34 protein-coding genes and 7 pseudogenes (1 of these 41 only partly in view) are annotated in these 54,988 nt (G+C 63.1%); 30 read left to right on the top strand and 11 right to left on the bottom strand.

Features of this window, described 5'->3' with window-relative positions:
• The 15 genes and pseudogenes from BAY1663_RS00800 to BAY1663_RS00865 form a co-directional block, all read left to right on the top strand.
• Window positions 1-23, top strand: the 3' end of a protein-coding gene (locus tag BAY1663_RS00800; protein ID WP_037037101.1) for a substrate-binding domain-containing protein. 1,132 nt of this gene lie to the left of the window's left edge; only the last 23 of its 1,155 coding nucleotides appear in the window; its start codon lies off the left edge, out of view; its stop codon occupies window positions 21-23.
• Window positions 24-636: 613 nt separating this feature from the next.
• Window positions 637-13,335: pseudogene (locus BAY1663_RS00805) on the top strand (filamentous haemagglutinin family protein).
• 82 nt (window positions 13,336-13,417) lie between these two features.
• Window positions 13,418-14,044: a transposase gene (locus BAY1663_RS25765; RefSeq protein WP_051497048.1), complete on the top strand. Its 627-nt coding sequence runs from the start codon at window positions 13,418-13,420 to the stop codon at window positions 14,042-14,044.
• 32 nt (window positions 14,045-14,076) lie between these two features.
• The gene (locus BAY1663_RS00815) at window positions 14,077-14,364 is read left to right on the top strand and encodes a hypothetical protein (RefSeq protein WP_037037103.1); all 288 of its coding nucleotides are present in this window, start codon (window positions 14,077-14,079) and stop codon (window positions 14,362-14,364) included.
• Window positions 14,365-15,179: 815 nt separating this feature from the next.
• A pseudogene (locus tag BAY1663_RS00820) lies at window positions 15,180-16,858 on the top strand (ShlB/FhaC/HecB family hemolysin secretion/activation protein).
• 37 nt (window positions 16,859-16,895) lie between these two features.
• Window positions 16,896-18,791, top strand: a complete 1,896-nt coding sequence (locus BAY1663_RS00825) for a DUF2341 domain-containing protein (RefSeq protein ID WP_037037105.1) — start codon at window positions 16,896-16,898, stop codon at window positions 18,789-18,791.
• A 12-nt stretch (window positions 18,792-18,803) separates the two neighbouring features.
• Window positions 18,804-19,229, top strand: a complete 426-nt coding sequence (locus BAY1663_RS00830) for a biopolymer transporter ExbD (RefSeq protein ID WP_037037108.1) — start codon at window positions 18,804-18,806, stop codon at window positions 19,227-19,229.
• Window positions 19,226-19,969, top strand: a complete 744-nt coding sequence (locus tag BAY1663_RS00835; RefSeq protein WP_037037110.1) for an energy transducer TonB — start codon at window positions 19,226-19,228, stop codon at window positions 19,967-19,969. The genes BAY1663_RS00830 and BAY1663_RS00835 overlap by 4 nt, the downstream gene beginning before the upstream one ends.
• 42 nt (window positions 19,970-20,011) lie before the next feature.
• A pseudogene (locus BAY1663_RS00840) lies at window positions 20,012-21,708 on the top strand (putative porin).
• A gap of 29 nt (window positions 21,709-21,737) precedes the next feature.
• Complete coding sequence (locus BAY1663_RS00845) at window positions 21,738-22,388, top strand: hypothetical protein (RefSeq protein WP_051497045.1); 651 nt, start codon at window positions 21,738-21,740, stop codon at window positions 22,386-22,388.
• A gap of 56 nt (window positions 22,389-22,444) precedes the next feature.
• A complete protein-coding gene (locus BAY1663_RS00850) occupies window positions 22,445-22,936 on the top strand; it encodes a YbjN domain-containing protein (protein WP_037037124.1) in 492 nt (163 codons plus the stop codon).
• Between the two features lie 4 nt (window positions 22,937-22,940).
• Window positions 22,941-23,884 (top strand): annotated as a pseudogene (locus BAY1663_RS00855) (peptidylprolyl isomerase).
• Window positions 23,881-24,390, top strand: coding sequence for a hypothetical protein (locus BAY1663_RS23180; RefSeq protein WP_128576005.1), 510 nt, complete (start codon window positions 23,881-23,883; stop codon window positions 24,388-24,390). Before BAY1663_RS00855 ends, BAY1663_RS23180 begins: the two are co-directional and overlap by 4 nt.
• A gap of 212 nt (window positions 24,391-24,602) precedes the next feature.
• The gene (locus BAY1663_RS00860) at window positions 24,603-25,205 is read left to right on the top strand and encodes a LysR substrate-binding domain-containing protein (protein WP_164838414.1); all 603 of its coding nucleotides are present in this window, start codon (window positions 24,603-24,605) and stop codon (window positions 25,203-25,205) included.
• Between the two features lie 26 nt (window positions 25,206-25,231).
• A complete protein-coding gene (locus BAY1663_RS00865) occupies window positions 25,232-26,347 on the top strand; it encodes an LPS O-antigen chain length determinant protein WzzB (protein WP_128576007.1) in 1,116 nt (371 codons plus the stop codon).
• A 226-nt stretch (window positions 26,348-26,573) separates the two neighbouring features.
• On the opposite strand, the pseudogene BAY1663_RS00870 reads toward BAY1663_RS00865, so the two are convergent.
• Window positions 26,574-26,858 (bottom strand): annotated as a pseudogene (locus tag BAY1663_RS00870) (HU family DNA-binding protein); the annotation flags it as partial.
• A gap of 321 nt (window positions 26,859-27,179) precedes the next feature.
• Window positions 27,180-27,709: pseudogene (locus tag BAY1663_RS24905) on the bottom strand (site-specific integrase); the annotation flags it as partial.
• Between the two features lie 651 nt (window positions 27,710-28,360).
• Here BAY1663_RS24905 and mtnA point away from each other — a divergent pair.
• From mtnA to rpsA, 8 genes are all read left to right on the top strand, one after another.
• On the top strand, window positions 28,361-29,437 hold the full coding sequence (gene mtnA / locus BAY1663_RS00880; RefSeq protein ID WP_037037128.1) for an S-methyl-5-thioribose-1-phosphate isomerase: 1,077 nt from the start codon (window positions 28,361-28,363) through the stop codon (window positions 29,435-29,437).
• Window positions 29,438-29,585: 148 nt separating this feature from the next.
• Window positions 29,586-32,396, top strand: coding sequence for a DNA gyrase subunit A (gene gyrA / locus BAY1663_RS00885; protein ID WP_037037130.1), 2,811 nt, complete (start codon window positions 29,586-29,588; stop codon window positions 32,394-32,396).
• Window positions 32,397-32,514: 118 nt separating this feature from the next.
• A complete protein-coding gene (serC, locus tag BAY1663_RS00890) occupies window positions 32,515-33,600 on the top strand; it encodes a 3-phosphoserine/phosphohydroxythreonine transaminase (RefSeq protein WP_037037132.1) in 1,086 nt (361 codons plus the stop codon).
• A complete protein-coding gene (pheA, locus tag BAY1663_RS00895) occupies window positions 33,600-34,697 on the top strand; it encodes a prephenate dehydratase (protein ID WP_037037134.1) in 1,098 nt (365 codons plus the stop codon). Before serC ends, pheA begins: the two co-directional genes overlap by 1 nt.
• Window positions 34,698-34,804: 107 nt before the next feature.
• Window positions 34,805-35,914, top strand: coding sequence for a histidinol-phosphate transaminase (hisC, locus tag BAY1663_RS00900; RefSeq protein ID WP_037037136.1), 1,110 nt, complete (start codon window positions 34,805-34,807; stop codon window positions 35,912-35,914).
• 8 nt (window positions 35,915-35,922) lie between these two features.
• Window positions 35,923-38,154 carry a bifunctional prephenate dehydrogenase/3-phosphoshikimate 1-carboxyvinyltransferase gene (locus BAY1663_RS00905; protein WP_177325789.1) on the top strand — a complete coding sequence of 744 codons (2,232 nt, stop codon included), beginning with the start codon at window positions 35,923-35,925 and terminating at the stop codon, window positions 38,152-38,154.
• Window positions 38,151-38,840 (top strand): (d)CMP kinase, encoded by a 690-nt coding sequence (gene cmk / locus BAY1663_RS00910; RefSeq protein WP_037037139.1) that lies wholly within the window; start codon window positions 38,151-38,153, stop codon window positions 38,838-38,840. Before BAY1663_RS00905 ends, cmk begins: the two co-directional genes overlap by 4 nt.
• 193 nt (window positions 38,841-39,033) lie before the next feature.
• Window positions 39,034-40,716: a 30S ribosomal protein S1 gene (gene rpsA, locus BAY1663_RS00915; RefSeq protein ID WP_037037140.1), complete on the top strand. Its 1,683-nt coding sequence runs from the start codon at window positions 39,034-39,036 to the stop codon at window positions 40,714-40,716.
• 144 nt (window positions 40,717-40,860) lie between these two features.
• On the opposite strand, the gene BAY1663_RS00920 is transcribed toward rpsA, so the two are convergent.
• Entirely contained in the window at window positions 40,861-41,304 is a 444-nt protein-coding gene (locus BAY1663_RS00920) for a MarR family winged helix-turn-helix transcriptional regulator (protein ID WP_037037142.1), read from the bottom strand.
• 80 nt (window positions 41,305-41,384) lie between these two features.
• Between BAY1663_RS00920 and BAY1663_RS00925 the strand changes: the two genes are divergently transcribed.
• Window positions 41,385-42,551 carry a PLP-dependent aminotransferase family protein gene (locus BAY1663_RS00925; RefSeq protein WP_037037144.1) on the top strand — a complete coding sequence of 389 codons (1,167 nt, stop codon included), beginning with the start codon at window positions 41,385-41,387 and terminating at the stop codon, window positions 42,549-42,551.
• 44 nt (window positions 42,552-42,595) lie between these two features.
• On the top strand, window positions 42,596-43,198 hold the full coding sequence (locus BAY1663_RS00930; RefSeq protein WP_037037146.1) for a glutathione S-transferase family protein: 603 nt from the start codon (window positions 42,596-42,598) through the stop codon (window positions 43,196-43,198).
• A 32-nt stretch (window positions 43,199-43,230) separates the two neighbouring features.
• On the opposite strand, the gene folE is transcribed toward BAY1663_RS00930, so the two are convergent.
• The 4 genes from folE to BAY1663_RS00950 form a co-directional block, all read right to left on the bottom strand.
• Window positions 43,231-43,776, bottom strand: a complete 546-nt coding sequence (gene folE, locus BAY1663_RS00935) for a GTP cyclohydrolase I FolE (RefSeq protein WP_037037148.1) — start codon at window positions 43,774-43,776, stop codon at window positions 43,231-43,233.
• A 105-nt stretch (window positions 43,777-43,881) separates the two neighbouring features.
• On the bottom strand, window positions 43,882-44,439 hold the full coding sequence (locus tag BAY1663_RS00940; RefSeq protein WP_037037150.1) for a Smr/MutS family protein: 558 nt from the start codon (window positions 44,437-44,439) through the stop codon (window positions 43,882-43,884).
• A 70-nt stretch (window positions 44,440-44,509) separates the two neighbouring features.
• On the bottom strand, window positions 44,510-44,827 hold the full coding sequence (locus BAY1663_RS00945; RefSeq protein ID WP_037037152.1) for a hypothetical protein: 318 nt from the start codon (window positions 44,825-44,827) through the stop codon (window positions 44,510-44,512).
• 79 nt (window positions 44,828-44,906) lie between these two features.
• The gene (locus tag BAY1663_RS00950; RefSeq protein WP_037037154.1) at window positions 44,907-45,506 is read right to left on the bottom strand and encodes a cysteine hydrolase family protein; all 600 of its coding nucleotides are present in this window, start codon (window positions 45,504-45,506) and stop codon (window positions 44,907-44,909) included.
• Window positions 45,507-45,827: 321 nt separating this feature from the next.
• Between BAY1663_RS00950 and prmB the strand changes: the two genes are divergently transcribed.
• The 5 genes and pseudogenes from prmB to rluB all read left to right on the top strand — a co-directional run bounded on the left by prmB (window position 45,828) and on the right by rluB (window position 51,106).
• Entirely contained in the window at window positions 45,828-46,751 is a 924-nt protein-coding gene (gene prmB, locus BAY1663_RS00955) for a 50S ribosomal protein L3 N(5)-glutamine methyltransferase (protein ID WP_037037155.1), read from the top strand.
• A gap of 293 nt (window positions 46,752-47,044) precedes the next feature.
• On the top strand, window positions 47,045-48,514 hold the full coding sequence (gene zwf / locus BAY1663_RS00960) for a glucose-6-phosphate dehydrogenase (RefSeq protein ID WP_037037157.1): 1,470 nt from the start codon (window positions 47,045-47,047) through the stop codon (window positions 48,512-48,514).
• Window positions 48,501-49,213 (top strand): annotated as a pseudogene (gene pgl / locus BAY1663_RS00965) (6-phosphogluconolactonase). The gene zwf and the pseudogene pgl overlap by 14 nt, the downstream one beginning before the upstream one ends.
• A gap of 17 nt (window positions 49,214-49,230) precedes the next feature.
• A complete protein-coding gene (locus tag BAY1663_RS00970) occupies window positions 49,231-49,875 on the top strand; it encodes a bifunctional 4-hydroxy-2-oxoglutarate aldolase/2-dehydro-3-deoxy-phosphogluconate aldolase (protein ID WP_037037159.1) in 645 nt (214 codons plus the stop codon).
• A 100-nt stretch (window positions 49,876-49,975) separates the two neighbouring features.
• Window positions 49,976-51,106 (top strand): 23S rRNA pseudouridine(2605) synthase RluB, encoded by a 1,131-nt coding sequence (gene rluB / locus BAY1663_RS00975; protein WP_037037161.1) that lies wholly within the window; start codon window positions 49,976-49,978, stop codon window positions 51,104-51,106.
• A gap of 54 nt (window positions 51,107-51,160) precedes the next feature.
• Here the strand turns inward: rluB and BAY1663_RS00980 are convergent, their stop codons facing one another.
• The 4 genes from BAY1663_RS00980 to BAY1663_RS00995 all read right to left on the bottom strand — a co-directional run bounded on the left by BAY1663_RS00980 (window position 51,161) and on the right by BAY1663_RS00995 (window position 54,843).
• Window positions 51,161-51,901 carry a YciK family oxidoreductase gene (locus tag BAY1663_RS00980; RefSeq protein WP_037037162.1) on the bottom strand — a complete coding sequence of 247 codons (741 nt, stop codon included), beginning with the start codon at window positions 51,899-51,901 and terminating at the stop codon, window positions 51,161-51,163.
• 83 nt (window positions 51,902-51,984) lie between these two features.
• Complete coding sequence (gene mupP, locus BAY1663_RS00985) at window positions 51,985-52,656, bottom strand: N-acetylmuramic acid 6-phosphate phosphatase MupP (RefSeq protein WP_037037164.1); 672 nt, start codon at window positions 52,654-52,656, stop codon at window positions 51,985-51,987.
• Entirely contained in the window at window positions 52,656-53,354 is a 699-nt protein-coding gene (gene ubiG / locus BAY1663_RS00990) for a bifunctional 2-polyprenyl-6-hydroxyphenol methylase/3-demethylubiquinol 3-O-methyltransferase UbiG (RefSeq protein WP_037037166.1), read from the bottom strand. The genes mupP and ubiG overlap by 1 nt, the downstream gene beginning before the upstream one ends.
• 151 nt (window positions 53,355-53,505) lie before the next feature.
• Window positions 53,506-54,843 carry a TRZ/ATZ family hydrolase gene (locus BAY1663_RS00995; protein ID WP_128576011.1) on the bottom strand — a complete coding sequence of 446 codons (1,338 nt, stop codon included), beginning with the start codon at window positions 54,841-54,843 and terminating at the stop codon, window positions 53,506-53,508.
• Between the last annotated feature and the right edge of the window lie 145 nt (window positions 54,844-54,988).

The raw sequence follows: 54,988 nt of genomic DNA on the forward strand, positions 1-54,988 counted from the left end.
ACGGCATTGGTCGTCCGCTGTAACCTTCGGGTTTTAGTGGCCGCCAGGCCTGTAGCAAAAACCGGCAACGGCTTCGGTCGTTGTCGGTTTTTTATGCGTGGAATTTCGGCTGCGTAGGGTGGAAAACCGCAACGCGTTTTCCACCGGCTTGCGGGTAGCTGATCGCGACCAAGCTCGCTCCTACAGGGGCATGCAGCCATGTAGGGGAGGGTTGCAACCCGCCATGGTGGTGGAGCTGGCTACAGGCGACGAGCGAGAGCGAACAGGCTGAAAAGCATCGCCCCGGAGTCGGGCCCACAAAAGCAGCAAAGCCCCCTGCGGACCCGGTGGGAGGCGCGCCCTCGCGGCGATTGCAGGCCGCAGGCCTGCCAAAGGCCTGAAGCCTAAAAGCATCGCCCCGAGGTCGGGCAATCCACAGGGATGTGGTGAATGCCGCAAGCCCGTCGGGAACGGGCGCGGCCTTCCACAAAAGCGGCGAGTGCCGCCGCCCCTCTGATACCCACCCCAACAAACATGAAGATTGCGTGACAAAAGTTCGGTCGCGGGCATTTGTAACCGCCTAAGGCGTATGAGCAAGGCAGGCGGGAAGCGTTCCCTGCAAGCCGTTCCGCGAACCAGGAAAAGGAATCTGTAGTGATGCGCCTCCGCGAAAACCAGTCAACCCAGCATGCCGTCACGCCTGTCTTGCGCCTCAAGCCCCTGGCGCAGGCAATCGCTTTGCTGCTGTTCGCCGGCAGTGCCCAGGCGGCGCCGGCCGCGTTCAGCTCCGCATGGTTCGCGGCCAAGGGCGCGACGCAGGCGGCGGGTGTGGCACGTCCTGGTGCTGGTGCGCAACTGCCGGGCACACCGCCGCCGCTGGCGCAGCAGGCCAAGGTCAACCAGCAGCTGCAACGTTCGCTGACCAACATGAACAACACCGTGGCCGCCATCGCCGCGCAGCAGGCTGCCCAGGCTGCCGGCCGTAAAGCGGCCTTCGCGCAGGTGCCGACCGTGCCGGACGGCCTGGGCGAGGGAGGCCTGAAGATCGACGGCTCCATGCCCTTCGACCAAGCCTGGCAGAATGCCAAGGGCCCGGTGCAGACCCAGGCCAATGGCAAGACCCACGTCGGCATCGAGCAAACCGCAGACAAGGCCATCCTCAACTGGGAAACCTTCAACGTGGGGCGCAACACCACGGTCGAATTCCAGCAGCAGGCCGACTGGGCGGTGCTGAACCGCGTCAACGATCCCAACGCGCGCCCCAGCCAGATCCAGGGACAGATCAAGGGCGATGGCACGGTGATGATCGCCAACGCCAACGGCGTGGTCTTCAGCGGCACCAGCCAGGTCAACGTACGCAACCTGGTGGCCGCGGCGGCGAATATCAGCGACAGCCAGTTCACCAACAACGGTTTGTATGGCGCCAACAACGCGGCCACTTTCACCAGTGCCGGCGGCGCCGTCACGGTGGAGCAGGGCGCGCTGATCGAGACCGCCAAACCCGGCAACTCCACCACCGGCGGCGGCTACGTGCTGCTGTTGGGCAAGGAAGTGGACAACGCCGGCAGCATCGCCACCGCCAAGGGCCAGACGGCTCTGGCCGCTGGTGACAGTTTCATCATCAAGAAGGGCCAGGCCACCGACGGCAACCAGGCCTCCACCACCCGCGGCAACGAAATCACCGCCACGGGCTCCGGCAGCGTCCGCAACAGCGGCTTGCTCCAGGCCGCCACCGGGGACATCACCCTGACCGGCAACCAGGTCGAGCAGAACGGTGTGGCCCTGGCCAGCACCTCGGTGGATCTGCGCGGCACCGTGCACCTGACAGCCAACGGCACCAATGGCAAGGTGACCCTGGGCGAAGGCGCCACCACCGCCATCCTGCTGGAAGACAGCGACGCCACCGCCCTGGACAGCCAGCGCGACAGCCTGCTGGCGCCGGCGGTGGACACGTCTGCGGACGACCAGAACATCGTAGCGGCCGACAAATACCGCCGCGACCAGTCCCTGGTCGAGATCGCCAGCAGTGGCACGGTGGATTTCCAGGACGGTTCCATCACCCTGGCCACTGGCGGCCAGGTGGCGGTGAATGCCGGCACTCGCGCGCTGGTGCGCGACGGCGCGGTGATCGACGTGGCCGGCGCCACCGGTGTCAAGGTGGCCATGGAGTCCAACAGCGTCAAGGTCAACATCCAGGGTAACGAACAGCGTGACGCCTCGGTCAACCGTGACGACGGCAGCCTCAACAACAATGACGTCTGGGTCGACGTGCGTGACCTGGTATTCGTACCGGCCGGCACCAACGGCTATGAGACAGATCGCTGGTATACCGCCGGCGGCCTGCTGGAAGTGGGCGGCTACCTCGGCACTACGGGTCACAGCGCGGGTGAATGGATGGCCCAGGGCGGCACGGTGAGTTTCACCGGCAGCGAGGTGGTGACCCAGGGCGGCTCGCAGATCAACCTCTCCGGCGGCACCCTGGATGTGCAGGACGGCTACATCCAGCAGACCTGGCTCAAGGGTGCCGACGGCAAGCTCTACGAACTCTCCAGGGCTCCCGGCGACATCCTCTATACCGGCCTCTACAAGGGCTATGAGGATGTGCACGCACGTTGGGGCCAGACGGATTATTACTACAACCCGCTGATCGCACCGCGCCAGCGTTTCGAGGCCGGCTACACGGTGGGCCGCGACGCCGGTACCCTGGTGATCGGCACGAAGAGCGCGGTACTCGAAGGCACCCTGGTGGGTGACACCTTCCAGGGCGACCGCCAGACCCAGGCGGCGCAGGCCGGGCTGGACGGTTACCACCAGTCGCAGAAAGCGGTGGCCCGTGGCGCGAACCTGGTAGTGGGTAGCTACACCCCTTATTACGTCAAGGACAGCGGTACGCTGCAGCATGGCCTGACGGCCACCGCCAACACCCTCCAGGACGTGATCCTGGGTACCGCGTCGCAGAAGATCGCCGCCGGGCTGGAACTGGACAGCGTATTGCCAGAAGACCGCGAAGGTACGCTGTATCTGGATAGCGATCAGTTGAGTGGGTTCGAACTGGGCAGCGTGAAGATCGCCGCTCGCAACGGCATCACGGTCGACGGCGAACTGAGTGTGGGGCCGGCTGGTGAGATCACCCTGTACGGCCCGCAGGTGAACGTCAACGCTGACCTGACCAGCCATGGCGGCACCATCCGCCTGGGCAACGTGCTCAACCAGGTGAGCGCTAACGCCCGTATCGAGGACACGACCCTGTCCGCGCCGTCCGGTACGACGGCCGGCGTTACGGTGGCCGAAGGGGTGGCGCTGGACGCCAGCGGCCTTTGGAGCAACCTGCTGCTGGAGCCGGAGAATATTGCCAACTTGCCATATCAGGGCGGCGGTAGCGTATCGATCCGCAGCAGCGGCGACGCCACCCTGGCGCAGGGCAGTCTGATCGACGTGTCCTCCGGCGCGGCGCTGCTGGCCGACGGCAAGCGGCAAGGCGGCAAGGGCGGCGATATCACTCTGGCAGCTAATGCCGCCACTGCCGGCAGCATTGGCGAACTGAGCCTCGAGGGCGAATTGCGCGGCTATGGCGTGGACGGCGGCGGCACCTTGCGTTTGCAGGCCGGCAAAGTCCTGATCGGCGATGAGGCTGCCACACCGGAGGCGGGCACGCTGCAATTGCCGGGTGACTTCTTCGACAAGGGTTTCAGCCACTACGACATTGTCGGCAACCGGGGCGTGACCGTTGCCGACGATACCCGGGTCGATGTGACCATGCCGGTATACCGCTTCGGCGACAGCGCCCTGGTTAGCGCCACGGGCAACACGCCGGCCGCGGCGCTGGAAATCTGGACGCCGCCACTGTACCTGGAGGATCCGGCCGCCGGCGTGCTCACCCAACGCCGCGGCGCCAGTTTGAGTCTGCAGGCCGGCACTGCGCTGTCCAGCGCCAGCGATATGGCCACGATCGCGGCGCAGGTCGGCCGGGGCGCCGTGATCGATGTCGATCCCGGTCAGTCCATTTCTATCGACAGCATCGGCCAGTTGACCGTGAACGGTACGCTCAACGCCTGGGGCGGAGAGATCGTACTCGGCGCGGTGGAACTGCCGGACACTATCAGCGAGCCAGTGGAGGGTACAGGCCATGGCCGTTCGATCTGGATCGGCGAAGAGGCGGTGCTGGATGTGGCCGGCCGGGCGGCTACCGCGGTCGATGCCCAGGGGCGCCGCTACGGCATCGTCGATGCGGGCGGCGATATCGTCATCGGCGGTGCTTTCGATCCCGCGACGGCAACGATCGACGCCGACAAGCTGTTCGTGGTGGTGCGTGAGGGTGCCCTGCTCGATGCCTCGGGCGCCAGCGCGGTGCTGGACATTCCGGGCCTGGGCGCGGTGGACGTGGCCAGCGCTGGCGGTGGCATATCGCTGGCCTCGGCCAACGGCCTGTACCTGGACGGCACGCTGCGCGCGGCGTCGGGTGGCGCGGGCGCCTCGGGTGGCAGCCTGACGGCGGTACTGGATACGCCGTTCTATCGCACCGATAGCGCAGGTGCGCGGGTACGCCAGGCGCGCGAACTGGTGCTGAGCCAACGGCAGGGCGAGAGCGAACTGGCCTCCGGCATCGATGCCGGCGAAGCGGCGGATCAACTGGTCTACGGCCATGGCCGGCTGGGTGTGGATCAGGTCGAGGCCGGCGGTTTCGACAACCTGACCCTGGCCAGCGATGGGTTGTTGAGCTTCGACGGTGACGTGGCGCTGTCCATGGGGCAGTCCCTGAATCTCTATGCTCGCGTGCTGGGGCTGGCCGACGAGGCGCCGGACGACACCCGCGTCGAGTTGGTTGCACCCTATGTGCGCCTGGCGGGTTACGGCGGCCCGACCAGCAGGGAGGGCAGCTATATACATCCAACGGTACAGGGTGGGCAAGAAGCCGGCATTTCCAGCCAGGCGCCGGCTGGCAGTCTGCAGGTGCACGCCGGCCAATTGCTGGAACTGCGCGATATCCTGAACGTTGGTGTGCGCGGTGGTACGGCTGTGACCGAGGGTTTACCGGCGCTAGTGGACCGGCGCGGGTTCGATGACATGGAACTGGTCAGTGGCGGCGATTTGCGCTTCCTGGCGGCGACGCAGACTGGCGGCACGGTGCTGTATACGCCGGGCGACCTGCTGCTGGCCGCCGCCCAGATCTACCCCGGCACCGGGGCCGTTGCCGAGGTACACGCGGGTTATCGAGGCCGTGGTGTCGCCTACGATCCGCAGCGTGTCCTGAGCCTGGCCCGCACCACCGAGACCATTCCCGGCGTGCCCTATTCGGCGTTCGGCAGCCTGAGCCTGGGCGCCGCGACGATCAACCAGGGCGGGGTCGTGCGTGCTCCGTTGGGTACCTTGGTCGTGGGTTATGAATGGAGCAGCCAGAGGCCGCTGGCAGTCAATCTACTGCCGGGCAGCCTCACGTCCGCCAGCGGTGCGGGCCTGGTCATGCCCTATGGCGGCACTGTCGATGGCGTGACCTGGGAATACAACGGCCAGGAAATCGAATTGGTGGGCATAGGAGAAGAGCGGGCCAGCGGCATCACCTTGCGTGGGCAAGCGGTGGATGTGCAGGAAGGCGCCGTGCTGGATCTTTCCGGCGGCGGCGAGCTGACCGGCGCGGCCTTCGTCTCCGGCCGTGGCGGCTCCACCGATGCCCGTTACCACCCGCTGGTGCAGATCGGGCCGGATGGCTTCACCTTGCCTGGCCTGGGCAGCAACCCGGTGTATGCCATCGTCCCCGGCGTGCAGGCCGTAGCGGCGCCGGCTGGCGGCGAGGCCGGCGCGGTGGATCCGCTGGTCGGCCAGCAGGTTACCCTCGGTGCCGGTGTGCCCGGGCTGCCAGCCGGCACCTATACGCTGCTGCCTTCTACCTATGCACTGCTGCCCGGTGCCTACCGGGTGGAGGTCAATGGCCTGGCCGGGCAGGGCGCGGCGGCCGCCAACGCGGCGGCCATGCGCAACGGCTCCTGGTCGACATCCGGCGTCCTCTCCATAGCCGGCACGGGCATTCGCGACAGCCTGGCCAGCCATTTGATCCTGACCCCGGCCGACGTGCTGCGCAGCTACTCGCAGTACAACGAAACGAGCTATGCCGACTTCGTTCGCGCCGACGCGGCACTGATCGGCGTACCGCGCGCGATGATCGAAGCCGATGCCAGGCGCCTGCGCCTGCGCCTGGCCGACAACGGTGAGGAAACGGTCTCCTTTTCCTTCGATGGGATCGGCCGCTTCGATGCCGCCGAGGGCGGCTATGACGGCACCCTCTCCTTGACCGTCGGCACCGGCAGTTTGTCCAACGAAAGCCTGGAAATCCTGGCGGCGGGCACCCAGCCCACGGCGGGCTTCCAGGGCGTCTCCGTCTACGCCGATGATCTTAATGCCGTGGGCGCCAAGCGCCTGGTGGTCGGCAACATGAACCTCACCTATGCCACGCGCGGTAATCCGCAAGGGGCCAATCTCGTCAGCATGGGTGGCGGCGCGAAGAACCTGGTCATGCGTTCCGGTGCGCAATTGATGGCTCCCGAGGTGGTATTGACCACCACGTCCAGCGGTAGCCCCACCAACCTCGGCAGTCTGGTCATCGAGGATGGTGCCCGTATCGATACCCTGGGCCTGGGCCCGGCGCCCTTCGATTCCACCGACGGCTACCTCTATGTGATCAGTGGGGTAGCCGTCTCCAACGGGCAATTGACGCTGATTGCCGCGGCACCCACTAAGAGTCCTACCTATGATAGCCCTGTCAAGATCGGCGGCTGCTTGCAGACGACCTGTGCCGGGGCAGCCACGCTGTACTCCGAAGGCACGATCGTCTTCTCTACCGAGGCTGCTTTCGAACTGGCCGATTCAGTGCGCTACGGCACCCGGCATCTGTCCCTGGGTATGGCTGGCATCAATGTCGGCACCGCTCAGGCCTTGGCTGCGGCCAGCGCCCGCGGCGCATTGACGTCCGGCCTGACGCTCAACCAGGACGTCATGAATCGTCTGCTGCAAGGCGATACCAGCACCGGCGCCCCGGCGCTGGAAACCCTGTCCCTGACCGCACGCGATGCGCTGAACTTCTACGAATCGGTGACCCTGTCCACCCTCGACGAGAATGGCGAGTCGCGGCTGGACAACCTGATGCTCACCACCCCGGCGATCTACGGCTACGGCGCTGCTGGCGATCGAGCGCTGATCCAGACCGGCAACCTGATCTGGAACGGCTCGGCCGACTTGCCCGGCGCGGTGGCTGCCGGCGGCGCCGGCACCGGCAGCGGCACCCTGGCCATCGAGGCGCGGCGCATCGAGTTGGGCTACGGCCCCTACACCCAGCCCAGCGGTGTGGACGACCTGGCCCGCCTGGCGCTGGGTTTCGCCAATGTCGACCTCACGGCCAGCGAGCGCATCACCGCCAACAACACGGGCAGCCTGGCTGTGTACCAGAGCCAAGGCGCTTATGTGGAGGGCGAGGGCCATAGCTACAGCGGCGGCAACCTGAATATTGTCACGCCGCTGATCTCCGGCGCGGCCGGCTCGGTCAACCGCATCACCGCCGGCGGCGCCGTTACTGTTGCCGCGCCCCAGGACGGCGGCGCTGGCGAGGTGGTCGTGGGTGCGGATGCGCTGGGCGCCGAACTGGCCTTGAGCGGGCAACGCATCGTTCTGGATACCGCCGTAGTGCTGCCCAGCGGCAAGCTCAGCCTCACCGCCGAAGACGACCTGACCCTGGCCGATGGGGCGCTGATCGACATGGCCGGACGCAGTGTCGAATTCTTCGATGACGAGGAGGCCACCCAGTACAGCTGGGGCGGCGACGTGGTCCTGGAGAGCCGCGCGGGCGATATCCGCCAGGCGGCCGGTTCCGTCATCGATCTGTCCGCCGAGTACAACCAGGGCGGGCGGCTGACCGCCATCGCGCTGGGCGAGGGCGCCGGCGTGGTCGACCTGCAGGGGCGGATTCTTGCCAGCGCCAGCGGCTACACCGATGCTGGCGGTACCCTGGTGCCGCACCTGGCGGGCGGCGTGGACATCCGTGCCCAGCGGCTGGGCGGTAGCGGAAGCCTGAGCGAGCAGTTCGCCGCGCTGAACCAGCGTCTCAACGAGGGCGAGGTGTTCGGCCTGCGCAGCTTCCAGCTCAAGCAGGGCGACCTGGCCATTGGCGACGGCCTCAAGGCCAACGAGATCAATGTATCGCTCGACAACGGGCGCCTCACCGTGAGCGGTACGGTGGACGCCAGCGGCGAGCGGGTCGGCAGCATCCGCCTGGCCGGCAAGCACGGCCTGGCGATAGGTGGCAATGCCGTACTCGACGCCCACGGCACGCTGCTGCGGCTGGACAGCTACGGCCAGATCATCGACAGCCCCAACCGGGCGATCGTCGAGCTTAGCTCCGGCGACGGCCTGCTGACGCTGGCCAATGGCGCGCGCATCGATCTGCGCCACGGCACCGACGATGCCCGCGTAACGGCTGCCCCGGCGCTGCACGATGGTCGTGACCGCGGCACCCTGGAGCTGAACGCCCCGCGCCTGGGCGGCGCCACGGCGGGTGACGTCGCCATCGATGCCAGCGGCAGCCTGGACATCCAGGGCGCCCGCTCTATTGCGGTGAACGCGGTGCAGCGCTACGACGATGCCGTCTACGGCAGCGATCCGGCTGCCAGCGGCCGGCCCTATCAGGTGATCGACCAGGCCTACCTGGACGCCAAGCATGCCGACAGCACGGCCTTTATCAATGCGGCGTTGGGCAATAGTGATCTGCTGAACGACAAGCTGGCGGGGCTGAACAACGCCGCCTATGCCGACGCCTTCCACCTGCGTCCCGGCGTGGAGATCGTCAGCGCCACGGTGAACGGCGACCTGATCGTCAGCGGCGACCTGGACCTGTCCGGCCATCGCTATGCCAGCCTGAACCCGCATACCCAGCGCACTGGCGTCTACGGCTCCGGCGAGGTCGGTGCGCTGGTGATGCGCGCCGGCGGCGACCTGGAGATCTACGGCAGCATCAACGATGCTTCGCCCCGCCGCCGGAAACCCCGGACGATAGTGGCTGGCAGCTCACCCCCGGCTATATCGCCTATGGCGGCGACCTGGTGGTGCCTGGCCCGGGCGTGACCCTGGCCAATGGCACCGAGTTCGCCGCCGGCAAGACGCTGAACTACGACCTGCCGATTGGGGTGACGCAGTTCGCTGCCGGCACGCAACTGCCGGTGCAGGGTGTGCTCAACGCCGCCCTGACCCTGCCGGCAGGTACCGTGTTGCGTGCGGCGGTGCGCGATGCCAGCGGCAACGTGCTGCATGCCGCCGGCGCGATCCTGAGCGAGGCGACGACGCTGCCCTCCGGCAGCCGCCTAGACGCTGGCACCGTGCTGCCGGCCCAGGCCACGCTGCGCGCCATGACCTGGCCGAAAGGCGTGGCGCTGCCGGCCAAGCTGGTCCTGGCTGGCAACCTGGCCTTGCAGAGGGGCGCGCTGATTCCTTCGGAAACCCTGGTCAAGCTGCCAGACGATGCCATCTCCATCCCGCTGCGCCCGGCCGACGGCAGCCGCCAGGGCGCCAACTGGGCGGTGGCGGCGATGCTGCCGGAGGGCTCGCAGTCCTGGTCCATGCGCATCGTCGCCGGTGCCGATATCCAGGCAACGGATACCCGTGCGGTGAAGGTTGATCGCCTGGCGGGGTCGTTGACTCTGGCGGATACACATTACTCCCATTTCAGGGAGGTGGCCGCGGCAGGCGTCTGGTATTGGGCGGATGGAAACTGGTATGACACACCCGGCACACCAGTACCGGACTGGGCACTTGATCCGGGCTATAACATCTGCGAACAGGAGCCTGGGCAATGCGTGCAAGTCTCCTGGCTCTGGGCGGATGGAAACTGGTATGACACGCCCGGCACGCCAGTACCGGACTGGGCGCTCGATCCGGGCTACAACATCTGTGAACAGGAAGCCGGCCAATGCATCAGCGTCGGCGGCAGCGGAGACTTGATCGCGCTCCACCCGGCGACCCAGGCCTTCAGCGTACTGCGCACCGGCACCGGCGACCTGGATCTGATCGCCGGCGGCGACCTGCGCATGCAGTCGCTGTACGGGGCCTATACCGCCGGCATGTCCACCGCATCGCGGGCGGGCAGCCAGACAGCGGCTTTCGACCAACCGCGAGCCAAGGCCTGGGATGGTACCTACTTGGGAACCAGCAACAATCCTGAGGCCGATATTGCCGCAGGCTACGAGGCGCTGGTCGATGGCGGGGCGAACAGCACCTATGCCGCCTGGTATCCGGACCAGGGCGGCAACCTGATGGTGCGCGCCGGCGGCGACCTGACCGGCGATATGCTGAGCGTCAGCGCCCCTTTGGACGAGGCGATGGCACGGCAGTTGCGCAGCCAGTCTTCCAGCGCCCACCTGGGCAACTGGCTCTGGCGCCAGGCACGGGCGACACCGCCGGCGTGGAGCCGATGCCGACGAGCTGGTGGATCAACTTCGGCAGCTACGTGCCGGGCGGCAAGTTGACCAATACGTACTACAAACTGAACAGCAGCGTGGAATCGGTGCCCGAACTGGTCGGCTTCACCGGCTTCGGCACCCTTGGCGGTGGCAACCTGACTGTCGATGTCGCGGGCGATGCCGGCATGCTGGCGCCGCGCGGGAGCGTGACCAACGACGCCCCTCGCAGCCAGGGCCTTGTCCTCGCGGTAGGCAGCACAGGCAGGGTAACCGCCGATGGCGAACTGTTGCTGACCGGCGGTGGTGACCTGAACCTGCACATCGGGGGTGACCTGAACCCGAGCCTGCAGGCGCGCATGCACGCTGGCACAGGTGACCAGCAAAATATGAATCTTGCCGGTGTGCTGACCAACCTGCGCGGCACCCTACAATTGAATGCCGGCGCGCTGGGCGGTGTCGCGCTGAGATATGGTAGTACCGTTTTCGACCACGATGCCAAGGAAACCCGCGCCTACGATCCCTTTACCTCTACCAAAGGGAACGCCAGTGGTGGCCCGGTATTGATGCTGGGTGATGCGGTGGCCAGCCTGAATGCCCGGGGCGACCTGGTGCTCTCCGGCACCGGCGACCCGGGCCGGGTGTCGACCCCGACCGGACCTACCTATGACTACAACGGCCGGCAGTACGCGACGGCGGGAAGAAACAACTACACAGCCACTCCCTCTGGTGTGAGCGTTGGCGGCGCGGTCAGCTGGTTTTCGTTGTGGACGGAGAATACCGCCATCAACCTGTTCTCGGCCGGGGGGAACCTGACGCCCAGCACACAGCTGGGCGATGCTCAACGGACGGACAAAGGCCCCCACAACTACACCAGCACCGGCGGTCGCTTTGCCTACCCCTCCCAGCTCAGCACCGTCGCCGCCAATGGCAGTATCTATATGGGCGCTTCCGCATTTGGCTCGAATTCAATTTCTACCACGGATTCCCTACTGCTGGCGCCTTCGTCCAACGGCAGTCTGCTGATGCTGGCCGGTGACTCCATCTATGCCGGCGGCTACGCGATCAACCAGTCGGGGGCCGGCATCGATGTCGTGCCCACACCGCTGCAGCCCGCGTTTGCTTTATTCACGAATGCCACCACCATTGGCGTCAGCAACCTGTCCGCCGACGCCATTCGGCCCATCGGGCAAGAGGGAACTCAAAGCCTGTTCGCCTTCGGCCCCGCTACCACTGTCGGCGCCGCCTGGGGCAGTGCCGAACCGGCGCGCTTCTATGCAGCGGACGGCGATATCGTCGGCCTGCGTACGGGCGAGATTCTCGAGTTCACGCTCGGCGGTCGCCAAGGGCAGACCTGGTACGAGTCGGCCGGGCCGGTCTGGATGATGGCCGGGCGCGATATCGTCGCTTCGGGTACGCCGCTGGGTGAGTCGACCTCGTTACCCCAGGCGATTGTTCGTACGTTGACCAATAACACTGGTAGCGGCACCAGCACCGGCAACCTCTTCGTCCACAACGACCCCAACGACGTTTCTATCGTCTCGGCCGGGCGCGACATTCTCTACAGCAGCTTCAACGTTGCCGGCCCCGGCACGCTGGAGATCAGCGCCGGGCGCAATATCCTGATGGCCGACCGCGCTTCGGTCACCAGCCTCGGCCCGGTGGTGCCGGGCGATTCGCGGCCCGGTGCCAGCATCGTGATGCAGGCCGGTTTCGGCGAGCATGGCGCCGATTACCTGGGCTTCGCCCGCCGCTACCTGGACCCGGCCAACCTGGCCGACCCGGCCATGGCATTGGCCGACCAGGACGGCAAGGTGGCATATACCTACGAGGCCGAGCTGATCGAGTGGCTGGAACAGCGCTACGGCTTCGCCGGCGACGCCGAGCAGGCCCTGGCCTTCTACGCGGCGCTGCCGGCCGAGCAGCAGCGCATCTTCGCCCGCCAGCTGTACTTCGCCGAACTGCGCGAAGGCGGCCGCGAATACAACGACGCCGACGGCCCGCGCCTTGGTAGCTACTTGCGAGGCCGCAACGCCATCGCCGCGCTGTTCCCCAGCCATGACGTGGCCGGCAACCCTGTCGCCTATGGCGGCGAAATCCTGATGTACGGTGGTGCGGGCGTGCATACCGACGTCGGCGGCGACATCCAGATGCTCACGCCGGGCGGCGCGCAGACCCTCGGCGTCGAGGGCGAGGCGCCGCCGTCCACGGCGGGTGTGATCACCCGCGGCCAGGGTGACATCCAGTTGTATTCGCTGGGCAGCATTCTGCTGGGCCAGAGCCGCATCATGACCACCTTCGGTGGCGACATCCTGGCCTGGTCGGCCGAGGGCGACATCAACGCCGGGCGTGGCTCCAAGACGACTGTCGTCTATACGCCGCCACGGCGCGTCTATGACGCCTGGGGCAACGTCACGCTGTCGCCGACGGTGCCCAGTACCGGCGCAGGCATCGCCACGCTCAACCCGATCGCCGAGGTGCCGCCGGGCGACATCGACCTGCTGGCGCCGCTGGGGACCATCGACGCTGGCGAGGCGGGCATTCGCGTTTCGGGCAACGTCAACATCGCTGCGTTGCAGGTGGTGAACGCAGCCAACATCCAGGTGCAGGGCGAGGCTACCGGTATTCCGGTGGTGGCGGCGGTGAATACCGGCGCGCTGACCTCGGCCAGCTCGGCCGCCTCCACGGTACCCAGGTGGTGGACGAGGTGGTGCGCCAAGGCAGCAGCCAGCGCCGGCCCTCGGTGTTCAGCGTGCAGGTGCTGGGATTCGGCGATGAGCGCCTGGAACCGAGCCGCGAGGAAGCCCGCCGCGCGCCGGGCTACCGGCCTACCAGCAGTGTGCAGGTACTGGGTGCCGGCCAGTTGGATGAGCGGGCCATGGACCAGCTCACCGAAGAGGAGCGGGGCAGGCTGAGCCTGTAGTGCGCGGCGTACCTGTGAGGTTTTCGTGCAGGAGACCTCGCGGGCGGCACTGCCTCATCAGGGGACGGAAATGGAGGAAGGCATGCGTAAGGAGCGCTTCGATAAAGTGGGGATGCAGGAGCTGGACCAGCATTTGGCGAAGGTGGTCGAGGCGGCGAGGGCAAAGCCGGTATCGGTGTTCCGTTACGGCGTACCCTGGGTGTGGATCGTGTCCCAGGAGGCATGGCAGTACGCCTTGAAGGAAGTGTCCAGCTATATCCAGCCGAATCATTACCTGGTGCTCGCCAGGCCGCAGATCGAGGACATCGTCGCCGAGCATGCTGAAATGCTCGATGCCTTGGCAACCGCCCAGCAGATGCGGATTCCTCCCCGAACCCTGATCAACGTACTGCTGCTGCAACTGCTCTATTCGGTGCCGAGCGAGCATCAATTGCACGAGCAACTGAACTACAACCTGCTCTTCCGCTGGTTCGCGGGTTTACACCTGAACCAGGCAGTCTGGGATTTTCCGGCGTTCGACCGCGACATCGCTGCGCTGCTGGACTGCCCGGATGTGGTTCATCTCATCAGGCGGATCATCGCCGAAGTGTTTTCCGACCGCTTGTTGCAGATGCCGGAGGTGTCGATGAACTTTTCGTTGTTGCATGCCTGGCTGGGAAAGCACACCGGCCCGGGAGAGGGCGAGCGGCGGATCGTGACGATAGGGTAGCTGGGCAATCGGAATCGACAGAGAGGGATGCAGTGGGTGACCGGTTATCGAAAAGGTTTCTTCAGCAGGATACGTATCGCTATGTGTGGAGTCGCGAAAAGGGTGATGGCGACTATGCCAGGAGACAAGACCTGGCGACGATTGACAAGCGCGAGGGGTACGAGGTGCTGTATTTCGTTGAGTTCTTTATGAAGCGCCACGACCTTAAAACCTCGTGGGACGTCAGGCGAATCGAAGACGCCCTGCACAGCAAATCCCTGGAAGCGGTCACGTTACGCCAGATACTGCTGGTGGAAGTGGAGTCGATGCTGGGGTTGTGAGCGGGTAGCCGGTAGGGCAGGAAAATCGTATGAAGCTATCCCGCCGGCTCACAATCGAGCGACCCGCAGGTTGCGGTCAGGGTAAAGCGCTGAAGCCCAACCGTGGTGAACATCGAGGGCGATCGATGCCTGCTTCGTCCGTTCGAAACCCGATTGAGTGGTCGAATCCTTTCTCCTTCCGGCCATGAGCCATGCCCCTTCGCTATATCTATATCCGGAAAACCTTCCCCACGGTGTTGTCATGCGTTCGTCATTGCGTGGCGCAACTCTTGGGTGAATCGACTGTTGCCCTGCGCGACGGGTAGTCGGTGCGCTGCCTGTGATTAGGCCGCTCGCGCTCTCGCTGGGGCGGGCATCCACTGTGCCATGAGATTGCGCGTTCCGTAGCGATCACGCCTTTGCTGGCGAAAACAAATGCATCCCTGAGGTCGGCCTCTCCACCGCTCCGGCCTTTTTCCTTGTCGCGCCCTTGTGGCGGGTGTTCATGCCGTTGCTGGCGCACTGCGCCCTGCGAACGGCCGGCGGGCAGACGTCACGATTCGAACATGAAGTTTTGGTTACAAAAGTTCGGTTGTGCGCATCGGGACTCGTCTTGGAAGGGTACGAATCAGCTACACGGGAAACGAGCGCAACCCCGGAGTCTTTGGTACCGGCCACTGTACCGGCTCGGACTCCACGGGTATCCCGCGGTTCCTGTAAAGGCGATGAAACCAACGACTACAAGTTGGCTTCGCGGTAGTGATCGACGTTTGTTCATTGCTTGCTGGCACTGTGACTTCTCACAGGGCCGTTTTACAGAAGGTGGTTCGCGATAAATGTCGTGGCCATTTGGACCTGAGGGGGGCTGTGTGGAGCATTTGTGCAGGTTTTACCGGGCGGATGGCACAGGGAAGCTGTCGCTGGTCTCGAGTTGCCTGGCCGCTGCTTTGTGGGCGGTACCGGCCTTGGCCGAGACGGGAGAGGCTGGTACCGCCGCGCAGGCGGACGATACGCCAGCCGAGGTTCGTCTGGTCGATATCAACGAGTATGTGGTGCGCGGCAATACGGTGCTCGATGCACGCGAGATCGAGGCGGCGGTGTATCCCTTCCTCGGCCTGCGGCGCAGCCTGGCCGATATCGAGAGCGCGCGTGATGCCTTGCAGGAGCGCTATCAGGAGAGGGGCTACCAGTCGGTATTCATCGAGCTGCCCGAGCAGCAGGTGGCAGGTGGCGTGGTCTTCTTGCAGGTGGTGGAAACCCGGGTTGGTCGTGTGCGGGTGGTGGGCGCCAAGCATTATTCGCCGGTGGCGATTCTCGACGATGTCCCGGCACTGGAGGAGGGCTCCGTTCCAGACTTTGCCCGAGTCCAGGAGGAGCTCGGCCGGGTCAACCGCAATCCCGGGCGTCAGGTCTTGCCACTGGTTCGCGAGGGGCAGCGACCGGGCACCATGGATATCGACCTGCAAGTGGAGGACGAGAAGCCTGGTTCGTCAATCTTGGGCTGAACAACGACTACAGCGCCGATACGGAGCGGCTCCGCAGTTCCGTATCGGTAGGCCACAACAACCTCTGGCAGCTTGGCCATGCACTGTCGCTGACCTATTTCACCGCGCCCCAGGATACCGACAACGCCGAAGTCTGGGCAGGCTCCTATACGGCTCCGCTGAGTGAGCGCTGGAGTCTGCGCTTCGCCGGCTTCCGCTCCGACAGCGACGTGGCGACCATCGGTGGCAGCAACGTACTGGGTAAGGGGCACTCCTATGGCCTCACAGCGATCTATGCGCTGCCACCGGCAGGCAACTGGGCGCACTCGCTTTCCGCGGGAGTGGACTTCAAGGACTTCGATGAGTCGATGGAGTTCGGCGACGAGCGCGACGAGGTCCCGCTCAAGTACGCCCCGCTGACTTTCGGTTATAGCGGTTTCCGTTTCTCCGAGCGTTCCGAATTCTCCCTGGGCCTGAGCTTGGTGGCCGGTACCCGGAGCTTCTTCGGTTACGGCAGCGATGAAAACGAGTTCCGCTACAAGCGCTACCAGGCGAACCCCAGCTTCGCCGTTCTCAAGGGCGATACCCAGTACACGCTGACTTTCGCCGATGACTGGAAGTCGGCGACCACCTTCGGCTTTCAGCTGGCATCCGGCCCGCTGGTTTCCAACGAGCAGTTCTCGGCCGGCGGAGCCACCTCGGTCCGGGGGTATCTGGCCGCCGAAGCCACGGGCGATGACGGCTATCTGATTTCCCAGGAGCTGCGTACGCCGTCGCTCGGCAAGTATGTCGGGGATTACGTGAGCGACTGGCGCCTCTATGCATTCGTCGATGGCGCTCAGCTGTTCCTGCAGGACGAAATGCCCGAGCAGGAAGCCGACTTCAGCCTGGCCAGCATTGGCGTGGGCACACGGGCGATTTTCAACGATTGGGTTTCCGGCAGTGTGGACTGGGCGTTACCGCTGCTCGACGGACCGAATACCTCGAAACATGACTCGCGCGTGCATTTCAGCGTGCAGGCGAACTTCTGACCAACACGGGCACTGACAGACTTCGGAGTAGACTTTCATGCAACGGTTAATGTTATTCATGACGATTTGCCTGGGCCTCGTGCTGCCGGCCACCGCCAGCGCCTGGTGGCAGGACGACTGGCGTTATCGCAAGCAGATCTCGATCGACACCACGCCGCAAGGCATGTCTCTTGGACAGCCCCTGGGGCGTACGCCGGTGCTGGTCCGCCTGCATACCGGCAACTTCACCTTCGATGGCATTGGCGAAAAGGGCGCGGATATTCGTTTCGTCGCGGCCGATGATCAGACGGTGCTGAATCATCAGGTCGAAAGCTTCGATCCGTTGATGGGGATCGCGCTGATCTGGGTCGATGTGCCTCAGGTGGATCCGGGGCAACGCCAGGATATCTGGCTTTATTACGGCAACCAGGCGGCACCGGCAACGAGCAACGGACAACTTGCCTTCGACCCCGATTACACGCTGGTGTACCACTTCGATGGAGCCGCCTCGGCGCCGCCGCGCGATACCACGGCCTATGGCAACCACGCCCAGACGGTTCCCGGCACCTTCATCGATGGCGTCGTCGGGCGTTCGATGCTGTTTGCCGGCCAGCCGCTGATGCTGCCAGCCAGTCCTTCGCTGGCAACCGGCCCGGATTCGACCTTTACCTTCAGCGCATGGCTACGGGCCGATCAGCTCGATGGAGAGCGGGTGATTCTGGCGCGCCGCGAGGCCGGCAATTCGTTACTGGTGGGTGTGAGCCAGGGCGTTCCCTTCATCGATGTGAACGGCCAGCGCAGCCAGCCAGGCTTGCCAATCAGCCAGGGCCAGTGGCAACACCTGGCGTTGACGGCCGATGGCAGTCTGTTGAGCCTGTTCGTCAACGGTCGTGAGGCGACCAGCCTGGCATCGGCGTTGCCAGGGTTCAGCTCGGCCATTGCCATCGGTGCCGATGTGCCAGGCATGCATTCGACTGTGCAGGGTGAGGGGCAAGGCGCCGCCGCTGCCGAGGACGCGTCCGGGCAGGATGAAGCACAAGCTTCGTCCATGGCCGCCAGTCGTTATCAGCCGTTCATTGGTGCGGTGGACGAGTTGCGCTTCTCCAAGGTGGTACGGCCTGCTGCGCTGATTCTTGCCGATGCATCCGCGCAAGGTTCCGAATCCAAGTTGGTCGCCTACGGTGTCGACGAGGAACAGTCCGGATTCGGTTTCGGTAGCCTGGGTTTTCTCCTCAAAGCCGTGCCTGTAGACGCCTGGGTGATTATCGCGGTGTTGGTCGGGATGATGTTCCAGTCGTGGATCATCATGATCCGCAAGAGCCGCAGTGTGGCGCGCGTTTCGCACAGCAACGAGATCTTCCGGGAGCTTTTCGAACGGGTGGGCACGCGCCTGGAACTTCTGGCCGATGATCCCCATTTGCCGCAACGCCTCGAGGATTCACCGTTGTGGCGGCTTTACAGCGTGGCGGTACGCGAGATTCGTACCCGCCGCGAGCAGGGGGCGGACACTACGGCGATTTCCGGCGCCACCATCGAAGCGATCCGTGCGTCGATGGACGGTGTGCGCACCCGGGAACTGCAAGCGCTCGGTTCGAAGCTTTCCACACTCTCCAACGCCATCGCCGGCGGCCCCTACATCGGCCTGCTCGGCACCGTGCTCGGGATCATGGTGGTGTTCCTCGGTACCGCCATGGCGGGCGACGTCAATATCAACGCGATCGCCCCTGGCATGGCTGCCGCGTTGCTCGCCACAGCGATGGGCCTGTTCGTCGCGATTCCGGCGCTGTTTGGCTACAACCGCCTGGTCACCCGTAACAAGGAAGTGGGGGCGGACATGCGGATCTTTGTCGACGAATTCATCACCCGACTGGCCGAGGTGCATGGTGAAGACCAGACGCCGGGCTTGCCGCCACGCCTTGATGCGCGCGTCGAGGCAAAGCATGCCACGGTTTGAGGAGGGGAAATCATGGCTTCTGTGAATGCTGTCCACGACGACGATGACGATGCAGCAGTCGACAGCATCAACATCACGCCTCTGGTCGACGTGCTCATGGTGGTGCTGGTGATGTTCATCCTCACGGCCACTGCGCAGGTTGCGGGAATCCAGGTCGACTTGCCGAAGGCGAGTTCGTCGGTCTCCCTCTCGCAGCCGAAGACCAAGGCGATATCCATCAATGACGCCGGGCAGGTGTTCCTGGACGCGTATCCGGTGACTCTCGCCGAGTTGGAGGATCGCCTGCGAACGGAAAAGGCCTTGAATCCCGACTTTCCCCTGATCGTGCGCGGCGACGCCGCCGTCCAGTATCAGAGGGTCGTGGAAGTGCTTGACCTGCTGCGACAGCTCGAGCTGTCCAAGGTGGGGCTCGTCACCGGCAAACCGAATCAGGGATGAACATGTCGCCTAATTCCTTCAACAGTCCCAAACCCGGTTCTGCCGAACCGGGCTCGGAAACCGCATGGCCATGGCCACGGCTGGCCAAGTGGGGCGCCGGGGTAGTGGTTGTCGCGGGGGCATGCTGGCTGCTTTGGCAGTGGGCCAACGACATGAGCGGTGTGCGCCGCGAGGCACCAAAGATTCCGATGATCGTTCCCTTGCCACCACCACCGCCGCCACCACCGGAGCCGGAAACACCACCGGAGCCGGAAGAGCCGGTGGAAGAAGAGGTCGTCGACCCGGAGCCCGAACCGGAGCCGGAAATGGAGCAGATCACTCCGGAGGACGAAGCACCGTCGCCGGCTGACGACCTGGCCGACCCTATGCAGATGGATGCGGACGCTCAGGCCGGATCGGATGCTTTCAACATCGGTTCGGGCAAGGGCAGTGGGATGTCTGGTTCCGGGGGCGGACGGCTGGGCAATGGCACCTACAAACAGTACCTCTCGTATGCGTTCCAGAAGCTGCTGCGTGAAAGCCCCGAGCTGCGCAACCTGGCTTTCCGGATCCAGGCCGACGTCTGGTTGAACACCGCGGGTGATATCACCCGGGTCGAGCTGATCAGGTCCAGTGGTGACGAGGAGCTCGATGCGAAGTTGCTGAGCACGCTGCGCGCTGCGCCTCGCTTCCAGGAACGCCCGCCGGCCTCGCTGACCATTCCCGTTCGTCTCGATTTCCGAGGTCGGCGGCCCAGTTGAGCATGCCGCTAAACATAACGTCACATCAGGAGTAGTGCGGAAATGAATTCTAGAATGAATCGGCTGGCTCTGACGGTCGGTGTCGTGATCGCGGCGATGGCAGGGCAGGCCTCGGCGCAGACTCCGGCGCCTTCGCAAAACGCCACCATCAACCTGATTCGCCTGCTGGTGCAGCAGGGGGTGTTGCAGCAGGAGCAGGCGCAGGCACTGATCCAGCAGGCCGAATCGGAGGCGCTGCAGGCACGGCAGGCGGCTGGTACGGCGGGCCCGGCGACGGAGCCGGGTGATGTGCGGGTTCCCTATATTCCGGCGGTGGTTCGCGATCAGATTCGCGACGAGGTCAAGAACGAGGTGATGGCCCAGGCGAAGGCCGAGAACTGGGCTCAGCCGGATACCTTGCCGGATTGGGCCTCGCGCATCACTTTCGAGGGCGACGTGCGGCTGCGCAATGAATCGCGCTTCTATTCGGGGAGCAACAGCAACGTGATCGTCGATTACGCCCAGCTCAATGACGACGGTCCCTATGAAGTCAACCCTTTTATCCCTGGTTCCCGTCTTCCGCCATTGCTGAACACCCGCGAGGACCGAGAAAACCTGCTGCGGTTACGGGCGCGCTTCGGTTTCAAGGCGTCACTGTCGGAGCAGTGGAGCGCCGGTATTCGCATCGGAACCGGCTCGGATACCAGTCCGGTCTCGACCACTCAGACGTTGGGGGCTGGATTCGGCAAGAAGGATCTGTGGCTCGACCAGGGCTATGTCACCTACAGCCCCTCCGATCGGATGACCTTCACTGGCGGACGGGTAGCCAATCCGTTCCTGTCCAGCGACCTGCTGTATTCCGGCGATCTGAATTTCGACGGTATCGCGGCGATCTTCAATCAGCCATTCAACGACAGCCTGTCGTTGTTCGGCACGCTCGGTGCTTTCCCGGTCGAGTACACCTCCGATTCGTCCACCGCCAGCTTCGACAAGAACGAAAGCGATAACGAGTGGTTGTACGGCGCACAACTGGGAGCGAACTGGCGGATCAACGAGCGCCATCGAATCAGGGGCGCACTGGCCTACTACCAGTTCGACGATATCGAGGGTAGCCGTTCCAGCCCGTGTGAGCCTTGGGCTGGAGATGTGGAATGCGACAGCGATGACCAGCGTCCCACTTTCATGCAGAAAGGTAACACGCTGTTCCTGTTGCGCAACATCACCCCAGATAGCACGGTTGGCCCCGGCCTAACCCCCCAGCCGCAGTATGTCGGTCTGGCCTCGGAGTTCAACCTGCTGGACCTGAATCTGATCTGGGACGCCGATCTGTTCCACGACATGAAGCTGCGCACCCATCTCAACTATGTCCACAACCTGGGCTACGACGAGGGGGACATGCGTAAGCGTGCGGCCGGGCTCGCCAACATCGCCAACAACACGGACGAGAACGGCGAGATCGAGAGCGGTGACGATGCTGGATGCTGCAGATGACCTTGGGCAACGCGCTGGACATGCGCAAGCAGGGCGATTGGAACCTGTTCGCCGGCTACAAGTACATCCAACCCGATGCACTGCCAGATGGTTTCAACGATTCGACCTTCCACCTCGGCGGAACCAATGCCAAGGGCTACTTCATCGGAGGTAACTACGGCTTGGCCGAGCGGGTCTACGGCACCGCACGCTGGCTCAGTTCCGAGGAAGTCTATGGGGCACCGTTCGATATCGATGTCCTGCAACTAGAGCTGAATACGCGCTTCTGAAGCGCGTTGACCTTCATGGGAGGAACAGCATGAACAGGCGATCGTGCACTTTTTATTTTCCTTGCCTGGCAATGACGCTCGGCGTTCTTTTCGCCACCGGCGCTTCGGCTGAGAGCATGGAAGAGCGTCTGCGCGCGCAGTTGCGCAGCACGACCCAGCAGTTGCAGGCATTGCAGAGCGAGCAGGCGCAGGCCAGTGCTGCCCGCCTTGCTGCCGAGAACCAACTGGCTGCAGCCAGGGCGCAGATCGACCAGTTGACCGCTGAGCTGTCAAGAAACAAGGGGAAGGTCGACAAGCTCGCCGAGCAGAAACTGGAGCTGCAGGAGCGCACCAATGCCTATGTGGCGCAAAGCTCCGAGCTGCTGGACAAGCACAAGCAGGCCTATCAGGAGCTGCTCGTCATGGCGCGAGCCACGGAAGCCGAGCGGGCAACGCTGGAAACGAGCCTGAAGGAGCGAGATGCCCAGGTGCAGCAATGCACTCTCAAGAACGAGCGAATGTACGGCGTGGCCAAGGAAATTCTCGACGCCTATGAGCGCATGGGAATCGGCGACGTGGTTCAGATTCGCCAGCCCTTCGCGGGCCAGGCCCGGGTGAAGTTCGAAGAGCTGGCGCAGACCTACGGCGATGAGCTCTACAAGACGACCTTCGATGCCGCCATGCGGCCCGCTGCCCAATAACCGCTGTGGTTGGCCGTCAGCAGGCGGTCAGCAAATTCGTAAAGGAAAACAGGTAAATGAAAGAACTCAATCTCATCGAATCCATTACCGTCGAGCAACTGAGCGAGGTACTGCAAGCCGCAGGTTACCGTGTCAATCGCACCGAACAGAACGACGTGGTGCAATTGCTCAGTGCCAGCCAGGGCATCGGGTATGCGGTGCGTTTCGGCAACCCGGCAGTGGAACCCGGCGCATATGTGGATTACACCTTCAGTTGCGCACTACGCATCCAAGGTGAGCTTCCCAGCGGCTTGGCCGAGCAGTGGAACACTTCTCGGCGTTTTGCCCGGGTGTCCCGGCAAGGCGAATTCCTGGTGATGGAAATGGACGTCATCGTCGCCGCTGGGGTCAGTGAGAAGCACCTGCGTAGCACCCTGGAGTTGTGGGATCGCCTGCTGCTCGAATTCATCGTCTATCTGCGTGATTACAGTCGCAACGCCGCTGCCGAGCAGGCGCCAGCCGCCGAAACGGCAGATTCCACGGCTGAAGTGTCTCCAGAAGAGGCTTGAGACGGTGAACAAGCGTACGGTTTTTATTGGCTACGGCATCGCGCTGTTGGCCGCGGTGGCTGTTTCCGTGACCTTGCTGAACGAAGATCAGAGCGCTCATGTCGCGCTGGCCAGCACGGAACAATCGGCTCCAGTGGACGCGGTGGCCCGGCTAGGCGATCAGTATATCGAGGGCCGCGAGCTTCGGACGCTATTGGCCACTTTGCCGGAAGCGGCCCGCCAGCAGTTGAGGGATAACCGCCCGGCGCTCGATGAATGGCTGCGCTCGCGGTTAGCCGAGAAAAGGTTGCTCGAGCAGGCCAACGCCCAAGGATGGACATCGCGCCCGGAGATCCAGGAGATGATCCGCTCGGCCACCGAGCAGATTGTGCTGAGGACCTATATCGACTCGGTTAGCCAGGTGCCGGACGACTACCCCGGCGAGGAGGATCTGCGCGCGGTCTATGAGGCCAATAAGGCCAACTGGGTCACCCCTGCGATGTTCCATGTCAGCCAGATATTTCTTGCAATCGATGGGCGCCAGTCACTCGACACCCTGCGTAAGCAAGCGTTCGAGCTGGCGAAGCGCGCCCAGGACGGTAAGACCGATTTCGCTGAGTTGGCAGCGAAGCATTCCCAGGACAGGGAAAGTGCCCAGCGGGGCGGCGATATCGGCAGGCGTCACTTGGAACAGCTCTTGCCCGAGGTTCGACCGGTTCTCGCTCGACTCGAAGTGGGAGCTGTGTCGGAGCCGGTGCAAAGCGCTACCGGCTTCCACATCCTCAAGCTGACGGATCTCCAGCCATCACGAACTGCGACCCTGGACGAGGTTCGCATGCAGCTCCAAACCAAGCTGAGGCTACACGCCAGGAGCAGATCGCCAAAGCCTATATGGAGGGGCTGGTCAACTCGGTGCAGCTGAGTATCGACGGTGCGGCATTGAGCGAGGTCCTGGAGCCGGCCCGATGACGCATTCGGAAAGTACCGTGCTGCGTGAAGCTGAAATCGCTGGCGCTTATGTCGAAAGTTCGGACGGCCCGAATGGGAGATCCGGGTGGTGGCGGGGGCTACGTGAGCGCTTGCTGCCTTTGCAGCGCCCAGCTAAGAACGAGTCGCTTTGGCGAGACTATGCATGGGTGGTCGGTGAGCAGCTGCAGGAGCGATTGCGGGAAGATGATGAAACGGTCGATCAGCTCCATGCATTCCTCCATGCGCAACTGCTGGATCTCGACGAAAAAAAGTCCTTCATATCGGTATCGATGCGGATCTGGATTGGGGTTGATGGCTACGTGCGCCGCGCTGTTTTCGAACCGCTCGGGTCACGGCGAGCCGATGCCCAATTACGCCGAATCGTCATGGGGCGGCCACTGCCGGCGTCACCGCCGGACATGCCTTCCCCCATCGAACTGATGATCACCCTGACACCGAAGTGTCAGGGGGCGCGGCACCATCCGGCACCTTCGCTTGGATCTTGAAAGGTGGCAGTGCTGGCATGTGCTGGCGAAAGGAGTATTTGAAATTGTCGTTATCGGAGAGAACCATACCGTCCGGCGAGGACAGGGTATGGGGGCCGGGCAACGGGCGCTACCTGGTACCAATGGAACAGCAGGAGCAGGTAAGGCAGCGGCATGATTCCCAGGCGTTCGCGATGGAGTCTCTGGTTCGTGTGGCGATAGCGGAGCCGCTGTTGCACGACATCGTCAACCGCGACCTGATCGCTTACCTGCGCGCCAACCGCCAGGCCCGGGTGGAGCTGCTGCCATTGGACAATCCGTTCAACCCGCAGCCCGAGGACGCGCATATTCTCGTTTGGCTGCGTTGGCCTGAGAGCGTCCTGCCTCGTATGTACCGCTCGGACTTCACCATGAGGCCCCTGGGCACTCTCGAATACGTGCCTTGTGTCGCCAAGCGTTATGCCCGGGGAAGGGCGCACCGGAGCGACAGGACGATTTTGGAGAAATTCATGCTGGTTCAGTTGCAGGACTACGCGACGGTTCCTTCGCTGGCCCCCTGGAACCGGGTTGTAAACCAGCGTAGGGCCGGTGTCACCACGTTGAGGTCGTATGGAACGATGAGGGAGCTGGTCCGGTGGGGGGCCTGCTTGGGGCTGATGCCCTATTACGTCCCGAGGCTGGACAGGAATCTGCTGGCATTACCGGATCTGTTGCCGGGCACGATGGAGGTCCAGGCGTGGCTAGCAGTGAGTCCGGACGCTTCTTGCCGTCCTGACGTGAGTGCGATCGCCGACATGATTCTCTGTGCGTTCAATGAACGACGGGGATTGTTCTGAATTCGTCCGTTGCAGTGGGGCATGACATGAAAGAAATGAATGCAGCGCCTGCCGGGACCGATGAGATCGATCTTGTCGAGCTGGCCAGGGCATTGTGGGGGCAACGGTGGGTAATTGCGCTTTGTACCGCTGTCGTGACGTCGGTCGCTGGGCTGTATGCGCTGTTCAGCCCTTCAGTCTATGAGGCTAGCGTATCCGTCGTTCCTCCTACGCTCAGCCAAGTGGCGGAATTGAACAAGGGGCTTAAGGCATCCCTGAACTCACCTGCGGATGCGGAGAAGATCTATCAGACATTCACTCGTCGTCTGGCTTCCGACGAACTGAAACAGGACTTCTTCGATCGAATCTATCTGCCTAAGATCGCAAGCGATACTCATGACGATATACGGCTGAGTCTGTATCGGAAGTTCTCCAAGTCGCTTTCGATGAAGACCGACAAGAACCAGCCCCAGCGGTATTACTTGAGTTTTTCGGATGGTGACGTCCAGAGGGCGTCTCGATGGCTGGAGCAATACATCGAACTGTCGGGAAAGTATGCGAAGGAAGAACTGATCGCCGACGCTCGACAGGTGATCGAAGGCAGGAAGAGCCTTTTAAGGAGCCAGATTGTCGTTATGAAAAGAACGGCCGAGGTTCGGCGCGCAGATAGGCTCATGCAGCTTCAGGAGGCCCTGTCGGTTGCCGAGGCGGTGGGCATCGTCGAACCTCCGGCTATCTCCGGAGCAACGACAGCCCCTCTACAAGGCGATCTGATGTACATGCGCGGCAGCAGGGCCTTGAATGCGGAAATGGAAACCTTGCAAGCGAGGGCCAGCGATGAACCTTTCATCGATGAACTACGGGTTCTCGAAGAGGAGTTGAGTGTTCTCGACGAGGTACGCCTGAATGAGGACGACTTTTCGGTGTTTCGTTTCGATGGGGCGGTAAAAGCCCTGCCGGATGCGGTCAGCCCCAAGCGCGGGATGATACTGGCCTTGGGGCTGGTGTTGGGGGGCATGCTCGGCGTATTCATCGCATTGCTGAGAAGCTTGTGGATTAAACGGTCCGAAACATGCAGCACGGAAGTGGCATCAGCAGGCTCTTCGGAATCCAGGGCCTGCTTCGTTTCGGATCGCGCGCCGTGCAGAAGAGCAACTGGTTAGATGCGTTGGATGACTCCGTTGTGAAATGGCTGGCTTCCGGTGCACCACCGTCTTGACGGTGGCGCTGTCAGTCCGGAAAACGAGCTCATGATTCATTCACCAGAACCTGCCCATTCCTCCAGCCATAGACTTGCCAGAGCATTGTGTTTCGGCATGGCTGAGTCAGCAGCGGTATTGAGCTCCCAGGAAAGGGTCCGGTTGGACCCTTCGATAGAGTAGGTTGCGTTCAGTTGACGGCATTCTTCAGGAGTTTACCTGCCCGAAACGCGGGCAGTTTGGCCGCAGCGATCCTGAGTGCTGCACCAGTCCGGGGATTGCGGCCCTCTCGTTCAGTACGCTTCTTGATCGTAAAGGTGCCGAAGCCGACAAGCGTGACATCGTCGCCTTTCTCGAGAGCGGCGGTGATGCTACTGGTGATGGCCTCCAACGCACGGCCTGCAGTGGTCTTCGACAGATTGGCGGAGAGCGAAATAGCTTCGATCAGATCGGCTTTGTTCATGGCGTACTCCTGTGATGGTCGAGGCCAGGAGTATAGTCATTGCTAGACCTTACGAATCCGGTTATAGCTCAGTTCGTTATTTCTCGTTAATTGAGGAACAGTGCATCAGAAAGCTGGACCCTGCAAGACGGCAGCTTGGCCAATATAGACATGTATGCGGTGATTTGGTGGGTTGGCGACGGAAGCGGTAGGTGGAGACTTTGAAACCGGTACCCTGAATTCAGGTGAATGGTGTGCAAGGGGTAGAGTGTTCGAATCACTCCGTCCCGACCATATACCTCAACGACTTAGGCCAGTTCGGTAACGACTGGCCTTTTTCGTTTCAGGGACTTTTCATCCTGCCTTCCTTCTCAGTATCGTCAGGGCCGGCCCGCGCGAGTCGGTAGCCGAAATCCTGTTGGCCTCATCGATCAGTTTTCCCAGCTCCGCCGCCGAGTAGTGACTGGTGATGCTGACGTTCTTGTGGCCCAGCAGGGCCCGCCTGTCTTCCTCGGTGACCACCAGCTGCCCGAAAGCTTCTTCTCCTGAAGGTGTGCTTCAGGTCGTGGATGCGGAGCGAGGCGAATCCCTTCGGCGCCGGTCGCAGGAAGCGTCCTGGTATTTCTTCGCCGCCCTGATCCGGGCCTTCTTCCAAGCGGAATCGTTCATCCGATGAACCGGTGTCGCCTTGCCGTTCCTGTCGGGCATCCGGTACGGGAATACCCCGACTGGATCCAGGCCACGCTGCTCCTAGATGACCGACTTGGCCACCGTGTTCAGCACGATCAGCCGTTCCTCTCCGTTCTTCACGCCCGATCCCTATTCCTGCCGTCGAAGCCCGAAGGAATCAGGAGCATGCTGATGTCCAACTCCGATACTGGGATCCCAGTTCCGCCTGGGGAGCATAGAGATGGGTGCGAAGTTGCTTGATGAGCTCTCGTGAATTGGGTAGTGGTGGACTGGATTCTACCCGGAAGAGCTGTTGAAGCCTTTTGCAACCTGTATCTGGACCTGGAAAGAGCGGCCAGAAGGTCGCATCGCCAACTGGTTCCAGAGCGAGGCTCATCTCCCGGGTGAACACCTGGCGCTGTCTGACAGCGGTTGCTTCCATATCCGAGGGATCTTGGATCGGTGGGCTTGTTTTGTTATCCAGCGTATTGTCCGGGATATCATCTGCGTCAATGGATTGGCTATCTTCGGATGGCTTTATCGTCTCTGTTCATGGTGACTTTCAATTCACCCAGTTGGTGCCGCGCCTTGAGGGTAGGCCGATGATGGTTCATGCGCCCCAAATCACCGGAGCGGGATGCGGTTGGCGCGCGGCGAAGGGTGCCTTTACTCGCGCCAGGAAATTCAGTAATTTGCCGCCCACTCTGCGGTACGGGGTGGGTCGAAGGGCCAGTCGCTCCGTCCCGGCCAAATCGATAGGGAAAGCAGCCCGGTTCGGAAACGGCCGGGCTTTTTCATGTGTGTATTTATCGTAGTGTGGATGCTTGCCTGGTGAGTCCGGGTGATGCCTGAGAGAGGAAATAGCCATGCGCGAGCGTTTGCTGGCGGCGGAGAAGGTGAAGTCGATCGACTGGCTGGCGGGACGGTTGAGCTTGCTGGATCAGCGCAAGCTGCCAATCGAAGAGGTTTGGCACAGTTACGGCTCTGCCGCCGAGGTGGCTGGCGCGATCAGGGATATGGTCGTGCGTGGCGCGCCGGCCATTGGGATCAGTGCAGCTTATGGATTGGTGCTGGCAGTGCGTGCCCGACTCGCGGCCGGCGGGGGCTGGCGTCAGGCGCTGGAGGAGGACTTCCGGGTGCTGGCCGACTCCCGCCCGACGGCGGTCAATTTGTTCTGGGCCTTGAATCAGATGCGTGAGCGCCTCGAGCGCCTCAAGCCCGGCGAAGATCCGTACGTTGCCCTGGAGGCTCAGGCCATTTCCATTCACGACAGCGATCGCGAAGCCAATCTGGCGATGGCGCAGTTCGGTGTCGACCTCATTCGCAGGTACCAAGGCAATCCGCAGAACCTGCTCACGCATTGCAATACCGGCGCATTGGCTACCGGCGGTTTCGGGACTGCGCTCGGGGTCATCCGTGCGGCGCATCTGGAGGGGCTGGTGGAGCGGGTCTACGTGGACGAGACCCGCCCCTGGCTGCAGGGCTCACGGTTGACCGCCTGGGAGCTGCTCGGCGATGGAGTGCCGACGACGCTGAATGTCGATTCCGCTGCCGCCCACTTGATGAGGGCGCGCGGCATCTCCTGGGTCATCGTCGGTGCCGATCGAATCACAGCCAATGGCGATGTGGCGAACAAGATCGGTACGTATCAGTTGGCCGTGCTCGCCATGCATCATGGTGTGCGCTTCATGGTGGTGGCGCCGAGTTCGACGATCGACATGGGCTTGGAAAGCGGCGAAGAGATCCCCATCGAAGAACGGGCCGGCAGCGAGCTGCTAGAGGTCAACGGACAACGCTACGCGGCTGATGTCGAGGCATTCAACCCGGTGTTCGACGTGACACCGGCCGATCTGATCGATGCCATCATCACCGAGAAAGGCGTGGTCGAACGCCCCAGCGCGACGAAGATGGCCGAATTGATGAACCGCAAGCGCCTGCACTGACCCCCTGTCGCTCCCGGGTATATGACATGCGAGGAAGGAGCGTCCGAGGCGGCCTTTCCTCGGCGCGACACTCAGCTTAACGCTGCCGTCTGTGTTACCATCCCGCGCTTATCGCAGGACCCTGCTGACTATAAGGAACCAGGCTTCCATGGGCGAACTGGCCAAAGAAATCCTCCCGGTCAATATCGAAGACGAGCTCAAGCAGTCCTACCTTGATTACGCCATGAGCGTGATCATCGGCCGTGCGCTACCGGATGCGCGCGATGGCCTGAAACCGGTACACCGTCGCGTACTGTTCGCCATGAGCGAGCTGGGCAACGACTGGAACAAGCCGTACAAGAAATCCGCCCGTGTGGTCGGCGACGTGATCGGTAAATACCACCCCCACGGCGACTCGGCGGTCTACGACACCATCGTGCGCATGGCACAGCCGTTCTCGCTGCGCTACCTGCTGGTCGACGGCCAGGGCAACTTCGGTTCGGTCGATGGCGACAGCGCCGCGGCGATGCGTTACACCGAAGTGCGCATGGCCAAGCTGGCGCACGAGCTGCTGGCCGACCTGGACAAGGAAACCGTCGACTGGGTGCCCAACTACGACGGTACCGAGCAGATCCCGGCGGTCATGCCGACCAAGATCCCCAACCTGCTGGTCAACGGCTCCAGCGGTATCGCCGTGGGCATGGCGACCAACATCCCGCCGCACAACCTCGGCGAGGTCATCGATGGCTGCCTGGCGCTGATCGAGAATCCCGATATCGGCATCGACGAACTGATGCAGTTCATCCCCGGCCCGGACTTCCCCACCGCGGGCATCATCAACGGCCGTGCTGGCATCATCGAGGCCTACCGCACCGGTCGCGGGCGCATCTACATCCGTGCGCGCGCCGATATCGAAGACATCGACAAGGTCGGCGGCCGCCAGCAGATCGTCATCACCGAGCTGCCCTACCAGTTGAACAAGGCGCGGCTGATCGAGAAGATCGCCGAGCTGGTCAAGGAGAAGAAGCTCGAAGGCATCACCGAGCTGCGCGACGAGTCCGACAAGGACGGCATGCGCGTGGTCATCGAGCTGCGCCGCGGCGAAGTGCCGGAGGTGATCCTCAACAACCTCTACGCGCAGACCCAGTTGCAGAGCGTCTTCGGCATCAACGTGGTGGCACTGGTCGACGGCCAGCCGCGCACGCTGAACCTCAAGGAGCTGCTGGAAGCCTTCGTCCGGCACCGCCGCGAAGTCGTCACCCGACGTACCGTCTATGAGCTGCGCAAGGCGCGCGAGCGTGGCCACATCCTTGAGGGCCAGGCGGTCGCGTTGTCCAACATCGACCCGGTGATCGCGCTGATCAAGGCCTCGCCGACGCCGGCCGAGGCGAAGGATGCGCTGATCTCCACCGCCTGGGAGTCGACTGCGGTCGAGGCGATGGTCGAACGCGCCGGGGCAGACGCCTGCCGTCCGGAAAACCTGGATCCGCAATACGGCCTGCGCGACGGCAAGTACTTCCTGTCGCCGGAACAGGCCCAGGCGATCCTCGATCTGCGCCTGCACCGCCTGACCGGGCTGGAGCATGAAAAGCTGCTCAGCGAATACCAGGAAATCCTTACCCAGATCGGCGAGCTGATCCGCATCCTGACCAATCCGGTGCGTCTGATGGAAGTCATCCGCGAAGAGCTCGAAGGCGTCAAGCGCGACTTCGGCGATGCGCGCCGCACCGAGATTCTCGAATCGCGCCTGGACCTGACCCTGGCCGACCTGATCACCGAGGAAGAGCGCGTCGTCACCATCTCCCACGGCGGCTATGCCAAGTCGCAGCCGCTGGCGGCCTATCAGGCGCAGCGCCGCGGCGGGCGCGGCAAGGCGGCCACCGGTGTGAAGGAAGAGGATTACGTCGAACACCTGCTGGTCGCCAACAGCCACACCACGCTGCTGTTGTTCTCCAGCAAGGGCAAGGTGTACTGGCTCAAGACCTACGAGATTCCCGAGGCCTCGCGTACCTCGCGCGGCCGGCCGCTGGTGAATCTGCTGCCGCTCGACGAGGGCGAGCGCATCACCGCCATGCTCCAGGTCGACCTGGAGGCGCTGCGCAAGCAGGCGACCGACGCTGACGAGGAGCTGGAAGAGGCCGAAGGGCAGGTCATCGAGCACGACGAGCTCGACGATGCCGAAGGCGAAGAGGCCGACGGCGACGAGAAGGACGAGCCGACCGGCGCCTACATCTTCATGGCCACCGCCAACGGCACGGTGAAGAAGACCCCGCTGGTGCAGTTCAGCCGGCCGCGCACTTCCGGGCTCATCGCGCTGAAGCTGGAGGAGGGTGACACCCTGATCGCCGCGGCGGTGACCGATGGCGCCCAGGAAGTGATGATGTTCTCCGACGGTGGCAAGGTGATCCGCTTCAAGGAAAGCAAGGTTCGCATCATGGGCCGCAACGCCCGTGGCGTGCGCGGTATGCGCCTGCCCGAGGGACAGCAGATCATTTCCATGCTGATTCCCGAGCCGGGTGCGCAGATCCTCACCGCCTCCGTGCGTGGCTATGGCAAGCGCACGGCGATGGACGAATTCCCGCGGCGCGGGCGTGGTGGCCAGGGTGTGATCGCCATGGTGACCAACGAGCGCAACGGCTCGCTGGTCGGTGCCGTGCAGGTGCTCGAAGGCGAGGAGATCATGCTGATCTCCGACCAGGGCACACTGGTGCGCACCCGCGTCGACGAGGTGTCCTCGCTGGGCCGCAATACCCAGGGCGTGACGCTCATCAAGCTGGCCAAGGGCGAACACCTGGTTGGCCTGGAGCGGGTGCAGGAGCCGTCCGAAGAGGAGGTGCTGGAAGACATCGATGCCATGCTCGGTGAAGAGGCGCTCGAGAAGGAGATGCCCGTGGTCAGCACCGAGCCGAACGAGGACGAGTTGCTCGGCGGTGGTGGCGACGTGCCGCCGGATGTCGTGCCCACCGACGACGAAGACTGATTGGCATAGGCGTCTCCATGTGAAGGGACGCCGGGCAGGCGGTAGGAGGGCGGTCGGCGAAGGCGCCGGCCGCTCGGTTCCTGGTTTCAATATCGAGCAAGAGCGAGAGAGAACAGCAGTGAGCAAACGCGCTTTTAACTTCTGTGCCGGTCCGGCTGCGCTTCCCGAAGCCGTCCTTCAACGCGCCCAGGCGGAGCTTCTCGACTGGCACGGCAAGGGTCTGTCGGTGATGGAGATGAGCCACCGCAGCGAGGACTACACCGCCATCGCCGAGAAGGCGGAGCAGGACCTGCGCGAGCTGCTGGCGATCCCGTCGAACTACAAGGTGCTGTTCCTGCAGGGTGGGGCCAGCCAGCAGTTCGCCGAGATTCCGCTGAACCTGCTGCCCGAGGACGGTGTCGCCGACTACGTCGATACCGGCATCTGGTCGCGCAAGAGCATCGAGGAGGCGCGTCGTTTCGGTAACGTCAATATCGCGGCGAGCGCCAAGCCGTACGATTACTTCGCGATTCCCGGGCAGAACGAGTGGCGGCTGAGCGACAACGCCGCCTATCTGCATTACGCCAGCAACGAGACCATCGGCGGCCTGCAGTTCGACTGGGTCCCGGAACTGGGTGACACACCGCTGGTGGTCGACATGTCCTCGGACATCCTGTCGCGCTCGATCGACGTTTCGAAATTCGGCCTGATCTATGCCGGGGCGCAGAAGAACATCGGCCCCTCCGGCCTGGTGGTGGTCATCGTCCGCGAGGACCTGCTCGGCCGTGCGCGTTCCAGCTGCCCGACCATGCTCGACTACAAGGTCGCGGCCGACAACGGCTCGATGTACAACACCCCGGCAACCTTCTCCTGGTATCTCTCCGGGCTGGTCTTCGAGTGGCTCAAGGAGCAGGGCGGCGTGGCGGCCATGGAACAGCGCAATCGCGCCAAGAAGGAACTGCTCTACGGCGCCATCGACGCCAGCGACTTCTATACCAACCCGATCGCCACGAACGCGCGTTCGTGGATGAACGTGCCGTTCCGCCTGGCCGACGAGCGTCTGGACAAGACCTTCCTCGCGGGCGCCGATGCCCGTGGCCTGCTGAACCTAAAGGGCCACCGCTCGGTCGGCGGCATGCGTGCCTCGATCTACAACGCGGTCGGCCTGGATGCGGTCGAGGCCCTGGTGGCTTACATGGCCGAGTTCGAGAAGGAGCACGGCTGATGAGCGACGCCGATCAGCTGAAGGCGTTGCGCGTTCGCATCGACAGCCTCGACGAGAAGATTCTCGAGCTGATCAGCGAGCGCGCGCGCTGCGCCCAGGACGTCGCGCGGGTCAAGACCGCGGCGCTGGCCGAGGGCGAATCCGCGGTGTTCTATCGCCCCGAGCGCGAGGCCTGGGTGCTCAAGCACATCATGGAGCTGAACAAGGGGCCGCTGGACAACGAGGAGATGGCGCGGCTGTTCCGCGAGATCATGTCCTCCTGCCTGGCGCTGGAGCAGCCGCTGCGTATTGCCTATCTCGGCCCGGAGGGCACCTTCTCCCAGGCGGCGGCGCTCAAGCATTTCGGTCATGCGGTGATCAGCACGCCGATGGCAGCGATCGATGAAGTGTTCCGCGAGGTGGTCGCCGGGGCGGTGAACTTCGGCGTGGTGCCGGTGGAGAACTCCACCGAAGGCGCGGTCAACCACACGCTGGACAGCTTCCTCGAGCATGACATCGTGATCTGCGGCGAAGTGGAACTGCGTATCCATCACCACCTGCTGGTGGGCGAGACGACCAAGACCGATCGCATCACCCGTATCTATTCCCATGCCCAGTCCCTGGCCCAGTGCCGCAAGTGGCTGGATGCGCACTACCCGAACGTCGAGCGCGTGGCGGTCTCCAGCAACGCCGACGCTGCCAGGCGGGTGAAGAGCGAGTGGAACTCGGCGGCCATCGCCGGCGACATGGCGGCGCAGCTTTACGGGCTGACCAAGCTGGCGGAGAAGATCGAGGATCGCCCGGACAATTCCACGCGCTTTCTCATCATCGGCAACCAGGAAGTGCCGCCGACCGGCGACGACAAGACGTCGATCATCGTCTCCATGCGCAACAAGCCGGGCGCGCTGCACGAGCTGCTGGTGCCGTTCCATGCCAATGGCATCGACCTCACCCGCATCGAAACGCGACCGTCGCGCAGCGGCAAGTGGACCTACGTGTTCTTCATCGATTTCCTCGGCCATCATCAGGACCCGCTGATCAAGGACGTGCTGGAGAAGATCGGCCAGGAGGCCGTGGCGCTGAAAGTGCTGGGGTCCTATCCGAAGGCGGTACTTTAAGAAGCAGCTGGAAGCTGGAAGTTGGAAGCTGGAAGTTCCGGGGCAGTGTGGATTGCTTCAGGCTTCAGGCTTCAGGCTTCAGGCTTTCAGCTCCAGCGGAGCTGAATATGTCCTGTGATTTTCTCGCCCTGGCCCAGCCGGGTGTGCAAAAGCTGTCGCCCTATGTGCCGGGCAAGCCGGTCGACGAACTGGCGCGCGAACTGAATCTGGACCCGGCGGGTATCGTCAAGCTGGCCAGCAACGAGAATCCGCTGGGCCCCAGTCCGAAGGCGCTGGACGCGATCAGGGCCGAACTGGCGGAACTCACCCGCTACCCGGACGGCAACGGCTTCGTTCTCAAGCAGCGGCTGGCCGAGCGCTACGCAGTGGGTGTCGATCAGGTAACGCTGGGCAACGGTTCCAACGACATTCTCGAACTGGTCGCCCGCGCCTATCTGGCACCGGGGCTGAACGCTGTATTCAGCGCCCATGCCTTTGCCGTCTACCCCATCGCCACCCAGGCGGTCGGCGCGCAAGGCCGTGCGGTGCCGGCGAAGAACTGGGGGCACGATCTCGAGGCGATGCTGGCCGCCATCGATACAGATACCCGCGTGGTCTTCATCGCCAATCCGAACAACCCGACCGGCACCTGGTTCGATGCCGACGCGCTGGGCGCTTTCCTCACCCGCGTGCCGCCGCATGTGCTGGTGGTGCTCGACGAGGCCTATATCGAATATGCCGAGGGCAACGAGCTGCCCGACGGCTTGGCCTTCCTTGCCGACCATCCGAACCTGCTGGTGTCGCGCACCTTCTCCAAGGCCTACGGCCTGGCGGCCTTGCGCGTCGGTTATGCGATCAGCTCGCCGGTCATCGCCGACGTGCTCAACCGCGTCCGCCAGCCATTCAACGTCAACAGCCTCGCTCTGGTGGCGGCTTGCGCCGCGCTGGATGACGCCGATTACCTGTCCGCCAGCCGTCGCCTCAACGATGCGGGTATGCGGCAGCTGGAGGAAGGCTTCCGCCAATTGGGGCTGAGCTGGATTCCTTCGAAGGGCAACTTCATTGCGGTGGATTTCGCCCGCGACGCCGCGCCGATCAATCAGGCGCTGCTGCGTGAGGGGGTGATCGTACGCCCTGTCGCCGGCTACGGGATGCCGACGTTCCTGCGCGTGTCCATCGGGACCGAGCAGGAAAACGCGCGCTTTCTCGAGGTGCTGCGCAAGGCGCTCGTCCCGTGAGCCAAGCCATGCTCGCGCAGCGGGCCGAGCCCGTTCTCGACCGCCTGGTGGTGATCGGGCTCGGGTTGATTGGCGGTTCCTTCGCCAAGGGATTGCGTGAGGCGGGGCTGTGCCGCGAGGTGGTCGGTTTCGATCTGGATACGCGCTCACGCGAGCTGGCGGTCGAACTGGGTGTGGTGGACCGCTGCGCCGATACGCTGGCCGAAGCCTGCCGTGATGCCGACCTGATCCAGCTGGCGACGCCGATCCTGGCCCTCGAAAGGCTGCTGGGCGAGCTGGCGCAACTGGACCTGGGCGATGCGGTGATCACCGACGTGGGCAGCGCCAAGGGCAATGTGGTGCGTTGCGCGCGCAAGGTGTTCGGTAGCATGCCGGCGCGCTTCGTGCCCGGGCATCCGATCGCGGGATCGGAAGCGAGCGGTGTCACGGCGGCCAAGGGCACGCTGTTTCGCCGGCACAAGGTCATCCTGACACCGCTGGACAATACCGATCCCAGCGCGCTGGCGCTGGTGAGCGCGCTCTGGGCCGCGCTGGGCGCCGACGTCGAGCACATGGACGTCGAGCATCACGACGAGGTGCTCGCCGCGACCAGCCACCTGCCGCACCTGCTGGCATTCGGCCTGGTTGATTCGTTGGCCAAGCGCCACGAGAATCTCGAAATCTTTCGCTACGCGGCAGGTGGTTTTCGCGATTTCACCCGGATCGCCGGCAGCGATCCGGTGATGTGGCACGACATCTTCCTCGCCAATCGCGAGGCGGTACTGCACACCCTGGACGATTTTCGTGCCGACCTCGATGCCTTGCGCGCCGCGGTCGATGAGGGCGACGGGCATACCTTGCTGGGCGTGTTCACGCGCGCCCGCGTAGCCCGGGAACATTTCAGCAAAATACTGGCTCGCAGAGCCTATGTGGACGTTATGCATTCCAATGACCTGATCTTCCTGGCCAATCCGGGCGGCAGCCTGACCGGCCATCTGCGTGTCCCGGGCGACAAGTCCATTTCCCACCGCTCGATCATGCTGGGCTCCCTGGCCGAGGGCACGACCGAGGTCGAAGGCTTTCTCGAAGGCGAAGACGCCCTGGCGACCATCCAGGCGTTCCGCGACATGGGTGTGGTCATCGAGGGGCCCCAGCAGGGTCGCGTGACCGTGCACGGCGTAGGCCTGCACGGTCTGCAGGCGCCGCCCGGGCCGATCTATCTCGGCAATTCCGGCACCTCCATGCGCCTGCTCGCCGGCCTGCTCGCTGCCCAGCCGTTCGACACCACCCTGACCGGCGATGCCTCGTTGTCCAAGCGGCCGATGAACCGCGTCGCCAAGCCGCTGCGGGAGATGGGCGCGGTGATCGAGACAGCGGCGGAAGGGCGCCCGCCGCTGACCATTCGCGGCGGCCAGCGGCTGTCCGGCATGCATTACGAGATGCCCATGGCCAGCGCCCAGGTGAAATCCTGCCTGCTGCTGGCTGGCCTGTATGCGGCCGACCGCACCTCGGTGACCGAGCCGGCACCGACGCGCGACCATACCGAGCGCATGCTGCGCGGTTTCGGCTATCCGGTACAGGTGGAGGGCAGCACCGCCACCGTCGAGCCCGGGCACAAGCTGCATGCCACGCATATCGAAGTGCCGGCGGATATCTCGTCGGCGGCCTTCTTCATGGTGGCGGCCAGCATCGCCGAGAGCTCCGACGTGCTGCTCGAGCATGTCGGCATCAACCCGACCCGTACCGGCGTGATCGACATTCTCAAGCTGATGGGCGCCGATATCTCGCTGGAGAACCCGCGTGAAGTGGGCGGCGAGCCGGTAGCCGACATCCGTGTGCGCGGCGCCCAGCTCAAGGGCATCGATATTCCCGAGGAGCTGGTACCGCTGGCGATCGACGAATTCCCGGTGCTCTTCGTCGCTGCCGCCTGCGCCCAGGGCCGCACCACCTTGCGTGGCGCCGAGGAGCTGCGCGTCAAGGAGTCGGATCGTATCCAGGTGATGGCCGACGGCCTGCAGACCCTGGGTGTCAAGGCCGAGCCGACGCCGGATGGCATCGTCATCGAGGGCGGCCCCATTGGCGGTGGCGAGGTCTGGGCGCATGGCGACCACCGCATCGCCATGTCCTTCAGCGTGGCGGCGCTGCGTGCCAGTGCGCCAATCCGTATTCACGACTGCGCCAACGTGGCGACGTCGTTTCCCAACTTCCTCGCACTGGCCCAACGGGCCGGCATGCGGGTTCATTCGGAGGGCGGCTCATGATCAGGCCGGTGCCGGTCATCACCATCGACGGGCCGAGCGGTTCGGGCAAGGGCACGGTCGCCGCGCTGCTCGCCGGCAAGCTCGGCTGGAATTTCCTCGACTCGGGCGCGCTGTACCGCCTGCTGGCCTTCGCGGCGCGTAACCACGGGGTCGACCTGACCAACGAGGAAGCGCTCAAGGTGCTCGCCGAGCATCTCGATGTGCAATTCGGACCTGCACGCGACGGCCACGGGATGATCATCATCCTCGAGGGCGAGGACGTCACCGAGGCCATTCGCAACGAGCAGGTGGGCGCCGGCGCCTCGCAGGTGGCTGCGCTGCCGGTGGTGCGTACCGCGTTGCTGCAGCGGCAGAAGGCCTTTCGCGAGGCTCCGGGCCTGGTGGCCGATGGCCGCGACATGGGCACGGTGGTGTTCCCCGATGCGCCATTGAAGATATTCCTCACCGCCAGTGCCGAGGAACGCGCGCGCAGACGCTTCTTGCAGTTGAAGGCGCGGGGCGATGATGTTAATCTCGCGAGTCTTCTTGAGGAGATTCGGGCGCGTGACGAGCGCGATACCCAGCGTAGCGTAGCGCCGCTGAAACCGGCAGCAGATGCGGTTCAGCTGGATTCCACTACACTCTCCATCGAGCAGGTGCTGGAAAGAATCCTGAGCGAAGTCGCCAGCCGCGATTTCTCCGGATAACCGGAACGCCGAAAGGCGGCCAGACAGCCTGGATGAGAAGCAGGGCCGACGCACTGCTTGCATCGGGCTGTTAACAAGGAGGCATGTGGGAGACCAGATCCAGTCCCACAGGCCTTTTTTTATATGAATGAACCCACATTGTCTGGAATGTGGAGATTGGGCGGATTTCCGTCCGAAAACAGCAGGAATCAACATGAGCGAAAGCTTCGCAGAACTTTTTGAAGAAAGCCTGAAATCCCTCGACATGCAGCCGGGCGCCATCATCACCGGTATCGTGGTCGACATCGACGGTGACTGGGTCACCGTACATGCCGGTCTGAAGTCCGAGGGCGTCATCCCGGTCGAGCAGTTCTACAACGAGCAGGGCGAGCTGACCATCAGTGTGGGTGACGAGGTCCACGTTGCTCTGGACGCGGTTGAAGATGGCTTCGGTGAAACCAAGCTGTCCCGTGAAAAGGCCAAGCGCGCGGAATCCTGGATTGTTCTGGAAGCGGCTTTCGCTGCAGAAGAAGTGGTCAAGGGTGTCATCAACGGCAAGGTCAAGGGTGGCTTCACCGTCGACGTCAACGGCATCCGTGCGTTCCTGCCGGGCTCCCTGGTCGATGTCCGCCCCGTGCGCGACACCACTCACCTGGAAGGCAAGGAACTCGAGTTCAAGGTCATCAAGCTGGACCAGAAGCGCAACAACGTTGTCGTTTCCCGTCGTAGCGTCCTGGAAGCCGAGAACAGCGCCGAGCGCGAAGCCCTGCTGGAATCCCTGCAGGAAGGCCAGCAGGTCAAGGGTATCGTCAAGAACCTCACCGACTACGGCGCGTTCGTCGACCTGGGCGGCGTGGACGGCCTGCTGCACATCACCGACATGGCCTGGAAGCGCATCAAGCATCCGTCGGAAATCGTCAACGTCGGCGACGAGATCGACGTCAAGGTGCTGAAGTTCGACCGCGAGCGCAACCGCGTCTCCCTGGGTCTGAAGCAGCTGGGCGAAGACCCATGGGTTGCCATCAAGGCCCGTTACCCGGAAAACACCCGCGTCATGGCCCGCGTCACCAACCTCACCGACTACGGCTGCTTCGCCGAGCTGGAAGAGGGCGTTGAAGGCCTGGTGCACGTTTCCGAAATGGACTGGACCAACAAGAACATCCATCCGTCGAAGGTCGTACAGGTCGGCGACGAAGTGGAAGTCATGGTTCTGGACATCGACGAAGAGCGTCGTCGTATCTCCCTGGGCATCAAGCAGTGCAAGTCCAACCCATGGGAAGACTTCTCCAGCCAGTTCAACAAGGGCGACCGCATCTCCGGCACCATCAAGTCGATCACCGATTTCGGTATCTTCATCGGCCTGGACGGCGGCATCGACGGTCTGGTTCACCTGTCCGACATCTCCTGGAACGAGCCGGGTGAAGAAGCCGTTCGCCGCTTCAAGAAAGGCGACGAGCTGGACACCGTCATTCTCTCGGTCGATCCGGAGCGCGAGCGCATCTCCCTGGGCATCAAGCAGCTGGAAGACGATCCGTTCTCCAACTACGCTGCGGTGAACGACAAGGGCAGCATCGTGCGCGGTACCGTCAAGGAAGTTGACGCCAAGGGCGCGATCATCGACCTGGGCAACGATATCGAGGCCACTCTGAAGGCTTCCGAAATCAGCCGCGACCGCGTCGAAGACGCGCGCAACGTGCTGAAGGAAGGCGACGAAGTCGAAGCCAAGATCATCAGCATCGATCGCAAGTCCCGCGTGATCAGCCTCTCCATCAAGTCCAAGGACGTCGAAGACGAGAAGGATGCGATGAAAGAGCTGCGCACCAAGCAGGAAGTTGAAAGCACCGGCCCGACCACCATCGGTGATCTGATCCGTGCACAGATGGAAAACCAGAACTAAGTTCGGGTTCTTCATGAAAAAGGGGCGACTTCGGTCGCCCTTTTTTTTGCCAACCCTGGCGGTCATCTTCGGCGCGTCGCAAGCGACGTTAAAAGCTTCTCCCGGAAGTTTTTGTGCGCGCGGGAAAGACAATCCTGGTTGCGGTCAGCCTCGACTCCTTTCGAGCGCCAGGGCCTGGTTCACTGCCAGCCAGCCTTCGACCGCCTGCTCGTCGGTGTCGTCGAACGCCCGTTGCAATAGCCGCACCTGTTCCCGGCGCAGGGCCTGTTCCAGCTTCGCGCCCTCTGCGGTGAAGCGCAGCATGCGTTTGCGCTTGTCATCCTCGGCGGTGAGGCTTTCCACCAGATGCATTTCGATCAGCTGCCGCAGCGGCGTGTTCAGTGCCTGTTTGGATACGCCGAGGTAGCCCAGCAGCTCCTTGACGCTGAGGTCGGGGTAGCTGGCGATGAAGAACAGGATGCGGTGGTGCACCCGCGACAGTCCGCGGCGTGCCAGCATCTCGTCGGGCTTGGCCGTGAAGGCTCGGTAGCCATGGAAAAAGCTTTCCATTATCCGCCGTTGCACGGCGCTTTTTTTTAGGTCAGGCATATTGACGTATTTGACGTGGTAGGCGTAATTTCGGTCAAGAAGTTTGACTTATTTTGCATCTCTTCGCATCTGGTATGGAAATGGCCTTCTCCGAACGCATCAGCCGCCTCAAAAGTTCCCTCATCCGTGAAATCCTCGCTGCGGCGCAGCGCCCGGAGGTCATGTCCTTCGCCGGCGGGCTGCCGGCCGAACCGATGCTGCCCAAGGTCGACTGGGCCGAGCTGCCCGCGAGCATGGGGCAGTACGGCATGAGTGAAGGCGAGCCTGCCCTGCGCGAGGCTATCGCGGCCGAGGCCCGGGCGCTGGGCATCACCTGTGAGGCGAGCCAGGTGCTGATCGTCAGCGGATCGCAACAGACGTTGGATCTGGTATCGAAATTGTTCATCGACCCGGGCACCGAGGTGCTGGTCGAGGCGCCGACCTACCTGGCCGCGCTGCAGGCGTTCCAGCTGTTCGGCGCTGAATGCCTGGCGGTTGCGCAGGAGGCGGACGGCCCACAGCTGGATGCGCTGCGAGCAACGCTGGAACAGCGCAAGCCGGCTTTCGCCTATCTGATTCCGACCTTCCAGAATCCTTCGGCGGTTCGCTACAGCGAGGCCAAGCGCGACGCCGTGGCCGCGTTGCTGGATGAATTCGACGTGACGTTGCTGGAGGATGAGCCTTACCGCGAACTGGTATTCGATCAGGGCAGCGCGACGCCGATCGTGACGCGCCTGAAGCGGGCCAGCTGGATCTACACCGGCACGGTTTCCAAGACGTTGCTGCCCGGCCTGCGCGTGGGTTATCTGATCGCTTCGCCGGATCTGTTTCCCTATCTGCTGCGGCTGAAGCAGTCGGCCGACCTGCATACCAATCGCATCGGACAATGGCAGGCGCTGCAGTGGCTGGGTAGCCCCCAGTACCGTGCGCATCTGGCGGAGCTGCGCGATTTCTACCGCATTCGTCGCGACGCCATGCAGGCCGCACTGATGGCGCATTTCAGTGATCTGGCGACCTGGGAGACGCCGCAAGGTGGACTGTTCTTCTGGCTGACGCTCAAGCAGCCGCTGGACACGCGCACGCTGCTCAAGCAGGCGCTGGCACAGGACGTCGTGTTCATGCCGGGCGAACCGTTCTTCGTCGATCCGGACGCCAACCCAGGCTATCTGCGGCTGAACTTCAGTCACGTCGCGCCCGAGCGCCTGGGCGAAGGGCTGCGCCGACTGGCTGGCGTCATTCGCGAGGCCATCGCGCTGGAGGCAGCCTAGGATTTCACATCGGCCCGCATGGCGCGGGCGAATCGGAGGGGGTCATGTTGAAAGTCTATGGTGATTACCGGTCGGGTAATTGCTACAAGATCAAGCTGATGCTGCACCTGCTCGACCAGCCGTACGAATGGATTCCGGTCAATATCCTGCGCGGCGAGACGCGCTCGGAAGAGTTCCTGAAGAAGAATCCGAACGGCAAGATCCCGGTGCTGGAGCTCGAGGACGGTTCCTGTCTGTGGGAGTCCAATGCGATCCTGAACTATCTCGCCGAAGGCAGCGAGTTCCTGCCCGGCGACCCGCGACTACGTACCCAGGTGCTGCAGTGGCAGTTCTTCGAGCAGTACAGCCATGAGCCCTACATCGCCGTGGCGCGCTACATCAAGGTTTACCTCGGCATGCCCGAGGAGCGTCGCGAGGAGTACGAGGCCAAGCAGCTCGATGGCTACCATGCTCTGAACGTGATGGAACAGCAGCTGCTGCGGACGCCTTACCTGGTGGGCGATCACTACTCGATTGCCGACGTCGCGCTATATGCCTACACCCATGTGGCCGAGGAGGGGGGCTTCCTGCTCGACGGCTATCCGGCCATTCGCCAGTGGCTGCAGCGCGTCGCCAGCCACCCGCGGCATGTGGGAATGTTCGATTGAAGGATAAAGGGGGCGCCAGGAAGCGCCCCTTTTTATTTGACCAATCCGAGAAACTCGCTACGGGTCGCCGCATTCTCGCGGAACTGGCCAAGCATCACCGAGGTGACCATCGACGAGTTCTGCTTCTCCACGCCCCGCATCATCATGCACATGTGCTGGGCCTCGATGACCACTGCAACGCCGGCGGCGTCGGTGACCTGCTGTACCGCCTCGGCGATCTCGCGGGTCAGGTTCTCCTGAATCTGCAGGCGACGGGCGTACATGTCGACGATCCGGGCGACCTTCGACAGGCCGAGCACCTTGCCGTTGGGGAGATAGGCTACGTGGGCCTTGCCGATGAAGGGCAGTATGTGGTGTTCGCACAGCGAATACAGCTCGATGTTCTTGACCAGCACCATCTCGCTGTTGTCGGAGCTGAACAGCGCACCGTTGGTGACTTCCTCGAGCGTCTGCTGATAGCCCTTGCACAGGTACTGCATGGCTTTGGCGGCGCGTTTGGGCGTGTCGAGCAGACCCTCGCGGGTAACGTCCTCGCCGAGCTGGCCGAGGATCGCAGTGTAGTGTTGTTCCAGGGACATTGAACTACCTGTCAGGGTTCATGGGGCGCGAACGCGAAGGGTAGGTGGAGGCCGCTCCGCTGGCAAGTGCGAAGCACCATGCCGGCGCCGGCGCGCGGGATTCGGTCATTCGTCACGGCCTTCCAGCATGGTGCGCTTGAGCATCACATACAGGGCTCCGGTTCCGCCGTGACGGGGCAGGCAGGAGGTGAAGCCCAGTACCTGTGGATGTTGCCGCAGCCAGGTATTGACGTGGCTCTTGATCAGCGGCCGCTTGCCATCCAGCCTCGCCGCCTTGCCGTGGGTGACGCGAACGCAGCGGATCTCGAGCCTGGTCGCTTCGGCGATGAAGTCCCACAGCTGCTCGCGCGCTTTCTCCACGCTCAATCCATGCAGGTCGAGGCTGCCCTCGAAGGGTATCTGGCCGGCCTTCAGCTTGCGTATCTGGCTATCCTGCACGCCGTCCCGGGCCCAGTAGAGTTCGTCTTCGGCGCCCACGTCGATGACGAACTGGTCGGAAAGGCCGTCGACACGAGTCTGCTCATTTCGACTGGTGGCATTGGCGCGCCGGCTGGCGATCTGTTCACGGTTGCTGCGTGGCTTGCCGGTTTCGGCGCGCTCGTGCTTGATCGGTTTGACGCCGCGTACGGCGGAGTGGAAAAGGGAAAAGTCGTCGTCTTGCATGGGGCCTCCGGACAGGGCATCAGTTTACCCCAGTCATGTTGCCCAGGCGGGGTTCGCGTGGCTCCTCGGCTCAGTCGCGCTTCTTCATCAGGTGCCGTGCCATGCTCAATTCGTTTGGCTGGCGCAATCGGCGCCGGCAGCGGCGCCAGATGAATACGCCAACCAGCAGTATGGCCATGCCCAGCCCCGATGCAACGGCGCCAGCGTCGCTCGTTCCCAGGACGCCAAGCGCCTCGCCGCGGCCTAGTAGGGAAGCCAGGCCCGTGAGGGTCATCAGAGCGCCGAGCATCGCGAGCAGGGCGCCGAAGAGCACACCGAGTCGCAGGGGCCAGCCTCTGGCTCCGCGGGAGCGTAGGCGGCGGGCATCGAAGCCGTCGGATTGCTTCATTCCGGTTACCTCTGATTGTCGTCTGGCTATGACCGGGAGCGCTCCGTCGGGTCCATGCAAGGGTGCGCAGGAGAGGGCATCAGCGCTGGGTCAGTGCCGCAACGTCGGGTACGCAGACGGCGAAATTGTCGGCCAGTATGGTCATTTCCATCCGATGGACCTGTTCGGCGTCGATGCTGCCGTCACCCATGGGCAGGTTGCGGGTCGCACAGGCACTGTCGACCAGTGTGCAGCGGTAGCCGTAATCCTTGGCGGCCCGGACGGTGGTGCTGATGCTCGAATGAGTCATGAATCCGCAGACGATCAGGTCCAGGCGGCCGATCTTCTGCAGCAGTTCATGGAGCTCAGTGCCGGAAAATGCATTCGGCAGTCGTTTGGCGACCACGGCTTCACCCGGCTGCGGCGCAGCTTCCGGCATGATCTGGCCGCGAAAACCCTGGGGGTCGAATAACCCTCCACTGATGCCCAGGTGATGCACGTGCACGACCGGCGCGCCGGCTTCGCGCGCGGCGGCCAGCAAGCGGGTGATTTCCGGCAATGCCCGGTCCAGGGCAGGCAGGGCAAGCACGCCGCTGCGGTACTCTTCCTGCACGTCGATGACCAGCAGGGTGGCGTTCGCCAGCGTTGCCGGGTTATAGCTGCGGCCACTGAGCTGAAGCATGGTCTGTGGCTTGGTCATTATCGACTCCTTGTACTGTGAGGGGGCTGATTGTGGCGCCAGAACGCGACGATGTGAACCGCCCGGCCCCATGATTCGCCGGATGAATCCCTGGTTGCGGATTTCGATACTCGTATCCGCTTGGATGGCCAGTGAAGACAGCAGGTTCTATACCGGGCCGCAAGGGTACTGCGCCCAGCTTTCGGATGCTTCAATCAAATGGGTCATTTACAGATGGCGTCGGGCTTGTTCGCGCTTGGCGACCGACGTATGGAACCGCCGTAGCTCGCGTTTCCATACGCCTGCTAAACTCGCGCGCCCTTTTTCATAGGAGATGCTCCCGTGACCGCTTCGCTCTCCCGTTTGCGTACCCTGCGTGACTATATTCGCTGGGCTGTCAGCCGATTCCAGGCAGAGCAACTCTATTTCGGACACGGCACCGATAACGCCTGGGATGATGCCCGCCAACTGGTGCTCGGCGCGTTGCATCTGCCCTGGGAGATGTCCGATAGCTATCTGGATTGTCGCCTCGAGCTGGATGAGTGTGCCCATCTGCAGGCGCTCTTGCGTCGGCGCATCGAGGAACGTGTGCCGACGGCCTACCTGCTGGGGCAAGCCTGGTTCTGCGGGCTGCCGTTCATCGTGGATGAGCGGGTGCTCATTCCACGCTCGCCGATAGCCGAACTCATCGAGCAGCGCTTCGAGCCATGGCTGAACAAGTCGCCCGCGCGGATTCTCGATCTGTGTACCGGTTCGGGGTGCATAGGCATCGCCTGCGCCTATGAGTTTCTCGATGCCGAGGTGGTGCTGGCGGACCTTTCGTTCGAGGCGTTGGAGGTGGCGAACCGGAATATCGAACTCCATGGCCTCGACGAGCGCGTCTACACGGTGCAGAGCGACGGTTTTCAGGGCTTGCCGAACCAGCGCTTCGATCTGATCGTGTCCAATCCGCCGTATGTGGATGCCGAGGATTTCGCCGACATGCCCGAGGAGTACCACCATGAGCCTGCATTGGGCCTGGCCTGTGGCGATGATGGGTTGGATCTGGTGCGGCGCATGCTCGCCGAGGCTGCGGATCACCTTACGGATGATGGCGTCCTGATCATCGAGGTCGGCAACAGCCAGACCCATGTCCAGGCTTTGTATCCTGAAGTGGATTTCACCTGGCTGGAATTCGCCCGCGGTGGCCATGGGGTATTCCTGCTTGCCGCCAGGCAGTGTCGGGAGCACCAGGCGCTGTTCCGTTCTCGGATGGCGCCCATTTAACCTCGATTCGGCCAAGCAGCGGACAGAGCTTCGTTCGCTGCTTGTTGGCGCTACGCCGATACGGTGTTGCGGGGATTTATCGAAGCATTAACGCACTCGCGCTCTTTTCGATTTTTTTTCATGGTCTCTTGAGCATTTGCCGAGCAATCGTGTCTGTTGGGGTGGCGCCAGTATTTCCTGAGTGATCGCCGCGACGCCGGCATTCATCGATTTGGGCTGTTTGGCTAGCCATCGTCGTGCTTAAGCTGTATTTCTGGCTGCATCGAGATTTTTGTATTTCAAGCGGAAAGACCATGCCAGGCATTACCCTAGAGGCCATCACTTTCTCCCTGTTCGGCGCCTTGGGCGATCTGGCGCTGCGCAAGCTGTTTCCCGCCCTGTATCAACTGGATCGGGCCGGCCTGCTGCATGCCGACACCCGAATACTGGCATTATCCCGCGAGCCGGGTGAGCCGTCGCTCCATAAGGCCCGTATCGAGCAGGCGTTGCACAACCGCATTCCGGCGGGCGAGCTGGACGAGCGGACGCTCCAGCGTTTCGCTGCCCGGCTCGAGTACCTGACGATGGATTTTCGCCAGGGTGAGGGTTACGCGGCGCTTGCCGAGTGCGTGCCGGCGGAGCTGCCGCTGATTGCCTACTTCGCCACACCGGCCTCCGTCTACGGCGATATCTGCCGATTCCTCGCTGCGACCGGGCTTGCCGAGCAGGCGCGAGTGGTGCTGGAAAAACCGATCGGGCATGACCTGGAATCGTCCCGGGTGATCAACGATGCCGTGGCGCAGTACTTCCCTGAGAGCCGTATCTATCGCATCGACCACTATCTTGGCAAAGAGACCGTACAGAACCTCATTGCGCTGCGTTTCGCCAATAGCCTGTTCGAGACGCAGTGGGACCAGCACCACATTTCGCATGTCGAGATCACGGTTGCCGAAACGGTGGGGATCGAGGGGCGCTGGGGGTATTTCGATCAGGCCGGCCAGCTGCGCGACATGGTCCAGAACCATTTGCTGCAACTGCTTTGCCTGATCGCCATGGACCCGCCGAGCAACCTCACGGCGGACAGCATTCGCGACGAAAAGGTCAAGGTGCTCAAGGCGCTGGCGCCGCTTACGCCCGAAAGCATTCACCAGCGTGTGGTCCGGGGCCAGTACGCTGCCGGGAATGTCGCAGGCAAGGCAGTTCCCGGTTATCTCGAAGAAGAGAATTCCAATACCGAAAGCAGTACCGAAACCTTCGTGGCGCTGCGGGCCGATATCTGCAACTGGCGCTGGTCGGGCGTCCCGTTCTATCTGCGCACCGGCAAGCGCATGGCGCAGAAACTGTCGCAGATCGTCATCCATTTCAAGGAGCCGCCGTTCTATATCTTCGCCCCGGAGCAGCGCTCGTTGATCAGCAACCGCCTGATCATTCGCTTGCAGCCGGACGAAGGAATCTCCCTACAGGTGATGACCAAGGAGCAGGGCCTGGACAAGGGGATGCATCTTCGCAGCGGCCCTCTGCAGCTGAATTTCTCCGAGACCTACAAGAGCGCTCGAATCCCGGATGCCTACGAGCGCCTGCTGCTGGAAGTCATGCAGGGCAACCAGAACCTGTTCGTGCGCCGGGACGAGATCGAGTACGCCTGGCAATGGTGCGATCAGTTGATCGACGGCTGGACCCGGCTCGGTGCAGAACTCAAACTTTACCCGGCCGGCTCCTGGGGGCCGGTCGCTTCGATTGCCCTCATCACGCGTGACGGGAGGTCCTGGTATGGCGATCTCTGAACTCGATCTGCCCACTGGCGTTATTGCCCACAGTTCGGCCGATGCGCAGCGACAGGCGGAACTGCTGGCCGACGGGGTGGCCAAGCGCTCGCGTATGCCGTGCAAACCCATGGTGTGGCCAGCCTCGTCGTATCCGGCGGGCGCAGCCCGGTTGCCTTCTTCGAGGCGCTCTCGCGGCGGGAACTTCCATGGTCAAGGGTGCAGATCGGCCTGGCTGATGAGCGTTGGGTGCCGCCAAGCGACCCCGCGAGCAACGAGGGCCTGGTTCGCCGCCATCTATTACGGAACGCCGCGGCCGAGGCGCAGCTGTTCGGGCTTTATCGGTCTGCGGATTCGCTCGAGGACGCGGCGCGGCTTGCCGATCAGGCGTTGCTGGAATTCACCCGTCCCATCGATGTACTCGTGCTGGGCATGGGGAACGATGGACATACGGCTTCGCTGTTTCCTGGCAATGCGAACCTTGCGCATGCGCTGCGGCATGACTGCCCGGAACGCTGCCTGCCGATACACGCGCCGGCTGCCCCCGAGTGCCGGATTACGCTGACCTATCCCTTACTGGCCTCCGCCCGGATGCAGTGCCTGGCGATCCAGGGTACCGACAAGCTCGAAACCATGCGTGCGGCATTGAGTGCTGATGCCCTGCAGATGCCGATTCGCGCGTTCCTGCATTCCCCGCTGGAAATTTACTGGTGCCCATGAGGCCCGAGGATTCTTTCATGACCATGGACCAGAAAAACGCCCTGATCGAAACTCTTTGCGTGCGTGCCCGGATTCTTCCGGTGATCACGATCGGTAGCGAGGAGCAGATCTTGCCGTTGGCCGACGCGCTTGCTGCCGGCGGCCTCGATACATTGGAGATCACCCTGCGTTCGCCTCACGGCATCACCGCCATTCGCCGCCTGCGCGAAGAGCGCCCCGGCTTGTGCGTCGGTGCCGGAACGGTGCTGGACCGTCGCATGATGGACGAGGTGGAGGCTGCCGGTGCACAGTTCATCGTGACGCCCGGTTCCACGCGGGAAATACTCGAGGCCGGCGTGAGCTGCTCCATACCGTTGCTGCCGGGTACCGGTAGTGCATCGGATGTCATGGAGGGCTATGCGCTGGGTTATCGTCGCTTCAAGCTGTTCCCCGCGGAGGTCTGTGGTGGTATCGCCGCCTTGAAGGCATTGAGCGGGCCTTTCGCGGATGTGCGTTTCTGTCCTACCGGCGGCATCAATGCCACGAACGCGGCCCAGTATCTGGCTCTGCCGAACGTGATGTGCGTCGGCGGTACCTGGATGATCGATGCACAAAGCCTGAAGAACGGCGATTGGGCGCGGATACAGCGAAACACCGTCGAGGCGCTTGCCGCGTTGGGTTAGGGAAACGGAGAGTGATTCGCTATCCTTTGGTGCGCGCTATCACCGATACGCGTATGATTCGCGCCCTTTCAATCGGAATGCCACACCGGGAGGTGCCCAGATGACCGAACACGAAGACACGACCGCACACGTTGCCCACGGCGAAAAACTGCAGAAGGTGCTTGCCCGTCTGGGTATGGCCTCGCGCCGCGACGTCGAGAAATGGATCGGCGAGGGGCGGGTGAAGGTCAACGGGGCCGTTGCGAGCCTGGGCCAGCGTGTCGACTCGCATGACGCGATCGCCGTCGATGGTCGTCTGCTCAAACGCGAAGAAGCCAGCGAATCGGTTCGCCGCGTGCTGATCTACAACAAGCCCGACGGCGAGATTTGCACCCGCAACGATCCCGAAGGCCGCCCCACGGTATTCGACCGGCTGCCGCGCCCCAAAGAAGGCCGCTGGATCAACATCGGTCGCCTCGACATCAATACCACCGGCCTGCTGCTGTTCACTACCGATGGCGAGTTGGCCAACCGCCTGATGCATCCCTCCTATGAAATGGACCGCGAATATGCGGTACGTGTCCGCGGCGAGGTCGACGACGAGATGATCGAGCGGCTGAAAACCGGCGTGATGCTCGAAGACGGGCCGGCACGTTTCACTGACATCCAGGAGGCGCCGGGCGGTGAGGGGCTCAACCATTGGTACCACTGCGTGGTGATGGAGGGCCGTAATCGCGAGGTTCGCCGCCTGTGGGAGTCCCAGGGGCTGGTGGTTAGCCGGCTGAAGCGGGTTCGTTTCGGGCCGGTGTTCATGACCTCCGATCTGCCCATGGGCCGCTGGCGCGAGATGTCGCAGGCGGAGGTGGACATCCTCAGTGAGGAAGTCGGTCTCAAGCCGGTGGCGCTCCCGGCAATGAAAGCCAAGGCCAAAGAGAAGATCGACCGCATGCAACGCAAGGTGGCGAAGCCACTCGGTCGTGGCGAGCGGCGGTCGCGAACTCTGCGTCCGGCGAACGAAGCCGATGTACATGGCGCTGCGGAAAAAGCGCACGGCCCTCGTGCCGACCAGGCTGCCCGCAAACCACATGGCGGCGGCAAGGGCAGGGGGACAGCGGTTGCCGAGCGTCCGGGAGATTCGGGTCGCAAGGGCGGCAAGCGCAGTGACGAATCCGGCCATTCCCGGCCTGGCGCTGGCAAGAAGCGGGGCGCGGCAGGCAACGATGGCCGTGGTGAGCGTGCAAAACGTCCCTGATCATCTCGCGGGATGACCTTGGGGCTGGTTCCAGCCCCAAGCGCAGCGGCTCTATTATTGTGCGTTCAGGGCCTGCCCGTTGACGCCAGCGCTGTCCGGACCCATCAGGTACAGATAGACGGGCATGATCTCTGCCGGCAACGGATTGGCCGCAGGGTTTTCCGCGGGGTAGGCCTTGGCGCGCATGTCGGTGCGGGTGGCACCCGGGTTGACGCTGTTGGCGCGGACCGCAGCGGTGTCTTCCACCTCATCGGCGAGCACCTGCATCAAGCCCTCGGTGGCGAACTTCGATACCGCATAGGCACCCCAGTAGGCGCGTCCCTTACGACCGACGCTGCTGGATGTGAAGATCACCGAGGCATCCTTGGAAAGCTTGAGCAGCGGCAGTAACGTGCTGGTCAGCATGAACATCGCGCTGACATTCACCTGCATCACGCGCATGAAATTGTCTCCGGACAATTGCTCCAGCGGCGTGCGGGGGCCGACGATGGCTGCGTTGTGGAGAAGGCCGTCGAGATGTCCGAATTCGCCCTCGACCATGGCGGCCAACTCGTCGTATTGATGCGGCAGCGCGGTCTCCAGGTTGAAGGGGATGACGGCGGGGCGCGGATGTCCTGCCGCCTCGATATCGTCATAGACGCGGTTCAGGTTCTCTTCGTTCTTGCCCAGCAAAAGAACGGTGGCGCCATGTGCGGCATAGGCTTTCGCGGCTGCCTCGCCAATGCCGCGACCGGCGCCGGTAACCATGATGATGCGCCCCTGGAGAAGGTCGGGGCGGGCGGAATACTCGAACATCGTGTGCCTCATCTATCTTATGAACAGTGGCGCCCGGCAGTGCGGCGCGAAAAGGTCGAACTGGTATTCAGAAAGCCGTTGCCTCAGCAACTGCAGAGTGCGCGTTCCAGTACGTTGCGCAGCTCCAGAGGATGGTCCACCACCACGTCGGCGCCCCAGTGATCAGGGTTGTCCTCGGGATGTATGTAGCCATAGCGTACGGCGGCCGTACGGCTTCCCGCGGCGCGGCCGGACTCGATATCCCGCAGGTCATCGCCCACGAACAAGACCGTGCGTGGATCGAGGTCGAGCTGGCGGCACGCCAGCAACATGGGTTCAGGATCGGGCTTGCTCTTGCTGACATGATCGGGGCAGACCAGCACGGCAGACCGTGAAGCCAGGCCCAGCTGCTGCATTATCGGCTCGGCGAAGCGCAGGGGCTTATTGGTGACCACTCCCCAGAGCAGGTTGGCATGCTCGATGTCCTCGAGCAGCTCGGCCATGCCATCGTAAAGATGGCTATATATGGCGCAGTGCTCCTGGTAGCGCTCGAGGAACTCCAGCCGCAGCGCTTCGAATTCAGCCGAAAACGGGTCCGTGTCGAACGCGCTGAGTACCATGGCCCTGGCCCCGCCTGATACGACGTCGCGGATCTGCTGGTCCGGCACGCGAGGAAGCCCCCGGGCAAGGCGCATAGCCTGGGCTACGGCGATGAAGTCGGGAGCGGTATCGAGCAGGGTACCGTCCATGTCGAACAGAACAGCGCGCAGGCGCATCAAGCCTCCTTGATCGTCTGGACCATATAGTTGACGTCCACATTCGCGGAAAGCTTGTACTGCTTGGTCAGCGGATTGTAGGTGACGCCGATGATGTCCTTGACGGCCAGCCCCGTATCGCGGCTCCAGGCGCCCAGTTCGGATGGGCGGATGAATTTCTTGAAATCATGGGTTCCGCGCGGCAGCAGCTGCAGCAGGTACTCCGCTCCGATAATGGCGAACGCGTAAGCCTTCGGGTTGCGGTTGATCGTCGAAAAAAACACCTGTCCACCGGGCTTGACCAGTGCATGACAGGCGCGAATGACCGATGCCGGGTCCGGAACGTGTTCGAGCATCTCGAGGCAGGTGACGACATCGAATTGTCCGGGGCATTCGCTGGCCATGGCTTCGGCGGTGATTTGCCGATAATCGATTTCCAGCCCGGATTCGAGCAGATGCAGGCGCGCAACGGACAAGGGGGCTTCGCCCATGTCGATGCCGGTTACCTGGGCGCCGCGGTGTGCCATCGCTTCGCTGAGAATTCCGCCGCCGCACCCGATGTCGATGACCTTCTTGCCGGCAAGAGAGGCGTGCTCGTCTATCCAGTTCACCCGCAGTGGATTGATTTCGTGCAGGGGCTTGAATTCGCTTTCGCGATCCCACCAGCGGTGTGCAAGGGCTTCGAATTTGGCGATTTCAGCGTGGTCGACGTTACTCATGGTGCGTTCCGTTTGAAAGCTTGAGGGAGAAGCTTGAGCTGCAAACGCTCATGTTGCCAGCTTCCGTCAGACGAAGGGCGCTACAGGTGCCTATCGTTGTATGTCAGTTTGTCGCGGCATTGCCGATGCTCTCGGCGATGGAGGGCGCGCATCAGAGTTTGTCGGTGCTCGCGATCTTCTCGCCCCACTGACGAGCATTGGCGATCAGTCGCTCTTCGTCCATGCGCGTCAGGCAACGGTCATTCAGCAGTTGCTTGCCGCCTACCCAGACGTGGCGGACGCAGTCTCTCCCGGCCGAATAGATCAGTTGTGAAACCGGATCGTATATCGGTTGCTGCGCCAGGCCGGAAAGGTCGAATGCGACGAGGTCGGCGAACTTGCCCAGCTCCAGGGAGCCGGTGTGGTCATCCAGTCCCAGTGCACGTGCCCCATTGAGCGTTGCCATACGAAGCGCGCGGTGGGCATCGAGTGCCGTAGCCGAGCCCGCAACCGCCTTGGCCAGCAAGGCCGCGGTACGTGTTTCGCCCAGCAGATCCAGATCATTGTTGCTTGCCGCGCCATCGGTGCCAATGGCCACGTTGATGCCAGCCTCCCAAAGCCGTTCGACGGGGCAGAAGCCACTGGCGAGCTTGAGATTGGATTCCGGACAATGAATGACGCTGCAATTGTGCTCCGTGAGTAACGCCAGATCCTCGTCGTCGATCTGGGTCATGTGCACTGCCTGGAAGCGGGGGCCAAGCAGTTGCAGGCGGGCGAGTCGGGCCAGGGGGCGCTCTCCGTGCTTGCGCAGCGCTTCCTGGACCTCATGTGCGGTTTCGTGCACATGCATATGGATTCCGGCGTCCATTTCCGCGACCAGGATGCGGATGCTTTCCAGCTTGTCATCTGCTACCGAATATGGGGCATGCGGTCCAAACGCCACGCTGATGCGAGGATGATGCTTCAGGTCATCGAACAGCGCGACGCCTTTGCGTAGCGCTTCATCTGCATCGCGAGCGCCTGGAATCGGAAAGTCCAGTACCGGAATGGCGATCTGCGCGCGAATCCCATGCTTGTGTACCAGCTCGCTGATCACATTCGGGAAGAAGTACATATCGGAAAAGCACGTGATGCCGCTTTTCAGCTGTTCGGCAATGGCCAGCTCGCTGCCGCTGCGGATGAACTGTTCATCGACCCAGCGAGACTCGGCCGGCCATATATGGTCGTGAAGCCAGGTCTGCAGCGGGAGATCATCGGCCAGGCCACGGAAAAGCGTCATCGCGGCATGGCCATGGGCATTGATAAGGCCGGGTGCCAGCAGCATTCCTTGCAGTTCCCGCACTTCCCTGGCGTGATGCTTGAGTGCCTCGGCCCGGGGAGCGATCAGCGCAATCCGGCCATCCCGGATGCCCAGCCCATGTCCCTTGAGCACAACCCCTGCCGGCTCGACCGGAACAAGCCAGGTGGGGAACAGAAGAATATCTAGCGGTGCGAGGCTGTGCTGAGGCATGGGAAAGCCATGAACGGATAGGAAGCACTAGTGTAATAGCTGGCAGGTTCAGTTTGAAGGAAGGTGAAAGCGCTGTCCGTACTTGGGCTATAGATAGAGTAGCGGTGTGCTTGCGATAGCAATTGTCCCGCGTTCGAGCAAATGC

Origin of the sequence: Pseudomonas sp. BAY1663 (genome assembly GCF_000582595.1) — a bacterium.
Classification (GTDB): domain Bacteria; phylum Pseudomonadota; class Gammaproteobacteria; order Pseudomonadales; family Pseudomonadaceae; genus Stutzerimonas; species Stutzerimonas stutzeri_AF.

Excerpts from the sequence above, each read along its gene's own strand:
- BAY1663_RS25765 (WP_051497048.1), top strand. The coding sequence starts at position 13,418 with ATGCGTAAGGAGCGCTTCGATAAAGTGGGGATGCAGGAGCTGGACCAG.
- BAY1663_RS00825 (WP_037037105.1), top strand. The coding sequence starts at position 16,896 with ATGCAACGGTTAATGTTATTCATGACGATTTGCCTGGGCCTCGTGCTG.
- BAY1663_RS00830 (WP_037037108.1), top strand. The coding sequence starts at position 18,804 with ATGGCTTCTGTGAATGCTGTCCACGACGACGATGACGATGCAGCAGTC.
- BAY1663_RS00835 (WP_037037110.1), top strand. The coding sequence starts at position 19,226 with ATGAACATGTCGCCTAATTCCTTCAACAGTCCCAAACCCGGTTCTGCC.
- BAY1663_RS00845 (WP_051497045.1), top strand. The coding sequence starts at position 21,738 with ATGAACAGGCGATCGTGCACTTTTTATTTTCCTTGCCTGGCAATGACG.
- BAY1663_RS00850 (WP_037037124.1), top strand. The coding sequence starts at position 22,445 with ATGAAAGAACTCAATCTCATCGAATCCATTACCGTCGAGCAACTGAGC.
- BAY1663_RS23180 (WP_128576005.1), top strand. The coding sequence starts at position 23,881 with ATGACGCATTCGGAAAGTACCGTGCTGCGTGAAGCTGAAATCGCTGGC.
- BAY1663_RS00865 (WP_128576007.1), top strand. The coding sequence starts at position 25,232 with ATGAAAGAAATGAATGCAGCGCCTGCCGGGACCGATGAGATCGATCTT.
- mtnA (WP_037037128.1), top strand. The coding sequence starts at position 28,361 with ATGCGCGAGCGTTTGCTGGCGGCGGAGAAGGTGAAGTCGATCGACTGG.
- gyrA (WP_037037130.1), top strand. The coding sequence starts at position 29,586 with ATGGGCGAACTGGCCAAAGAAATCCTCCCGGTCAATATCGAAGACGAG.
- pheA (WP_037037134.1), top strand. The coding sequence starts at position 33,600 with ATGAGCGACGCCGATCAGCTGAAGGCGTTGCGCGTTCGCATCGACAGC.
- hisC (WP_037037136.1), top strand. The coding sequence starts at position 34,805 with ATGTCCTGTGATTTTCTCGCCCTGGCCCAGCCGGGTGTGCAAAAGCTG.
- BAY1663_RS00905 (WP_177325789.1), top strand. The coding sequence starts at position 35,923 with ATGCTCGCGCAGCGGGCCGAGCCCGTTCTCGACCGCCTGGTGGTGATC.
- cmk (WP_037037139.1), top strand. The coding sequence starts at position 38,151 with ATGATCAGGCCGGTGCCGGTCATCACCATCGACGGGCCGAGCGGTTCG.
- rpsA (WP_037037140.1), top strand. The coding sequence starts at position 39,034 with ATGAGCGAAAGCTTCGCAGAACTTTTTGAAGAAAGCCTGAAATCCCTC.
- BAY1663_RS00920 (WP_037037142.1), bottom strand. The coding sequence starts at position 41,304 with ATGCCTGACCTAAAAAAAAGCGCCGTGCAACGGCGGATAATGGAAAGC.
- BAY1663_RS00925 (WP_037037144.1), top strand. The coding sequence starts at position 41,385 with ATGGCCTTCTCCGAACGCATCAGCCGCCTCAAAAGTTCCCTCATCCGT.
- BAY1663_RS00930 (WP_037037146.1), top strand. The coding sequence starts at position 42,596 with ATGTTGAAAGTCTATGGTGATTACCGGTCGGGTAATTGCTACAAGATC.
- folE (WP_037037148.1), bottom strand. The coding sequence starts at position 43,776 with ATGTCCCTGGAACAACACTACACTGCGATCCTCGGCCAGCTCGGCGAG.
- BAY1663_RS00940 (WP_037037150.1), bottom strand. The coding sequence starts at position 44,439 with ATGCAAGACGACGACTTTTCCCTTTTCCACTCCGCCGTACGCGGCGTC.
- BAY1663_RS00945 (WP_037037152.1), bottom strand. The coding sequence starts at position 44,827 with ATGAAGCAATCCGACGGCTTCGATGCCCGCCGCCTACGCTCCCGCGGA.
- BAY1663_RS00950 (WP_037037154.1), bottom strand. The coding sequence starts at position 45,506 with ATGACCAAGCCACAGACCATGCTTCAGCTCAGTGGCCGCAGCTATAAC.
- zwf (WP_037037157.1), top strand. The coding sequence starts at position 47,045 with ATGCCAGGCATTACCCTAGAGGCCATCACTTTCTCCCTGTTCGGCGCC.
- BAY1663_RS00970 (WP_037037159.1), top strand. The coding sequence starts at position 49,231 with ATGACCATGGACCAGAAAAACGCCCTGATCGAAACTCTTTGCGTGCGT.
- rluB (WP_037037161.1), top strand. The coding sequence starts at position 49,976 with ATGACCGAACACGAAGACACGACCGCACACGTTGCCCACGGCGAAAAA.
- BAY1663_RS00980 (WP_037037162.1), bottom strand. The coding sequence starts at position 51,901 with ATGTTCGAGTATTCCGCCCGCCCCGACCTTCTCCAGGGGCGCATCATC.
- mupP (WP_037037164.1), bottom strand. The coding sequence starts at position 52,656 with ATGCGCCTGCGCGCTGTTCTGTTCGACATGGACGGTACCCTGCTCGAT.
- ubiG (WP_037037166.1), bottom strand. The coding sequence starts at position 53,354 with ATGAGTAACGTCGACCACGCTGAAATCGCCAAATTCGAAGCCCTTGCA.
- BAY1663_RS00995 (WP_128576011.1), bottom strand. The coding sequence starts at position 54,843 with ATGCCTCAGCACAGCCTCGCACCGCTAGATATTCTTCTGTTCCCCACC.